The following is a 56,196-nucleotide window of genomic DNA, read 5'->3' on the forward strand; positions in this document are numbered from 1 at the left end:
GAGACGTGGCGCCCCGTCGTGGAGAAGCATTCACCCCGAGGGCTCTATGTGGGGGAGCCTTGCTCTGCATGCGAGCAGCCGTGGCCCTGCAAGACGCTGCACGACGTTCTCGTCGGCCTCGACTGAACCCCGCCGCCCCGAATCCGGCCTGCCCGGGCCGCGTTGAACCTGCCGTGCCGCGTTGAAAACGACGGCGCCGCCCCCACCGAGGGGAGCGGCGCCGACGTGCGTGTGAGCAGCGGGTTGAGTATCTTTCAGTACCAGTTGTGCGCGTAGTGGGATACGGGGATTGACTGTGGCTGGGAAGCGTTGAGTTCCGCATGATTCCGGGGTTTTCGACGTTGGCCTTTGCTGGGTCGAACGGGCCTCGGCTGGACCTCCTGCGGACTATCTGCGGACTCAGCGATTCTTCTTGGCAGGTTCGTAGTTCCACAAGGGTTGTTCGGTCCATCCGGGCGGAAACCCCATCTCAGTCTCGGGTGAGAGACCTGGTATCGCGGGGAACTTCTTGGAGACTTTGGTCTTAAGAGCTCTCGGCCAGTTCGTAGTTGGGTCGATCTGCGTCACTAGGTACGCGAGAATTGCCAGGGACGCATACAGCTTCTTTGGACGGTCGAAATTTGAAATATGCCCCAGATCGGGGCCGACGATCGTAGGGTTGAAGCGGCGTATGGCGTACGTGAGGTTCTTGTTCCACAAACGGGAGTGGTGTGCACAAAGGTTCCTCACGTTCCCAAGGGTCAGGAGCCAGCTATGAAGCTGACGCGCATTCGCAACTCCCCAACCTCGAGAAATCTCGTTCTGATCCTCTCGCCTCAGCAGACTGTACAGTCTGGTGATAGCGCCGAAGTCGAGTACTTCTACAGCTACCCACACCGGAAGCCGGCCGTCGTACTTCTGAACGTAGTGTCGAACGAAGTCCTCCGACGTCGCACGCGCTTGCCGGTCTTCGTAGCACTTGATCCAGTAATCGAACATGTCGCCTTGCCCCCCACTGGGGGCGTGGGTTCGACAGGTGTCCTCGTCAAGAGCGCCCCGTTCGAGGTACCCGAACTGGTCCCTCTTACCCAAGACATAGGCGACACGGGCGCGCAGCGCCACTTCCACGATCTTCAGCGCATCTAGGCAAAGCATCCTCAGCGAGTGATCGAACGCATAGAGGCTGACCGCATGGTCGATCGAGTAGCCCGGCATGAACTCTGCCTCGCGGAACTGGACGGGGGACTCTCGCGGTGCTCCTGGGGCGAGCAGCTTCCGGAAGGGGTAGGTGTACGCGGAGAGGCGGTAATATCCGATCTGCGCCAGCGTGCTCGCTGCATCGGCAGGAGAGAGGCACTCCAGGCCTCGGGACACCATAAGGTCGACCTGTTCCTCATAGGTCAGGTACGGACGATCATAGGCCGCCACAGCTATCCCCCTGCACAAAGAAAACCGGCCCTTGTTAGCAGCAGCTAACAGCGGGGCCGGTGTTTATGGCTGTAAAGCTATCACGGCAAGCTGGGCTTGGAAGCATCCTGTTGCGTAATCGTGACCAAAGTCCCGCGGGCTGGCCGTAGCCTGCCGCTCATGGATCCCAAGAAACGGGCGTACACGTTTGAGCAGGCGGGTGAGGCTGTCGGCGTGAGTTCGAGGACGCTGCGGCGCTTCGTTGAACGCGGAGACCTCGCAGCGAAGTACATCAACAGCAAGCCCGTCATCCTCGCGTCAGAGCTCGAAGCTTGGCTCGAATCGCTCCCCTCGGAGCCGGTGCGGTGAGCGGTGTTGACGACCGCCCGATGCTGACGGTTGCTGAGGTCGCTCGACGGCTTGCTGTCGGTGAAGAGACTGTGCGCCGTCTCGTCCGTCAGGGGAAACTCTCTCCGATCAGGATCGGCAGGACTTGCCGGATCTCGGAAGCCAGATATGAGGAATTCGCCACACCACCACCGCCTCACCCGGCCGTGAATCGCAGGGAGACGGCACAGCGGGCAGAGATCCGGGAGTGGCTTCGGAAGGCCTAGCCTTTAATTTGTCCAACGTCTGGGACTCCAGTTGGGCGATGTCGATTTCCTCCGCCGAACCATCAGCGTTGCGCGGCAGGTCCAGGGCGACGTGCTCAAGGAAACCCGCATCGTCCCGCCGAAGCATGGATCAGAGCGAGACATCTATGTCCCGGACGGGTTGCTCCAGATCTTGGCTCGGCATATCGAGACGATCGGCGTTCATGCGGATGAGCAATGGCTATTCGGCTACGGGGGCATGTGCTCAACCGGCATTCAGCCGGGAGCAACTGGCGCACCGTTCGCAAGGCGGCCGCGTTGGGTGACAAGTACACGCTGCACGATCTGAGGCACTTCTACGCCTCGGGCCTCATCGCGGACGGGTGCGACGTCGTTACCGTCCAGAAGGCCCTTGGCCACGCCAAGCCGAGCATCACGCTGAACGTCTATGCCCACCTGTGGCCCAACGCCGAAGATAAGACGAGGACCGCAGCATCAGGGCTGATGGCTGCGGTCCTCGGGGTTCCTGCGGACTCTGTGCGGACTCACGAGGCATGAGCCCCGGAATCATGCGGCAGAGGTCGGCTTAATACCAGTTGTGCGCGTAGTGGAACGCGAGCGCGTTCGAGGGGGAGCCGTAGCGGTCCTTGATGTAGCCGAGACCCCAGTCGATCTGCGTGCGGTAGTTGGTGTGCCAGTCGTCGCCAGCCGAGGACATCTTGCCGCCGGGGAGGGCCTGGGCGATGCCGTAGGCGCCGCTGCTGGCGTTCTCGGCGGTGGTGGTCCAATCGGACTCGCGGTTCCAGAGCGTGATCAATGCCTGCATCTGGTCCTGGCCCCAGCCGAACTTCGCCAGCTGGCTCGCGGCATAGGCCTGTGCGCCGGCCGGGTCGTTGACCGGCTGGGTCTTGAGGAGCTCGGCCTTCGCGGCGGCCGCTGCTGCAGCGGCTTCCTGATCGGCCTGGGCCTTGGAGATGGAGCCGACGGCGGTGCGGGCGAAGTCGATCTTCGCGTTCGCCGTTGCGCTGATCTGCGGCGACACGTTCTCCGGGGACATGGACAGCGCCGGAGTGAGCTGGCCTGCGCTGGCTGCGGCGCCGCCGCTGACGGCGGTGACGAGCCCGAGGGAGGCGGCGACGACGGCGTTGCGGTAACGACCGCTCGTCGCGTTGCCGAGGCCGGCGGTGATACGGACAAGACGGCTGGGCGGCGTCGTCGCGCGGTGACGACCGCGTTGGCGCACAGGTGTGCCCAAGGACATGGTGTTGCTCACGCAAGGAACCTCTCGTTAGCGCCTGCGAAGTTAGCTGCCGGGTTCGGATGCGAGTCATCCGGCCCCCGCCGTCCTGGCGCGGGCTTCACCCCTGGCCGCTGGTCCGCATTGAGCGGGCCTTCGCGGGCCGATGGTTCCTCCGTCTCTGCCTTCTCCTGCACTCCGGGCTGTCGGCAGAGTTCGGCGAACCACACCCGGAGCGGCACGGGAGCCCGTGCCTCGACCACCCTAAGGCACACGCTTGCCTTTGTCACATTTGGGTAACAGCAGATCACGGGCGAGCCTCGGACGAGGCGGTATTCTGCAGATGAACGCCCAACTCTGTCCACTTGAGACCCGTGATTCCGCGGGTGATCTGCCAGACGGTCCACATGGTGGATGCTGCAGAAGTCCGTGAACGGCGGGGAAACGGTTCAGGAGACGCCGAACAATATTCGGTGCACGGCAGGAAACAGCGCGAAAAACGTGAAAAGTCACGTTCATATATGGTTCTGGCCGAATCGTGAGATCTATCACAATTCCTCGTTTCGTCTCACGATCCGAGACGGGAAGCGCTTTGTTACTTGCCTGTAGCCATTGTTACGGGGGACACTCGCTGGTGTGAACAAGGACTCAATGGCACCTGCAACGGCGGCCCATCGCTCCGGCACCCCTGCCAGCCGGACCATGTGCTGTTGTCGAATGCATAGCTGACTGCACCATCCCCAGCACCTGCTTCTTCTTCCCTGTTCAGCATTCGAAGCCGCTAGCGGCTAGTCCCACGCGAAGGTCAGCACTCCATGTCGGTTGCATCCGGATACGTCCACATCTCTGTCCGCAACGCCCAGCGCGCCCAGACGGCGCCCACGCGCCAGCCGTTCGGAGGACGGGTTACGAACCCCTCCGATCCCTACTCCGCTCGTCCCCTTCGTCCCGTCACTGACGACTACGCCCCGATCACGGCGCCGACGCCTGTCGTCGCACCGGGCACCGAGCCCGTCCGCTCCGTCGCCTCCGACACGGTGGCGCATGGGTTCGTCCTCTACGTGGGCATCTCCGAGGAGCAGGCTGCTGCCGCTGGCACGTCCATCGCGCGGATTGCCCAGGAAATCCGCGCCTACGCCCAGAATCTCGTGCCCGGCGTCGAAAGCTACGCAGCAGTCGCCGTCGCCCCCGCTGCTGCACAGGGGAGTCCCCTCGACGTGGTGCGCTCGACGTTCGGCGACCCCACGATCGGCACCCGCCCCCGCCCCGAGCCGCGCGCGCCGCAGTCCAACGACAACCGCCCCAGTGGCGTGCTCATCGACCTCGCGCGGCGCGAAGTCCACCTCGACGGCGAGTCGCTGAACCTCACGTTCAAGGAGTTCGAGCTCCTCAACTACCTCGTGGAGAACGGCACGCGCACGGTCAGCCGCGACGAGCTGCTCGAGAACCTGTGGAAGAACGCCGAGGAGATTCCGAACGAGCGGACGATCGACGTCCACATCCGTCGCCTCCGGTCGAAGCTCGGACGCCTCGCGAACACCGTCCGCACAGTGCGGGGGCAGGGCTACCGCTTCTACGAGCATCCCGAGGTCATCGTCTGGGCCGCGCCCGAGTACTCGATCTGATCGGTGTCTAGGCTTGCTCCCATGAGCAAGCACCACGTCAAGCGGCTAGTGGTCCTGCGCCACGCCAAGGCCGCGTGGCCCGAAGGCGTCCCCGATGTCGACCGGCCCCTCGCGGAGCGCGGTCATGCCGATGCGCCCGAGGCCGGGAAATGGCTCCTCGCGCACCGCGTGGTGCCGGACTTCATCCTGTGCTCGGTCGCCCTGCGCACGCGGCAGACCTGCACGTGGGTCTGCGGGGAACTCGGGGATCTCGCCCCGACCCCGAAGCTAGAGTCTGGGCTCTACGCCGCAGGCGCCGCGCGGATGCTGGCCGTGATCAACCACGTCCCCGACACGGTGCGGACGCTCCTGGTCATCGCCCACATGCCGGGCGTTCAGGACCTCGTGCTGCGGCTGGCGTCACGCGATTCGGACCAGGACGCCTATCTGGACGCCGCCAACCACTTCCCCACCACAGGGCTGGCGGTTCTTGAGGTGGACAAGCCGTGGGCAGAGCTCGACGGCCAGGACGCCAACCTCACCCATTTCGCCGTGCCGCGGGCCGAGAGCCGGAAGCACGGCCAGAAGCACCGGTAGGCCTCGGCGGGGCCGGCTTCGACGCGGGTGCCCTGGCCGCCGGGGGCTTCGGCGCAGGCGCTTTCGGGCTGGGCCGCTGCGCGGTCGGGCGCGCCACCGGTTTCCGAGCGGGCTTTGCCACAGTCCTGCGTCGGCGCGGCCAGGCCGACGCCACGAAGAGGATGCCCAGCGTCGCGAGGGCCGCCACAACAGCACCCACGAAGTACGGATCTGCGTCCCGGCTCGAGACCGTGGTCACGGAGTCGGGCGCGTCGTCCCACGCGAGTCCGAGCATGCGCAGGAAGGCGAGGCTGCACCCAATCGTCGCCGCGGTCGTCGCGGACGCGACTGCCGCCACCCAATAGCGGTTCATGCCCAGGATCGTGTACAGCGCGCAGAGGATGAAACCCGCGAGGGCGGCGAGGGTCAGGGCGCCGAGCCATTCCTCGAGCTGCCATGCCGTGAGCGCCGCGAGGATGGCCGTCGCCGCTGCACAGCAGAGAGACGCGCGGGCACTGCGCCGCAGCGGAAGGAATCGCGAGGGGACCACGAGTCCTAGTTTTTCATTGGCCGAGCCCCACTCAGTGTCGCCCTGCCGATCGGCCTCAGCGTTTCTCGAGCGAACCGCGGACGAGCGCGAACACCGACTCGGCGGCCTCGTCGAGACCGCGCTGCGGATTGAACGCGGCGCGATCCAACCCGGTCACGAAGGCCGCACCGAACAGCGCGACGGCGACTCCACCGGGCGTGAGCCCGGCTCGAAGCGGCTGCACGGCGTCGATTCGCCGTACTGCGGCCTCGATCTCGGCGAGGACCTCGGCCCGCATGTCGGACAGGAGCGCGTGCCACGTGCCGTCGGCCCTCCACTGCTCGCCCAGCCAGAGGCGCACGAACGCGGGATATTCGGCGATGAACTCGAGAGCGCGGCGCACCATGCCGCGCACCTCGCCAAGAGGGTCCGACGACGGCGGGCGGGGAGCGCCGTCGTCCGTCTCCCCGAGAAGCCGGGCCATGAGCAAGCCCATGCCGTAGCGCAGGAGCTGCTGGACGAGTTCCTGCTTGCTTCCGAAGTTGTAGTAGACGGTGCCCTTGGCGACGCCGGCGGCGGCGGCGATCTCGTCCACCGTCACGGCGTCGGCTCCGCGCTGCCCGATGAGCTCGACGGCGGCCAGGAAGAGCCGCTGCTTGGTCGCCTCCGACCGGGCGGACCCGCGGGTGGGCGCGGGGCTCATATCGAAATCTCCGGCTGGAGGGTCTTGAGGCGCCACGTCATGTTCTTGCGCGTGCCGAGGATGTTCAGCGCTGACCCCACGAGCGCGTACCCGACGAGCCCGGCGACGAGCGGGAGGATCCCGGAGAGGTCGCCGCCGTAGATGAGGTGCCGCATGCCGGTCACCACGTAGCTCATCGGCAGGACCGCATGCGCCACCTGGAACGGGGCCGGCGTCATCTCCCAGGGGAACGTGCCTCCGGAGGAGACGAGCTGCAGGATCAGCAGGATCAGCACCACGAACTTCCCCACCGAGCCGAGCAGCGAGACGATCCCCTGGATGATCGCGCTGAACGCGACGCCGCCGAGCATGAGGAACAGCCACATGAGCCACGGGTGGGCCGGGTGGAGCCCGAGGCCGAGGTCGACGACGGCGGTCAGCACCGTGGCCTGCGCCGCCGAGACGACAGCGAACGGGAGCCAGCCGCCGACGGCGATCTTCCATGCGGGGGCATTCGAGGCGAGGGCCCGCTTGGTCACGGGACGCATGGCCTGGGTCAGCATGAAGATGCCGACCCACATTGCGAGCGCGAGGAAGTACGGTGCGAGGCCTGCCCCGTACGTCGCGGCCTTCGCCTGCGAGACGCTGTTCACGGCGACCGGATCTGCGATGACCCGCGAGACGTTGCCCTTCTGGGCGTCGGTCGGGTTCGGGACCTTGCCCGCGCCCGTGGCGAGGCCGTCCGCGAGCTGGGCCGCGCCGTCATGCGCCTGTGCCGCGCCGGAGGCGAGGGCCTGCGCGCCGTCGTCTGCCTTAGCCGCGCCGTCTGAGAGCTGAGCCGCGCCGGCGGCGGCGCTCTGCTCCCCGGCGGCGAGCTGGGAGGCTCCGGACGCTACCTGGTGGGCTCCGCCGTCGGCCTGGCTGATGCCCGAAGCGAGGGCTGGCATGCCGTTCGCGAGCTGCCGCGCGCCGTCGGCCACCTGCTGGGAACCGGCGGCGAGCTGGGCGACCTGCCCCGCCGCGGAGGTGAGCTGGGCCGTTGCGCTCTGGCCGGAAGGTGACTGTCCGGCGGCGGTGAGCGCTGCGCCGACCTGCTGCGCCTGCGCGGGGGTCAGGGTTCCGTTGGCCACGAGCTGGGCGAGTGCCCCTCTGGTCTGCTGCTGGAGCTGCGCCTGGGCGGCGTCCCCTGCGGCGACCGCCCCTTGGACCTTCTGATTCAGGAGCTGGTTGCCGGCGGCGACCTGCGCCGCGCCGTCCGCGAGCTTCTGGGTGTCAGCCGGGAGCGACGCCGTCTTCTGCTCGAGTGTGTCGAGCCCCGTGGCGAGCTGGGACGCGCCGTCGCGCACCTGAGCTGAGCCGGCGACGAGCTGCTGCTGGCCGTCCGCAAGCTGGGCGGCGCCGGTGCGCAGCTGGGCCGTGCCCGTGGCGAGCTGGCTTGCGCCCTCGGACACCTGGCCTACGCCGTCGCGCAGCTGCCCCGCGGCGTCGGCGGCCTGGACCATCTGCGTATGGATCGTTCCGTAGCCCGTGAGGAGCTGGTTCGCGGTCTCGACGCCAACCTCCTTGGCGACCGAATCGTGGACGGCCTTCGTGGCCTTGTCCACGATCGTGGACAGGAGGTAGTTGTTCGCGTCGTTCGTGGTGACGTCGAGCATCGCCTGCCGTGCGGCGTCGAAGGTCGAGGGGGAGGCGAGGTTGGCCGAGAAATCCGCGGGGATGCGCAGCGCGAACGAGTAAGTGCCGTTCCGCACGCCAGCCTCGGCGGTCTGCTGGTCGGGGACGCGCTGCCAGTCGAAGACGTGGCCGTCCACGAGACTGCTCGCGACCTTGCCGCCCACCTCGCCCCGGTCCTCGACGACGAGCGCGGCCTTGAGATGGTTGGTGTTCGAATAAGGATCCCAGTTCGCGTAGAGGTACACCGCGCCGTAGAGCAGCGGCACCATCGTGAGCGCGAGGATTGCGAGCTTCGGCAGGAGGCCGGAGGTCATGCGCTGGAGTTCCGAGCGGGCGAGGCGCAGCACGGTCATGCGCGCACCTCCTCGAGGGGTTGGGTCTGGGAATTGCCGACGACGGCGGTCCCGGCTTCCCAGCCGAGCGGCACCTCTCCGACGATGGCGACGACGGCGAGCGGCCTCCCCGGCTCCGTCGCGAGCCGCTCGAGGCGCGGGAGCCAATCCTCGGCGCGATCGGAATGTCGGTCGGGGGAGTCGACCACGAGGAGGCGCACGGCCGGATCGGAGAGCGCGAGGTCGGCGAGGAGCTCCACCCGGCGCCGGGCGGGAAGCTCGTCGACCCATTGGGAAGCAACGTCCTCGAACGCATGCACGGTCAGCCAGGCCTCGGGGGTTCCGAACGCGCGGTGACGCCGGGGCAGGAGCGAGAGGTCTTCGCCGACGAGGCCGAGCACGCTCAGGTGCCGCTCGGCCTCGTTGATCCCGGGCGAGTCGACGAGGGCACTCGCGCGGCGGAGGGTCTTGAGGTTCTTCTTGGGGCCTGCCTCTGCGCCCCAGAGCGCCGTTCCCCCGTCCGGGAAGTAGCGGCCGCTCGCCGCGAGGGCGAGTGCGGTGCGCGTGTCCTGGCCGTCGGCCTGGACAAGGGTGAGCGCCCCGATCGGGGCTTCGAAGGAAGTGGGGGCCACGAGGTCGCCGTGGCGCCCCTGCACGCGGAGCTCACGAACTGAAAGCATGGTCCCAGTTTAGTGAAACTGACCGGTCAGTTCAAATTGTCTCGTCGAGCGCCCGCGCTGTGGCCGGCTTCGGCTCCTGCGCCCCGAAGCTGCCGAGCATCGCGAGGGAATCCGCCGAGGGCGAGCCGGGCTTGGCGGTGAACACGCGCAGCGTCAGGTCCGGATCGTGCCGGGGCGCGAGATCCTCGAAGTTCAGTTCGAGGTCTCCGACCACCGGATGCCGCATCCGCAGGACCCCTGCGTGTTCGGTCACCACTCGATGGCCAGCCCACCATTTGCGGAAGTGCTCGCTGTGCACCGCGAGCTCGCCCACGAGCTGGTTCGCCTCGGGATCGTTGGGGTGACGGCCGACGTCGACCCTCAGCGCTCCCGTGGCCTCCGCGGCCACCGTCTTCCAATCGGTGAACAGCTCCTTGGCCCTGGGATCCAGGATGATCCACCGTGTGAGGTTCCGCTCCTGCAGCGGCATGCTCGGGAAGTCGGCGAGCAGGAGGAAGGCGAGCGGGTTCCCGGCGAGGACTTCGGTGCGGCGGCCGAGCACGAGGGCTGGGACATTCCCGACGGCGTCGACCAGCTGGCGCAGCGCCGGTCGCGCGGTCTGCGGGGGCAGCGGGCGTTTCGAGTTCGCGCAGTGCTCGAGCAGGTTGATCATGTGGGCCCGCTCGCCGTCGTCCAGCTGGAGGGCCCGCGCGACGGAATCGAGCACCGAGCGCGACGGGTGGATGTTCCGACCCTGCTCGAGGCGCGTGTAGTAGTCCGTGCTCACGCCGGCCAGATACGCGATCTCCTCGCGACGGAGGCCGGGCACGCGCCGACCACTCGACGTCGCAGCGATGCCCGCCTGCTCTGGTGCGAGGCGAGACCGCATGGCCTTGAGGAATCGGCCGAATTCAGCGCTTTGACCCATTGATCCATTCTTTCCGACGCATTCGAGGCTTTTCTACAGAGGTGCTAGGACACGGACTTTGCCTAGGACGCGGATTTTGCCGACGTCTCCTGGGCGGAGGCTTGGGCTGGCCGCTTGGCGGCCGGCATAGCGAGCACTGCGACGACGGTCAGCACGGTGACGACCAGAACCGCAAGGAAGACGGCCGCCGAGGCTTCGATGGTCGCGTGGGGATTCGAGGCGCCGTTGGGCGTGCCTGCGTACAGCGCGTTCGCGACCGCGCCGAAGACGGCGACGCCGAGCGCGCTGCCGATTGAACGCGCGAAGAGGTTGGTCCCGGTGACCACGCCCCGCTCGTTCCACTCGACGCTCGATTGCGCGGAGATCAGGGTCGGGGTCGCCACGAGGCCCATGCCGAGGCCGACGACGAAGCAGCTCACCGCGACGAGGAGCAGGGTGGGCGTGTGAGCGGTGAGCGCGAGAACGCTGGCCCCTGTGACGGAGATCAGGATGCCGATCACCGCGGTGTTCCGGAAGCCGATGCGCAGGTACAGGCGGCCGGACTGCGAGGCGCTGATGGGCCAGCCGATGGTCAGCGCGGCGAGGGCCAGACCCGCTAGCACGGGGGAGACCGAGAGCGATCCCTCGAGGTACGTCGGCACGTACGAGGTGAGCCCCAAGATGATGGCGCCCACGCCGAAGGAGACGAGCGTCGTGGTCAGCAGCAGCCTGCGGGAGACGACCCACAGGGGAAGGACCGGCTCAGAGGCTCGCCGCTCGGCGAGGACGAAGAGGACGAGCAGGACGGCCCCGATACCGAAAACGGCGATGCTCACGGGGGAGTTCCAAGCCCAGGCCTGCCCGCCCTCTAGCGCTCCGAGTATGAGGAGGGTCATGGCACCCGTGAGGAGAGCCGAACCGAGGTAGTCGATCCGATGCCGGGCGCGCTCGATGTTCTCGTGGAACGTCCGGATGAGCATCCATCCGGCGAGGATGCACAGCGGGATGTTGATGAAGAAGATGCCGCGCCAGATCCCGAGAGACGCGAACACCCCGCCCAGCGTCGGGCCGACGACGGACGAGATGGCCCACACGCTGGCGAGGTAGCCCTGGACCTTCGCGCGTTCGGTCAACGAGTAGATGTCGCCGGCGATCGTGATTGCCATCGGCTGGACGGCACCGGCTCCCAGCCCTTGCAGCACGCGGAAGGCGATGAGCGCGGGCATGGTCAGCGCGAAGCCGCAGAGAATCGAGCCGAGCAGGAAGAGCCCAATGCCGGCCAGGACGATGGGCTTGCGGCCCACCATGTCGGAGAGCTTCGCGTACACCGGCACCGAGACGGCCTGCGCGAGCATGTAGGCAGAGAAGAGCCACGGGAACGACGAGAAGCCGCCGATGTCGTGCACGATGGAGGGGACCGCGGTGGCGACGATCGTCGAATCGATCGCTACGAGCCCGGTCGTCAGCATCAGCGCGATGAGAATTGGTCCTCTTTCGGACCGGAAGCCTACAGCGTCGGTGTTCGTCGTCATATTTAAGGTAAACCCCGGGCTGCCGGAATTTAGTCCCCGCGAGCACCGCCGAAGGTAGGACTCTCACTCCTAGGAAGAGAAGAGCGCGGCTGCCGACCTGACAGGGATACCGGTTTCTGAGTAGCGTTGAAACGTATTCCCGCACAGAAGAAGGACCATGGACAACACCGCGCTGATCTCCCTCGCGCTCATCATCCCGTCACAGCTTGCAGAGAGCCAGAGCGCGCTTCCGAGCGCGCCCGTGGTGGACGACGGCGGAGCTGGGCACCCCGCGCGGGCCGCCTTGGTCCGAGCGCGGCTTGCGACAACGCTCCACCGGCTCGCGTGGGCAATCGAACCGAAAGAGGGGTTCTAAACCATGCCTGACATCACGATTCCGTCCCTGACCCTCAACAATGGCGTCGAGATCCCGCAACTCGGCTTCGGGGTGTTCCAGGTTCCGCCGGAGGACACCCAGCGAGTGGTCGAGGCCGCCCTTGAGGCTGGCTACCGGCACCTCGACACCGCCGCCGCGTACCGCAACGAGGCCGGGGTCGGTGCCGCGATCGCGGCGGCAGGCGTCGCCCGCGAGGAGCTCAGGGCCTCTTCGTCTCGGCCTGGCAGGCGATGGAGAAGCTCCTCGCGAATGAACTGGTCCGCTCGATCGGCGTTTCCAACTTCCTGCCCGAGCACCTCGAGACGCTGCTCGCCTCGGCCGAGGTCACGCCGGCCGTCAACCAGATCGAGCTCCACCCGACTTTCCAGCAGCGCGAACTGGCGAGCCTGTGCCGAGAGAAGGGGATCGCCGTCGAGGCGTACAGCCCGCTCGGCCAGGGCGCTGACCTGACTGCCGACGCCGTGCAAGCCGTCGCCGCCGCGCACGGAGCGACTCCCGCACAGGTCGTGCTCGCGTGGCATCTCAGCCAAGGGACGATCGTCATCCCGAAGACGGCGAACGCCGACCGCATGGCCGAGAACTTCGCGGCCGCCGCGCTCGACCTCACCGCGAGCGAGGTCGAGCAGATCAGCGGTCTCGACTCCGGCCAGCGGATCGGCACCGATCCCGCCATCGCCGCTCACACCCAACTCTGACACCAGGAGAATTCATGCCTACCGCACGCGCCTACGCCGCTCCATCCGCCACTGAACCCCTCGTCCCGACGACGATCGAGCGCCGCGAGCCCGGCCCCCACGAGGTCCTCATCGCCATCAAGTACGCGGGCATCTGCCATTCCGACATCCACACTGCCCGCGGCGACTGGGGCGCGATCTCCTACCCGATCGTCACCGGCCACGAGATCGCCGGCGTCGTGGAGGCGATCGGCAGCGAGGTGACGAAGTACGCCGTCGGCGACCGGGTCGGCGTCGGCTGCTTCGTGGACTCGTGCCGGGAATGCGTCAATTGCCGCGCTGGCGAGGAGCAGTACTGCCTGAAGGGCGAGATTGGCACCTACAACGCGATCGGCCGCGACGGGAAGCCGACCGCCGGCGGGTACAGGACGCACATCACCGTCGAGGAGGATTACGTCCTCCGCATCCCCGACGCGCTCGATCTCGACGTCGCCGCCCCGCTCCTGTGCGCCGGGATCACCCTGTACTCGCCGCTGAAGACCTGGGAGGCCGGCCCCGGCAAGCAGGTCGCGATCGTCGGGATGGGCGGACTCGGGCACATGGGCGTGAAGATCGCCCACGCGCTCGGCGCCGAGGTCACGGTCATCAGCCAGTCGCTGAAGAAGCAGGACGACGCCTTCCGTCTCGGCGCCGACCACTACTACGCGAGCTCGGACGAGAGCACCTTCGAGGATCTCAAGGGGCGCTTCGACCTCGTCGTGAGCACCGTCTCCGCGGATCTCGACCTCAACGCGTACCTGGGCCTGCTCGCCCTCGACGGGACCTTCGTCGCCGCGGGCCTGCCGGAGAACGCGATGAGCTTCAGCCCCGGCTCGCTCGTCGGGTTCCGGCGGCGACTGGCGGGGACGAAGAACGGCGGCATCCGGCAGACCCAGGAGATGCTCGACTTCTGCGCCGAACACGGGCTCGGAGCGGAGATCGAGGTCATCCCGGCCGAGAAGATCAACGAGGCGTGGGAGCGGGTCGTGGCCAGCGACGTCCGCTACCGCTTCGTCATCGACACATCGACCCTCTGACCGCAGCGCTCAGAGGCCGTAGGCCTCGAGGAAGCGCAGCCAGACTTCGCTCACCGTGGGGAAGGCTGGGATCGCGTGCCAGAGGCGCTCGAGCGTGACTTCGCCGGTGATCGCGATCGTCGCGGACTGCAGCAGCTCCGCGACGTCCGGCCCGGCGAAGCACGCGCCCACCAGCGTCTGCCGGTCCTCGTCCACGAGGAAGCGCGCCCACCCCTCGTAGTCGACGGCGTGCTGCCATGCGCCGGCCACGGAGATCGGAAGGTCGACGGCCCGGACGCGGATCCCATGCTCCCAGGCTTCTTCTTCCGTTAGCCCGACCATCGCGGCCTCGGGATCGGTGAACATGACCCGTGGGACGGCGAGCTCGTCTGCGGTGCGCGCGTGTCGGCTCCAACGTGACGGCCGCCCGTCGAGCTCGCCACGCACGCGGGCAACGACCACGTCGCCCGTAATCCGCGCCTGGTACTTGCCCTGGTGCGTGAGCATGGCCCGACCGCAGCAGTCGCCGACCGCGTAGAGCCACGAGTTCCCGACGACGAGCCCCGTCTCGTCGACTCGCAGCGAGGCAGGTTCGATGCCGAAGGCAGGCAGCCCCAGCCCATCGAGGGCCGGCCGCCGGCCGGCGGCGACCATCACCTTGGCGACCCCGAGCGTTCGCCCGTCGGGAAGCGCGAGGTGGGCTCCGCCGTCGTCCGTTGGCTCGACGAGCTCCGGCGAGGTTCCTTCGAGGATCTCCACCCCGTCGCCGGTCAGGCCTGCGCGCACGAGTTCCCGCGCGTCCTCGGGGAACGCGCTCAGGAATGTGCCCCGCGCGAGCAGCGTGACCTGCGAACCCAGCCGTGCGAACGCCTGCGCGAGCTCCGAGCCGGCGACGCCCGCGCCGAGGATCGCGAGGCTTTCGGGGACCTCGCGGGTGCTCGTGGCGTCCGCCGTCGTCCAGTAGGGCACCCGGTCGAGCCCGGGAACCTTGGGGACCGAGGGGGTGGAGCCGGTGGCGAGGACGACGGCGTGGCGCGCCGCGAGCGCGAAGTGGTTGCCGGAGGGGTCGGCGACACTCACGCGCTTCGCCCCCGTGAGACGAGCGCGCCCCCGGACGAGGGCGATGCCGGTGCCGTCGACCCACTCGACCTGGGATTCGTCGTTCCAGCTGTTGACGGCGTCGGTGCGGTGGTCGAGGACGGCCTGGACGTCGAGGTCGCCGGTGACCGCCTGGCGCGAGCCGGGAACCCGCCGGGCCGCGTGCAGCGCAGTCCCTGGGCGCAGGAGCGCCTTCGAGGGTTCGCAGGCCCAATAGGAACAGGCGCCGCCGACGAGATCGCTTTCGATGAGGGCCGCTGTGAGGCCGCCCTTCACGATGCGGTCTGCTGCGTTCTCGCCGGCCGCACCTGCGCCGATCACAATGACGTCGTACTCGCTCTCCACCCCACCGATGCTACGGGAGCGTAGTTAGCCTTGCCGGGCCTTGAGACGCGGGTTCTTCTTGTTGATGACGAAGATCCTGCCCCGCCGCCTGACCAGCTGGGACCCCGGCTGGTTCTTGAGGGATCGGATCGATGCGCGCACCTTCATGCGGTGCTCCTTTCATTATTGGGAACCATTCTCTTTAAGATACAGTGGCCACCGGATATTCCCGATCTCGGAAGGTGCAGGTGTGGTCAAGGTCGTCGGAATCGTAGGGGTCTGCGCCCAGGAGCGCCGTAGGTACACGCGCCGGCTGGCGGGCGGGCACCGCTGGCCTATCGTCGAGGCACTGCGTTCCGTCCCGCCCTCCCGCCTCGGGGAAAGCCTGAGTGCTGCGGTTGCCGGGGGAGCGCTTGCTCCGACGCTCCTCTTCGACGCAGGTGACCGGTGGGATGCGCCCGAACTCATCGGCGCGCTGGGCGAAGGAGCGACGGCCGACGACGGCGCTGCTCGCCTTGCCCAGCTTGTCGCCGTCGTGGACGTGGCGCACCTCTTCGACGATCTCGAGGCGGCGGCGTGCGGCGAGCGGCTGGTCCAGGACGTCGAGTTCGCCTCGACCGTTGTGCTCGTGAATTGGCAGCCCCTGGCGACTTCCGACCTCTCGATGGTCATGGCACTCGTCAATCATCTGGCCCCCCGTGCCCGGCTGCGGCTGGACCAGCCGGCAGCGAATCTCGACCTCGACCTGGGTGTCGTCAGACGCGAGCAGGACGGAGCCGGGTGGACGAGGCTCATCAACGGCGAGTTCACGCCGTACATGACCGACGCGCGGGTGAGCGGCTTCGTGTACGAGAACGTTCGACCCTTCCACGCGGGACGGCTCGCGGACGCGCTCGAAGGCGACATCGGCCACGGGCGGTACGGCCGCCTCGTCCGCTCAGCGGGCTTCTGTGCGCTGGCTTCACGCCCTGGACGGGTGGCCCAGTGGTCTCAGGTGGGCTCCGTCGTGGGCATCGAGCCGCTGCCCCTGCCCGATGTCTCGCCCCTCCGCGCATCGCCGCCGCTCGCCGTCGGGCAGGAGCTTGCGGTGATCGGCCTGGACCTCGACCGGCCGGGCCTGACGCGGGCCCTCGATGCGTGCGTGCTCACGGACGGCGAGCTCGCCGAGGGGCCGCTGGCGTGGATGGCCTACCGGGACCCGCTTCCCGAATGGGACCGCGCCGAGGTGCGGCGCGAGTAGCGCCCGGCCCGTTGCCTCGTCAGACGGCGGCGCCACTCGTGTGGGGGGCGGGGTCGTGGCGCAGGTACTCGCGTCGGAAGCGGCCCGTGCCGGCGGTCAGAGCGCGCAGCTCGACGGCGTAGCGAATGAGCTCGACGTCCGGCACCTCCGCGTTGATCTCCGACGTCCCCTCGCCGGCGGAGGTGGTCCCCGTGACCCGCCCGCGCCTCGAGGAGAGATCGCTCAGCACGGTGCCCACGTAGTCGTCCGGAACCTCGATCGTCACCGACGAGACAGGTTCGAGGAGCTGGATCTTCGTTGCAGCGGCAGCCTCCCGCAGCGCCAGGGCGCCCGCGGACTGGAACGCCGCGTCGGAGGAATCCACGCTGTGGGCCTTGCCGCCCACGAGGGTCACACGGATGTCCACCACGGGGAAGCCCGCGGAGACCCCCTTCTGCATCTGAGCCCGCACGCCCTTCTCGATCGAGGGGATGAAAGTGTTGGGAATGACGCCGCCCACGGTCTTGTCGACGAATTCGAAGCCTGCGCCGCGCTCGAGCGGCTCGACCTCGATGTCGCAGATCGCGTACTGCCCGTGGCCGCCGGACTGCTTGACGTATCGGCCGTGCCCGGACGCCGGCGCGGCGAAGGTCTCCCGGAGAGGGGTGATCACTTCGACGGTCTGGAGCTTGGTCCCCTGCTCCCGGAGGCGCTCGAGCACCACGTCCGCGTGGGCTTCGCCCATGCACCACAGCACGAGCTGGTGCGTCTCGGGATTCCGCTCGACCCGCAGAGTTGGATCGCCCGCCGCGACGCGGGCGAGGTTCTTCGCGAGCGCGTCCTCGTCGCCGTGCGACGCCGCTTCGACGGCCACAGGCATGAGCGGCTCGGGCATGTCCCAGGGGCCAACGAGGAGGGGTTGATCCTTCGAGGAAATGGTGTCGCCGGTCTCGGCCGCCGCGAGCTTGGCGACGGCGCAGATGTCGCCGGCGACGGCGGCGGGCACCGCGCGAAGGGTCGAGCCGAACGGGGAGTACAGGCGGGCCACCCGCTCGTCGCTGTCGTGGTCAGGGTGGCCGCGGTCGGCGAGCCCGTGACCGCCCACATGGACCGCGGTGTCGTCCCTGAGCGTCCCGGAGAAGATCCGCACCAGGCACACGCGGCCGAGGAACGGGTCGACGGTAGTGCGGACCACCTCGCCGACGAGGGGGCCGTCCGGGTCGCACTTCAGCTTCTTGACGGGCTCACCGTTGAGGTCCGTGACGGGTGGCACCGCGTGCTCTGCCGGCGACGGGAAGCCCCGCGTGAGCACCTCGAGCAGCTCGGCTGTGCCCACCCCGGTCGTGGCCGCCGTCGGCACCACCGGGAAGAAGGAGCCGCGCGCAACAGCCTTCTCGAGGTCGTTGATCACCACGTCGAGGCTGATGTCTTCCCCGCCGAGATAGCGATCCATGAGGGTCTCGTCCTCGCTCTCGGCGATGATCCCCTCGAGGAGTTCGCCGCGGGCAGTCTCCCAGTCGGCCAGCTCTTCTGGGGCGCCGGGCCGCACCGTCGGCTGCAGCTCGCCCTCGGAGTACTCCGAGACATTGCCGGAGAGGAGCCCGAGGAGGCCCTTGAGGCCGCCCTCGCCGACCGAGGGAACGTAGAGCGGAAGCACCGACTCGCCGAAGGCGCTCTGGCACTGGGCGAGCACTCCGCTGTAGTCGGCTCGCGGGTGGTCAAGTCGGCTGATGACGACGGCGCGGGGCATCCCCACGCGCTCGCACTCCTCCCAGAGCGCCGTGGTGGCGGCATCAACGCCGTCGACCGCGGAGACCACGAACAGCGCGCCGTCCGCGGCCCGCAGCCCCGCCCGCAGCTCGCCCACGAAGTCCGCGTAGCCTGGGGTGTCGAGGAGGTTCACCTTGATCTCGCCGACGACGACGGGCGCCACCGAGAGCGCGACGGAGCGCTGCTGATGCACCGCGGCGGGATCGGAGTCGCCGACCGTGGTGCCGTCCGCGATGGACCCCATGCGGTTGATCGCCCCGGTCGAAGCGAGGACGGCCTCGAGCAGCATCGTCTTGCCGGCTCCCGAGTGGCCCACGAGCACCACGTTGCGGATGAGCTCGGAGCGGTCCACGGTGGGCGCGGGGCTCGCGGCGTCGGCTCGTTTGACCTCAGATCCTGAGCGCGCCGCGCTCTTCGCCGAGCCGTTCGTACTTTTGACCGACATAACCACCTCCAGGTCGCGAACGTCCACAGCTGAATCTGGCCCTGAGGTGAATTCGGCGCCGAGATGAATTCGGCGCTGCTGTGAATTCGGCCACAGGCGATTCAGGCCTTAATACTGTCCCCTCCACCCCCGCTGCGGCGAGCAGTGACGCCTTCGAGCTTGGTACTGATCCTGTGGGCCTCCTCCATGAGCAGGCGCCCGAGGAAGGGCTGCCGCTCGGGCCGGAACCTCGGTTCGATCCCCGTCAGCGACACGGCGCCGACCGCATTGCCTCGCCCGTCGAAGACGGCGGCGCCCATGCCCCAGCTCCCCTCGAGGACCAGCCCCGGGTTGACCGAATAGCCCCGCAGCTTGGTTTCCTCAAGTTGGCGCCGAACCCTGGCCTCGGTGTGTCCCGCCGCGAATTCCCCGGCGTGCTCGTCCCACCGGTCCAAGAGATTGTCCTTCTGACCTTCCGGCAGGAAGGCGAGGATCGCGGTGCCGGCAGACGCCACGCCGAGCGGAAAGCGGACGCCTTCTCGGAGCACGAAGGAGCGGACGGGGAAGCTGCCCTCCTCGCGGAGCACGCAGACGGTTTCGTTGCCTCGCAGCACGCTGTAGAAGGCGCTCTCCCCGGATTCCTGCGCGAGCCGTCGGAGGCTCGGGCGGGCGAGCTCCTCGAATGGGAAGCGGGCGGCGGCGGCCGAGCCGAGAAGGAACAGCTCGGTTCCCAAGACCCAGTTGCCGAAGGAGTCGACGTCCAGGAGGCCCTCCGCGGCGAGGGAGGAGAGGATCCGGTGCGCGGTGGGCCGCGTGAGGCCGGACTCGCGGACGACCCGCGCCGTCGACGCGCCAGCCGGTCTGCTCCCGACGATCCGCAGGACGCGCGCCACGCGTCCCACCAGCTGGGCACCTTGGACGGCTTTGGGTTCGGCCACGCTGTGTCCTTTCTGCGAAATAGCTTCCCTTCCTGCGAAATCTCTCCACATTGTGGACAGCCTGCACCGGCTTGTCCACAGTGTGCCTCTGGGCGGACGCTGGGTATTGCCACCAATGCCCGCAATTCCTAGCCTCGTTCAAGAACGAGCCGTGTCCACAAAGTGGTGACAGGGAAAGGTGAAACATGGGCAAGCTGAAGGACGGCGCTGGAGCAACTCTGGCCGAGGTGCTGGCGGGAGTGCTGCACGACGGTGCCACGCTGGCGGTCGGCGGTTTCGGGCTCAGTGGGATACCGGCGGATCTGATCGAGGCCGTGCGGGAAACAGGCGCGCGGAATCTGACCGTGGTCTCGAACAACATGGGCGTCGACGGGAAGGGCCTGGGGATCCTGCTCGAGTCGGGGCAGGTCCGCAAGGTGATCGCCTCCTATGTTGGGGAGAACAAGCTGTTCGCCCAGCAGTACCTCGCCGGGGAGCTCGAGGTCGAGTTCGTCCCGCAGGGCACTTTGGCCGAGCGACTCCGTGCGGGCGGCGCGGGGATTCCGGCCTTCTACACCCGCACCGGGGTCGGGACGGTCGTGGCCGAGGGGAAGCCCCATGAGGAGTTTGACGGCGAGCTGTACGTGCAGGAGCGCGGGATCGTGGCGGACGTGTCCCTCGTCCACGCCCATACCGCCGATACCGAGGGCAATCTCGTCTACCGGCACACCGCCCGGAACTTCAACCCGGTGGTCGCAACGGCGGGCCGGGTGACGATCGCCGAGGCCGAAGTGATAGTGGGCCCCGGCGAGATCGACCCCAACCACGTCATCACGCCGGGGGTGTTCGTCCAGCATCTCGTGCAGGCGCGGCCCCGCGTGAAGGACATCGAGCAGCGGACCGTCCGGCCCCGCCCGGAAGCGGCAGTGGTCTAGCCCCTTCCGGTGGTCTGGCCCCTTCCGTTGCGCCGTCACGTCTGCAGGGTGTGGACCCTGCGGACGTGACGGCGCAAGCAGAAACGAGAAAACGACTTGGAGGAGGATCCCGATGGCGTGGACCAGGGATGAGATGGCCGCGATCGCGGCCGAGGAACTGAACGACGGCGACTACGTGAACCTGGGGATCGGCATCCCCACGTTGGTCGCGAACAACCTGCCCGAGGGCGTGCGCGTGACCCTGCAGAGCGAGAACGGACTGCTCGGCATGGGCCCGTTCCCGTACGAGGGCGAGGAGGACGCCGACCTCATCAACGCGGGCAAGCAGACCGTGACTATCCTGCCGGGCGGGAGCATCTTCGACTCGAGCGAGTCGTTCGCGATGATCCGCGGTGGGCACGTGAAGGTCGCCGTTCTTGGCGCGATGCAGGTCTCCGCCGAGGGCGACCTCGCGAACTGGCAGATCCCCGGGAAGATGGTCAAGGGCATGGGCGGGGCGATGGACCTCGTCGCGGGGACGCCTCGCATCGTCGTCCTCACCGAGCACGTCGCGAAGGACGGCTCACCCAAGATCGTCGAGAAGTGCACGCTTCCGCTCACTGGGCGGCGGGTGGTGGACCGCATCGTGACGGACCTGGCGGTCTTCGACGTGGTCCCCCCGGAACCAAGGCACGACGACGGCGGCAGCCGCCTCGTGCTGCACCGCCTCGCACCCGGGGTGGGCCTTGACGAGGTGAGGGAGAAGACAGGGGCGCCCTTCGCCGTCGTTCTCGAAGAGGAAGAAGCACAGGAAGGGGCGCTCGCGTGAGCCTCAAGGAACAGTTCGGCAAGGATGTCCTGATCACCGGGTGGGGGCACAGCCGGTTCGGGAAGCTCGGCGAGGAGACGCTCGAGTCCCTGATCGTGCAGGTCGCGGGGGAGGCCCTGGCGCACGCCGGGCTCGAGCCGGGCGAGGTCGACGAGGTCTACGTCGGCCAGTTCAATGCCGGCATGATGCCGCTCGCGTTCCCGTCCTCGCTGGCACTCCAGCTCTCCCCGGACCTGCTCGGCGTGCCGGCGACACGGGTCGAGAACGCGTGCGCCTCGGGGTCGGCGGCGGTGCAGCAGGGGGTGAAGGCGCTCCTGGCCGGGACGGCACGGAACGTCCTGGTGGTCGGGGCCGAGATGATGACCCCGGCCGGGGCGGAGAAGGTCGGTGCGGCCCTGCTCGGTGCGGATTACGACATGGCCGGCCAACCGTCGTCGGCCGGGTTCACCGCGCTGTTCGCCGAAGTCGCCAAGCACTACGAGAAGCGCTACGGCCCTGTCGCTGACGTGCTCGGGAGCATTGCGGCGAAGAACCACCGCAACGGCGTCGACAACCCCTACGCCCAGCTGCGCAAGGACCTCGGCGAGGAGTTCTGCCGCACTGTGTCGGAGAAGAACCCGATCGTCGCCGACCCGCTGCGCCGCACCGACTGCTCGCCCGTCTCTGACGGTGCGGCCGCCGTCGTCCTCTCCCTCGCCCCGCGCTCCGGCGCGAAGACGGGCCCGGTGCGGCTCGCCGGCTTCGGACACGCGAACGACTTCCTGCCCCCCGAGAAGCGCGACCCGACCGCTTTTGCGGGGACCCGTCTCTCCTGGGAGCGGGCGTTCGCGATGGCCGGGCTCGGGCTTGAGGACCTGGACTTCGCGGAAGTGCACGACTGCTTCACGATCGCCGAGCTCGTCATCTACGAGACGATGGGCCTCACGCCCGTCGGCCAGGGGCGGCGCGCGATCGAGGAGGGCTGGGTCTTCAAGGACGGCAGGCTCCCGGTCAACGTCTCCGGCGGGCTCAAAGCCAAGGGCCATCCAGTCGGCGCGACTGGCGTCTCCCAGCACGTGCTGGCCGCGATGCAGCTCACGGGCACGGCTGGTGCCATGCAGCTTCCCAACCCCCGCCGCGCGGCGGTGCAGAACATGGGCGGAGTCGGTATCGCCAACTACGTGAGCGTCCTCGAGGCGGTGTAGGGGCCCTCTTACCCTCGCCGGCGCAAGCTACCCGAGGGCTTCTCCCGTCGCGGGGTGGTCGATCTCCTCGAATTCGAACTCATCCTCGGCGACGGCTGCCTCGATGTCCTCGGGCTTCATCGCCAGACCCACCGCGTAGTAGAAGATGATCAGGCTGTACCCCACCACGAAGAGGATGTCGATCCATTCCGGGAGCACGTTGAGTGAGCCCGTCCCGTAGCGGCCGAGCAGTCCCAAGACGAGAAGTCCGATGAGCCACGGCCAGATCCACGACGCTGCCCGCCAGTCGAGGTCACGGCGCTCGCGGAGGGACTTCGACCGGCGCAGGGCGATCTCGAAGATGATCCGCCCAATGAGAATCGCTGTCAGGAGCTTCCAGATTGCCTCGAAACCGGACCAGTAGATGACCAGGTTGGCGGCAACGAAGCCAAACGGCGTGAGGACCTGGGGCCATGGGACCCGGTAGGGATGCTCGCGCCGCTCGTGCTGGCGGATGAGGGCCTCAAGCGAGACCGGCGCGAACGCGTACATGATGGCTGTCGCATCAGTCACGAGCCCGACGAGCGACTGCCAGCTCGGGAACGGGAGCAGCGCGATGAGCCCGATGACGAAGGCGAGCACGAGGGAGGCCCAGGGCACGCCGCGCCGGCTGACGCGGGTGAGGGCTGAGGGGAGGGCGTCGTCCTCGCCGAGGGCGTACGAGATGCGGGCTGACGTGCCGACGTACACGAGTCCGGTTCCCGCGGGAGAGACCACGGCGTCGATCAGGAGGATGGTCGCGAGCCAGCCAGCGCCGGCGGCGATCGCGAGGTCGTAGTACGGCCCGTACGCGCCCGCTCCGAGCGGGTTGTCCCAGCCTTTCGCGATGTTCGCCGGGTCGAGAGCCCCGATGAATGCGACCTCGAGCAGGATGTAGATGGCGGCGCCGAGGAACATGGCGATGATGATCGCTCGCGCAACGTCCTTCTTCGGATTGCGCGCCTCGCCTGCCATCTGCGCGGCTTGCTCGAAGCCCTGCAGGGCGAACACGACGCCGAGCGGGAGCGCGGCGAAGATGCCGTGGATGCCGTTCGGGGCGAAGCCGCCACCGCCCTGGCCGAAGTTGCCCGGGTGGAACCTGAGCGCGATGATCACGACGATTGCCAGGATGGGGACGGCGGTCTTCCAGATGACGAGGACGACGTTGCTGTCCGAGAGCCATTTGGCGCCCATGAGGTTGATGACCAAGAAGAGAGCAAGGGCGAGGGCCGCGATGAGCAGGCCGATCGGCGTGAGGGTGGAGTCTGGGTTGACCATCTGGAGTCCCGAGGCCCACGGGGCGCTCTCGAGATACGTGATGCTGCCCTCGACTTCGATCGGCGCGATGGTGACGGCTTGGAGGTAGCCGGCCCACCCCGCGGTGAAGCCGGCAAGAGCCCCGAACGCATAGTGCGGATAACGGGCCGTGCCCCCAGCAACCGGATACGCGGCGCCGAGATCGGCGTGGATGAGGGCAAGGACCACGAGCAGGATCGCGGCGAGGATCCACGAGATCAGCGACGCCGGGCCAGCCGACTTCGCAGCCCCGAGGGCCCCGAGGAGCCAGCCCGAGCCGATGATCGACCCCAGCGAGACGAACAGCAGGCCCCAGAATCCGACCACGCGCTTGAGTGCGTGACCGCGATGGGCATGGACTAGGTCTTGGGTCATGTCACCACTCCTCACGCCCGGCCACTGACCGACGTCACAACCTGCCCCCCAAGGAGACCGCAGTCGGGTCTTGCAGGCAAGGTCTGCCGCGCAGCAAAGACGAAAACACAAAAGACGCCCCCGATCCTCTAGGATCGGGGGCGTCTTCTTATGCGTGCGCCCAAAGGGATTCGAACCCCTGACCTTCTGTTCCGTAGACAGACGCTCTATCCAGCTGAGCTATGGGCGCATCACTGTGGCCTACGCTGTTCTCAGCGCCGCGGCCTCGAATTACTTTACGCGAAGACGAACGGACTTCCAAATCAGGCTGCGCCCACCCCTGCGACTATACCGGTCTATGTGACCTTCATCACACAAAACGGGGGTGAAAAGACCAAAATCCCCCAGAATCTCGGTTTTTGAGTGTTAACCTCTCGTTTCGTCGGTCTCACTGGCGCCGGTGGTACAGACCACCTTCCCTACCATTGAGGGACACGCCGACCAGCCGAAGGAGGAAGACATGGGCGCAACTCGTCTCAGGCTTCTCGAAGGAGCCCCCACCACCTACGAGCCCCTGCTGTCCTGGGTTGAGGAAGTCGCGGAACTGACTCAGCCGGACCGGATCCACTGGGTGGACGGTTCCGAGGCGGAATACCGCAAGCTGACGGACGAGCTGGTTGCCGCTGGCACCCTCACGCGGCTCAACCCCGAACTCTTCCCGAATTCGTTCGCTGCCTTCTCAGATCCCGCGGACGTGGCCCGCGTCGAGGAGCAGACGTTCATCTGCTCGCAGAACGAGCGCGACGCCGGCTTCACCAACAACTGGATGGAACCGGACCAGATGAAGGCCAAGCTTCAGGGCCTCTTCGCCGGCTCCATGCGCGGCCGCACCATGTACGTCATCCCGTTCGTCATGGGCCACCTTGACGCGGAGGACCCGAAGTTCGGCGTGGAGATCAGCGACTCGGCCTACGTCGTCGCCTCGATGCGCATCATGGCCCGCATCGGCACCGACGTCCTCAAGAAGATCGAGCAGACCGGCGCGTTCTTCGTCCCGGCACTCCACTCCGTCGGTGCCCCGCTCGAGCCGGGCCAGGCCGACGTGCCGTGGCCGTGCAACCCCGAGAAGTGGATCGTGCACTTCCCGGAGGAGCGCTCCATCTGGTCGTACGGTTCGGGCTACGGCGGCAACGCCCTGCTCGGCAAGAAGTGCTACGCCCTGCGCATCGCCTCGGTCATGGCCCGCGACGAGGGCTGGCTCGCCGAGCACATGCTCATCCTCAAGCTCACCAGCCCCGAGAACAAGGTCTACAACGTTGCGGCCGCGTTCCCGTCGGCGTGCGGCAAGACCAACCTTGCGCTGCTCGACCCCACGATCGAGGGCTGGAAGGTTGAGACCCTCGGCGACGACATCACGTGGATGCGCTTCGGCAAGGAGGGCGAGCTTCGCGCCGTCAACCCCGAGGCGGGCCTCTTCGGTGTGGCCCCCGGCACCGGCTGGGGCACCAACCCCAACGCGATGCGCGCCATCGCGAAGGGCAACAGCATCTTCACGAACGTCGCGCTCACGGACGACGGCGGCGTGTGGTGGGAGGGCATGACCGAAGAGGTCCCCGCCCACCTCACCGACTGGCAGGGCAACGACTGGACGCCCGAGGCCGGCCGTCCCGCGGCCCACCCGAACTCGCGCTTCTGCACGCCGATCGACCAGATCGACATGCTCGCACCCGAGTACTTCGCGCCGAACGGCGTCGAGGTCCACGCGATCCTGTTCGGCGGCCGCCGCAAGACGACGATCCCGCTCGTGACGCAGTCCCGCGACTGGGCACAGGGCATCTTCTACGGCGCCACCCTCTCCTCGGAGACGACGGCGGCCGCAGCTGGCGCCGTCGGCGTGGTGCGCCGCGATCCGATGGCCATGCTGCCGTTCATCGGCTACGACGCAGGCGACTACCTCAACCACTGGGTCACCCTGTCCGCGAAGGGCAACCCCGCGCGGCTGCCGAAGATCTTCCTCGTGAACTGGTTCCGCCGCACGCGGGACGGCGGCTTCGCGTGGCCCGGCTTCGGCGACAACTCGCGCGTCCTGAAGTGGGCGATCGAGCGGATCGAAGGTGCGGCGGACGCCGTCGAGACCCCGATCGGGTTCATCCCGACCCCGCAGAGCCTCGACCTCGCTGGCCTCGACATGACGGCCGACGACGTCCAGGAGGCCGTGCGCTTCGACGCCGACGAGTGGCGTGCCGAGGTTCCGAGCCTCGAGGAGTGGTTCGACCGCTTCGGCGGCTCGCTTCCGCGCAGCATCACCCGCGAGCTCGAGGGCCTCAAGAAGCGCCTGGGCTGAGGAGCTCGAATAAGACTCCGGCGAACTGAACGGCGCCGGATCCCCTAGGAGGGCCGCCCCGATTGCACACGGGGCGGCCCTTCTGCATTGTCTGGGGGCACCAGTAACGTGTGCCTCATGGACGACGACGGAGGGTCCCCACCGCTCGTACCGCTCGCCTTGCTGCGCGCGGCCGACCTGCCCATCGCGGGAGGCAAGGGCGCGAACCTCGGCGAGCTCGTCGCCGCTGGCCTGCCCGTGCCAGATGGTTTCGTGGTGACGACGGCGGCCTACCGCGCTCATGCGGAGGCGGCCGGGCTCGATCCGGAGCGGGCCGCCGCGGACCCTTCTGGCGCGCGCATTGCCCTCGAAGCCGCGCCCCTCGACCCCCAGCTCCGGCACGAGGTGGCCGGCGCCGTCGAGCATCTCGGAGCCGCGAGGGTGGCCGTCAGGTCCAGCGCAACGGCGGAGGACCTCCCCGGCGCAGCTTTCGCCGGTCAGCAGGACACCTTCCTGAACGTCGAAGGGCCCGAGGCAGTGACCGAGGCGATCCGGAAGTGCTGGGCCTCACTCTGGACCGACCGCGCCGTCGAGTACCGGAAGCGGCAGGGCATCGAGCCCTCGGACGTCGCGATTGCCGTCGTCGTCCAGCGGATGGTCGACGCCGAAGCCGCCGGCGTGCTCTTCACGGCCAACCCGCTGACCGGGCGCCAGTCCGAGCTCGTGGTGGACGCGGCGCCGGGCCTCGGCGAGGCGGTCGTCTCGGGAGAGGTCACTCCCGAGCACCTCGTCCTCGACCGCGACGGCCGAGTCCTGGAACGGACGGCGGGCCAAGGCGGCGGCCAGGTCCTCTCTGACACGGCGGCCCGCGAACTCGCGGCCCTCGCGGTCCGCGTCGAGAGGCACTTCGGGGTTCCCCAGGACATCGAGTGGGCGCTCGACGGCGGCCGGGTGGTCCTGCTGCAGGCTCGCCCCATGACGGCGCTGCCGCTGGAGCCGCCCGAGCTGAGCCGGATCCAGCGGCTCGTCGCGCCGTTCTTCCTTGAGATGTTCACCGTGCGCCCGTACCCGCTGGACGTCACGGGCTGGCTTGAGCCCGGCGTCCTGCGCATGCTGCACCTCATGGCCGGCAGCGTCGGCGTGCGATTTCCGCCGCTCGCCGAGGTCCTTCGGGAGCGGGACGGGGTGGCCCTCCAGCTCGTTCCACCCCGTCCGCGGCCGACTCTCCTCACCATCGGCGCGCCCTTAGCCCTGGCCCGACGGATCCGCCGGTACCGGTCGCAACGCTGGCAGGAGGACCCGCGCGTGAGGGAGTTCGAGGCTTCGGTCGCTTCGCTCGCCGCAGAGGACCCCGGCGCGCTGTCCTGGAATGAACTTCTCGCACGGGTCGACCGATGCAATTCCGCGATGGTGACGATTGGGCTCCTGCGCGCCGCGTACCTGCCGGGAGCGCTTCTGCCGGTTCTCCCGCTGCGGGCCGTCCTCGCCGTCCTGGGCCGGGGCCGCCTGGCTGCGTCCCTCGTTGCGGGCGCGCCGACCACGACCCGCGCTGGCAACGACGCACTCGAAAGCCTCGCCGAGACCGTCCGGGCTGACCCCGCCCTCCGCGAGGCCGCACGCGAGCTGGATGCTGCGGCGTTCCTCGAGGCTGTTCGTACGCGGCCGGAGTTCGCGCGATTCCATGCCGACCTGAACGCGTTCCTCGCCGAGTACGGGCACCGCGAATCGGTGAGCGTCGTCGTGGCCACGGCCCCTTCGTGGCGCGATGACCCCGCTCCGGTCGTCGCGATCGTCCAATCGCTCGCCGCGGCGCCCCAGCGGCTGCGCTCCGACAACCCCGGAGAAACCGCCCTGCGCGAGCTTCTCGCGCATCCCCTCCTTCGCGTCCCGTGGGCCAAGGAGAGGGCGGAGGGGCTGGTCGAGCTCGCCCGCCGCGGTCTCGCGTTCCGGGAGGATTCGCACGCCCTCGCCGTCAAGCTCATGCCGCCGCTGCGCGCGGCATTCGTCGAGCTGGGGCGGCGGCTCGTTGCCGCGGGGACGCTCGCCCAGCCCGAGGACGTGTTCCACCTCCGACTCGAGGAGCTCCGGGCGCTGCCGGCCCCCGAGGCGATGAACGACGCGGAGCGCTCCCGGGTGCGCGAGCTGGCCGCTCGTCGTGCGGCAATCCGTCGCGAGTACGCCGGCGTGCCCCTGCTGGACCTCGCCGCCGTGCTGCCGCCACCGCCGGACGACGGCGACGCGCTCCTGACCGGGACGGCGGCGAGCGGTGGGGTGGCCGAGGGGCCGGTGCGCGTCATTCACGGGCCGGAAGAGTTCGGCCAGCTGCGCGCGGGAGACGTCCTGGTGTGCCCGAACACCAACCCGTCGTGGACGCCGCTCTTCGCGCGGGCGTCCGCCATCGTCGTCGATACGGGCGGGCTCGGCTCGCACGCGGCGATCGTGGCGCGGGAGTACGGCGTGCCCGCGGTCATGGGGACGCAGCGCGGAACGTCGGTGCTCAGGGAGGGCCAGCGGGTGCGAGTCGACGGCAGCAGGGGAAGGGTGGAGGCGGCATGACTGTGCCACCGGGGACAGAGCGGGTCGGTGTTGTCGGCGGAGGAATCGTGGGCCTCGCCATCGCCAGGGCACTTGCGCTGGCCGGTGATTTCGACGTCGTGGTCCTCGAGAAGGAGCGACGCGTCGCCGCACATCAGACCGGACACAACTCTGGAGTGGTGCACGCCGGGCTGTACTACCAGCCGGGATCGCTCAAGGCACTGCTGTGCGCACGGGGGCGGGAGCTGACGAGGGACTATTGCCAGGAACGGGGACTTCCGTACCGCGAACTTGGCAAGCTTGTCGTCGCGGTGGCCCCGGACGAGGTGCCCAGGCTCGACGACATCGAGCACCGCGCGCGGGCCAACGGTGTGCCGGACCTCGCACGGATCGGGCCCGAGCGGATGCGGGAGCTCGAGCCGCACGTCGCAGGTGTCGCGGCCGTGCACTCGCCGCACACCGCCGTCGTCGACTATGCGGCCATCGCCGAGGCCATGGCCGACGACGTCCGCCGCGCGGGCGGCCGCGTCCTCCTGAGCACCGAAGTCACCGGAGTGCGGACGGGGGAGCGGACGACGACGGTCGCGACCTCGGCGGGAAGCCACACTTTCGATCGGCTCATCGTCTGCGCCGGCCTGCAGTCGGATCTGCTGGCCCGGATGGTCGGGGCGTCGCCGTCGCCCAGGATCCTGCCATTCCGTGGGGAGTACTGGACGCTCGCGCCCTCGCGGTCCCAACTGGTGCGCGGCATGATCTACCCGGTGCCGGACCCGCGCTTTCCGTTCCTCGGGGTGCACTTCACGCGCGGCGTGTACGACGACGTGCACGTGGGCCCCAACGCTGTGCCTGCCCTCGCCCGCGAGGGATACGGCTGGAGTGATGTGTCGCTGCGGGACACGCTGGGGTCTTTGGCGTGGCCCGGGGCCGCGCCGCTGTTCCGGCAGCACTGGCGCATGGGCGTCCGGGAGATTTCGGCCTCGCTCCTGAAGCCGCTGTATTTTCGGCAGGCGCGGGCGTTCGTGCCGGAGCTTCGGCCCTCGGATCTGGCGCACAAGGCGGCCGCCGGGGTCCGTGCCCAGGCATGGGGCGCCGACGGGTCGCTGCTCGACGACTTCGCTGTTGATCAGGTGGGGTCGGTGACTCTTCTGCGGAACGCGCCATCGCCCGCGGCGACGTCCTCGATGGCGATCGCGGAGCACGTGCTGCGGGAGCACCTCGGGGTCCCGGTCTGACCCGCCGAAACCCCGGTAACCACCGTAACCACCGAAACCCCTGTAAACCGCCGAAACCCCCGGCTTGACCCGGGGGTTTCGAGGGGTTTCAGGGGTTTCGCGATCAGGCCGCCGCGGCCGGGTCCGGCTGGTCGGCACGGACGGCGAGCTCGTCGTCGTCGTGCGTCGTCTCGACAGTCACGGTGACCCGACCGCCCTCGCCCACAGCTCCCGCGACCAGAAGGTCCGCCACGCGGTCCTCCAGTTCGCGTTGGATCACCCGCCGCAGCGGGCGCGCCCCGAACTCGGGTTCGTACCCACGGTGAGCAATCCAGTCGACCGCGGCGTCGTCGACATCGAGCGCAATGCCCTGTGCGGCGAGCCGAGCCTCCGTCCCACGGAGCTGGAGCCGCACAATCTGGTGCAGCTGCTCCCGCGTGAGCTTCCGGAACAGCACGATCTCGTCGATGCGGTTCAGGAACTCGGGCCGCATCGTCTCGCGGAGCCGCCCCATGATCCGTGCCCGCAGCTCGGCGTCGGAGGGCCCGCCCTCGGCCCCGCCTGCCGCGAAGCCGAGCGAGGCGCCGCGAGTTGCGAGGAACTCCGAACCGAGGTTCGAAGTCATGATGACAACCGTGTTCCGGAAGTCGACCGTGTGTCCCTGACCGTCGGTGAGGCGCCCGTCGTCGAGCACCTGCAGGAGCAGGTTGAACACGTCGGGGTGCGCCTTCTCGACCTCGTCGAGCAGCACGACGGAGTAGGGGTGCCGCCGCACGCGCTCGGTGAGCTGCCCGGCCTCGGAGTAGCCGACGTATCCGGGAGGCGCACCGACGAGCCGGCTCACCGTATGGCGCTCGCCGAACTCGCTCATATCGAAGCGCACCATCGCCGATTCGTCGCCGAAGAGCGACGCCGCGAGGGCCTTCGCGAGCTCGGTCTTGCCCACGCCGGTCGGGCCCAGGAACAGGAAGCTGCCGACGGGCCGGCCCTGATCGCCTAGGCCGGTCCTGTTGCGCCGCACCGCCTTCGCGATCGCGGTCACCGCGTCTTCCTGCCCCACCACCCGGCCGTGGAGCTCGTCCTCGAGTCGCGCGAGCCGCTCGCGCTCGCCTTCCGTGACGCGCGCGGCGGGGATGCCGGTGGCGCGGGCGACGACGGCGGCGATGTCTTCATCGCTTACGACGGCGTCCTCTGCTTCCGTGGCGGCCGGGGCTTCGATCGCGTCCGCGATCTTGAGCGCGACGGCCTCGATCGCGTCGCGGAGGCGCGAGGCTTCCTCATAGTCCTCGCGGGCGACGGCGGCAGCCTTCTGCTCCTCGAGCCGCGTCGCCTCGGCGTTGAGCGCTTCGAGGTCGTTCCGCGGTCCGCGGGCCAGGCTCTTCCGGGCGCCCGCCTGGTCGATGAGGTCGATGGCCTTGTCCGGCAGGTACCGGTCGGTGATGTAGCGGTTGGAGAGTTCGACGGCGGAGCGGATCGCGGCGTCGGTGTAGGTGATGCCGTGGTGCTCCTCGTACCGGGACTTGAGCCCGTCGAGGATCGCGATGGCATCCTCGACGCTCGGCTCGCCGACCGTGACCGGCTGGAAGCGACGCTCCAGCGCGGGATCCTTCTCGATCTTGCGGTACTCGTCGAGCGTGGTCGCCCCGACGAGGTGCAGCTCGCCGCGCGCAAGCCGCGGCTTGAGGATGTTGCCCGCGTCCATGCCGCCCTCGCCGCCGCCGCCCGCGCCAACGACCGTATGGAGCTCGTCGACGAACGCGATGACGTTGCCGTCGGCCGCGATCTCGTCCATGGTCTTGGTGAGGCGCTCCTCGAAGTCGCCCCGGTAGCGCGTGCCCGCGAGCATGGCGGGGAGGTCGAGCGAGATGACGGTCTTGCCGTGAAGCTGCGCGGGAACATCTCCAGACGCGACGGCCTGGGCGAGGCCCTCGACGATCGCGGTCTTGCCCACACCGGCCTCGCCGATGAGCACAGGGTTGTTCTTCGTACGGCGGGCCAGGATCTCGATGGCCTGCTCGATCTCCGAGGCGCGGCCGATCACCGGGTCCAGCTTGCCTTCGCGGGCTAGGGCCGTCAGGTCGGTGCCGAACTTCTCGAGCATCGGGGTCTTGCCTTGACCGCCCTGCGCCCGGGCACCCCGCCGCTTGGCGCGCTGGCCCGCTGCCGGTGCGGCGTCGCCGTCGTCCGCTGTTTCCTCCGGCACGGCGCTGTCAGTGACCTGAAGCGACTGGGGCGTGATGCCGCGCGCGGCCAGGATCTGGCCCGCAGGGGCATCCGAGGCGAGGACGAGCGCGAGGAAGAGGTGCTCGGGGTCGATGTAGGTGGACCCGAGCGAGCGCGCGACCTTGTACGCGTCGAGGAACGCGTGCTGCGCGGACTGTGTGAGCGACGGCGGTGCCTCCTCGCCGTCGTCGTCCCGCGAGGGGGCGCCTTCGGGGAGGCGCTGCTCGGCCGCTTCGACGATGTCGCGCGCAGACGCACCGGCGTAGTCGATCATGCCAGCCACGGACTCAGTCTCGGCGAGCGCGCGCAGAAGGTGCAGTGCGTCGACCTCGCGGTGGCCGTGCTCGAGAGCGTAACGGCCAGCGGAATTCAGGATCCGCTGGGTTCCGCGGCTGACGAGCCGCGTGATGTCAAGGGGTCGACTCATGCGGCGAGCGCCCTGGCCCTGCAGATAGCGGGCGAGGAAGTCGTCGAACGAGCCGCTGCCGGCCGCTGGGCCGAAAAAGATAGGCAAACCATCCTCCAGAAAGTTGAGTGACTTTCGCTCAAGTTCAACGCTCGGTTCCCCAAGATATTCCCGAAGGGTTCCGGCCTTACACTCACCCGGGCTAGCGTGGCGGAATGACGACCATCGCGAAGAACATCGTCGACACCCTCGCCGCCAACGGAATCCGCCGCGTCTATGGAGTCCCAGGAGACTCCCTCAACGGCTTCACCGATGCCCTCCGGGAGACCCCCAGCATCGAATGGGTCCATGTCCGCCATGAGGAAGCGGGTGCCTTTGCTGCAGCCGCCGAGGCAGCGCTCACCGGGGAGGTCGCCGTCTGCGCAGGCTCCGCCGGCCCCGGAAACCTGCACCTCATCAACGGCCTCTACGACGCGAACCGGTCCCGCGTCCCAGTTCTCGCGATCGCCGCCCACATTCCCAGCGGCGAGATCGGGTCGAATTATTTCCAGGAGACACATCCGCAGGAGGTCTTCCGCGAGTGCAGCGTCTACGCGGAGCAGGTCACGGATGCCGCCCAGATGCCGCGCATCATCGAGATCGCGCTGCGGACGGCGATCGAGAAGCGGGGGGTCGCCGTCGTCGTCCTCTCGGGCGACGTCGCGCTGTCCTCCGTGGAGTCTGAGCGGATCGCGCTTGTGCGCCGCACGGAGCCGCATGTCGTCCCGAGTGAGGCCGAGCTCCTAGAGGCGGCGGGGATCCTCAATGGCGCGGACAAGGTCACGATCCTCGCCGGCGCCGGGGTGGAGGGCGCGCACGACGAGGTCATCGCGCTCGCGGATGCGCTCGGGGCGCCGATCGTCCATGCGTTCCGGGGCAAGGAATTCATCGAGTACGACAACCCCTTCGACGTCGGCATGACCGGCCTCCTCGGATTCGCCTCGGGCTACCGGGCCATGGAGGACTGCGACGCGCTCCTCATGCTCGGCACCGACTTCCCCTATCAGCAGTTCTATCCCGACCACGCAAAGATCATTCAGGTGGACATTCGCGGCGAACAGCTGGGACGGCGTGTGAAGCTGGACCTCGGGCTCGTCGGCGACGTCAAGGACACCGCGACCGCGCTCCTGCCGCTCATTGTCCGGAAACGGCGCCGCACGCATCTCGAATCCTCGCTCAAGCACTACGCCAAAACACGCACCAAGCTCGACGACCTTGCCACCCCCACCAAGAAGGGCCAGGCGCTCCACCCGCAGTACATCACCCGGGTCTTGGACCAGCTCGCCGACGACGACGTCGTCTTCACCGCCGACGTCGGCACCCCCGTCATCTGGGCCGCGCGCTATCTCACCATGAACGGACGACGGCGGTTGGTCGGCTCGTTCACCCACGGCTCCATGGCGAACGCCCTGCCTCATGCGATCGGGGCACAAGCTGCCTTCCCGGGGCGGCAGGTTGTCGCGCTGGCGGGCGACGGCGGCCTTGCCATGCTCATGGGCGAGCTGCTCACGATCGTGCAGAACCAGCTGCCCGTCAAGCTCGTGGTCTTCAACAACGCGTCCCTGAACTTCATTGAGCTCGAGATGAAGTCCGCTGGGTTCGTGAACTACGGCACCGGGCTCGACAACCCGAACTTCGCCGCTGTGGCCGAGGCGCTCGGCATCAAGGGCGTGCGCGTCAACGAGTCATCCGAGCTCGAGCAGGGCCTCAAGGAGGCGCTCGCGCACGACGGGCCCGCCCTCGTCGACGTAGCCACCATCCGGCAGGAGCTTGCGATGCCGCCGACGATCACGGCCCAGCAGGCCGGGGGCTTCACGCTCTACGCGCTCCGGACCGTGCTGTCGGGTCGCGGGGACGAGGTGCTCGACCTCGCGAAGACCAACTGGCGGCGGGTGTTCTAGCCGGGTCTTCCTGCCCGGGTTCCGCTTGCCGGGTTCGACGGCGCAAGGTTAGACGGTCGCGTCGAAGGCGTCCCGGGCCTGGAGGATGTTCCCTGCGTGGCTCTCGGCCCAGGCGCGAACGGCGTCGAGCGGGCCGAGGAGGCTCTCGCCGAGAGCGGTGAGGCGGTACTCGACGCGGACGGGGACCTCGGCGAACACGGTTCTCTCGACGAGCCCGTCGCGCTCGAGGGTGCGCAGCGTCTGGGTCAGCACCTTCGGCGTGATGCCGCCGACGGCGACGCGCAGTTCGCTGAACCGGAGGGTGCCGTCCTTGAGGGCGTGGACGATGAGGGGCGTCCACTTGTCCCCGATCCGCTGGAGCACCACGCGCGAGGGGCAGTCGGGGTCCATGACGTCGAAGGGGATGCTTTCCACCGAGTAACCATAGCACTTTGAAGTACTTAGTATCTATTGGATACTCTCGGTGCTGTTGCCCCGAACAGGATCGAACAAGGAGTAGGCATGAAGATCGCCGTCTATGGAGCCACCGGCATGGTGGGAAGCCAGATCGTCGCAGAGGCTGCCCGCCGTGGTCACGAGGTGACTGCCCTGAGCCGAAAGGGAAGTGCCGTGGAGGGAGCCGCCGTCGTCCGCGCGGCTGACCTGGCCGACCTCAAGACGTATCGTTCCGTTGCCGAGGCGAATGACGCCGTCGTGCTCGCCACGTCGCCCGACCGCACGGGCGGCTCCCGGGAGCCCTACCTCGAAGCCCATCGTGCGATCGCCGAGGTCCCCACTGAGGCGCGCCTCTACCTCGTGGCCGGCTTCGGGAACCTGCAGGGCCCGGATGGGACGCGCATCAAGGACCTCCCCGATTTCCCGGCCGAGTACAAGGCCGAATCGGACGTTGTGCTTGCCGCCTACGAGGCCCTCCGTGATTCCGACGCCAGCCTCGACGTGACCGCGCACGCCCCGGCCGCCGTGATCCAGCCGGGAGAGCGCACGGGCAAGTACACGACCGCCGTCGGCGTCCCGGCCGGTGACTTCATCTCAGCCCAGGACTACGCCGTCGCCGCGATCGACGAGCTCGAGAAGCCGCAGTTCCAAGGGAAGATCTTCTCAGCCGCCAACTAGCGCCCATCCCCGAGGGGGGCAACTGCCGGATGACGGCACGTTACCCCCTTCGGGATGGGAAAGGCTGCGACTTTTCGGGCCAGTTGGCGAAATCGATCAGTTGGCGGACGCGAGCCAGAGGTCCGGGCCGAAAACCTCGTAATGGATCTTCTGGGCCGGGATGCCGAGGGCGATCGCCTCGGAGCGGATCTTCTGCATGAACGGCAGCGGGCCACAGAGGTAGAGGTTCGCGTCCCGCGGCAGGTCGACGTCGGAGAGGCTCATGTAGCCCTCGCGGGCTTCTGTGGCCCGCTCCACCGGCTCGGCGGCCGGGGTTTGAAGCCAGAGATGCAGTGCGGCATCGTCGATCCGCTCGACGTCGTCCAGCATCTGGCCGCTCAGCGCCCACGCCTCGAGACTGCGCTCGGCGTGGAGCACGAGGACCTCGCGGTCGGACCCTGCGTCCGCGAGCGACCGCAGGATCGATGCGCTCGGGGTGCAGCCGATGCCGGCCGACGCGAGGACAAGGGGGCCGTCGCCGTCGTCGAGCGTCACGTCGCCGTACGGGTTGGAGAGTTCGACGACGTCACCCGCCTGGACCTTTTCGTGCAGCATGGGCGAGACTTCGCCGCCGTCGTTGTACTTTGCGGTGAAGACGCGCCGTTCCGTGGATTCGGCGTCCGCAGACAGCGAGTACTGACGGGCTTGGAGGAGGCCGTCCTCGACCGGGATCCGAACGCTCACGAACTGCCCGGGCCGTCCGGGGGTCACGGGCGTTTCGTCGGCGGGCTCGAGGACGAACGTGACAGTGCTCGCGCTCGCGCCCTTCTTCTCGACAACCCGCCACGGGGCCCACATCACGTTGTTGGCCTGCCTCCCGTAGAGCCCCTTCTCGATCTTGATGAGCGCGTCCGCCATGAGCCAGTACACCTCGGTCCACGCGGCGGCCACCTCGGCGGTGACTGCTTCGCCGAGGTCCTCCGCGATGGCCTCGAAGAGGTACTTGTAGACGATCTGGTACTGGTCCTCGGAGATGCCGAGCGAGGCGTGCTTGTGGGCGATCCGGCTCAGGACGGCCTCGGGGAGCGTCCCGGGATTCTGGACGAGGTGCGTCGCGAAGGCCGCGATCGCGCCCGCGAGCGCCTTGCGCTGCTCGCCGTTCGCCTGATTGGCGCGGCTGAAGACGCCGTTCAGCAGCTCCGGGTGGGCTGCGAACATCTTCTGGTAGAAGAGCGGCGTGATCTCGCCGATGCGGCTCCCGACCAGGGGAAGGGTGGCTTCGATGACGGGGCGGGCGCTTTCCGAGAGCATGGGGACTCCTGACGTGGAAGGTAATTCAGCATCATCCGTACTGAATTAACCCCAACTTTTCTACGCCTCGTAGAAATCCACAAGTTGGGTCGGCCCGTTTGGTGTGTGGCGTTCGCTACACGGCGTCGGGCTCGCGAAGGAGGGCCGCGGCGGCCTCGAAGAATGCGCTTCCCTCGCTGCTTTCGCCAGAGGCCGTATTTGCCGTTTCGCCTTCGCTTCCGAATCCCGGCCGCAGCCCGATCTGGACCAGGACCGGCTCCATCTGGCGGGCGTGGGGGAGCGAGCTCACCCTGACCGTGTCGAGCTCGCGGTAGAAGGCCTCGCGCGCTCGGCGCAGGGCTCCGCGGAGGCCGCAGTCGTGGTTGAGGGGGCAGTCGCCGTTGGGCGACTCGCAGTCTGGAAGGTCGTTCCGCGTGTCGAGAGCCCTCAGCACTCCGCCAACCGTCGCGCGCCGCCCTGCGGCGCTGAGCTGGACGCCTCCGGCCCGCCCTCGGGTCGACTCCACGAGGCCGAGCTCGCGCAGCTTGAGGACCGCCTTGCTCACGTGGTTGTACGGCGTGCCCACTCCCTCGGCGATGGCACGCGTGGCGAGCGGCTCGGAGCCGTCCACGGCGCTGAGGAGCATGAGTGCTCGCAGGCTGACGTCCTCGAAGGCGGTCATGCGCATGCCGAGCATTCTACGCTGACAAACCCAAACATCCGTGCAGAGAATTTGCGGCATCGTGAAGGAGCCGTACCACGAGCCGAATGCCCGGACTCGCTGCCATCGTGCGGCGGTACGCTGCGGACACGAGGCGCGTGGGAACCTCACCCGCGAGCGGCCGCGCGACCACCCCTTCCGGGAGCGGAGGTCTGCCGAGCCTGGGCACGAGGGCGAGCGCGGCGCCGTCGTCCGCCAAGGCGACATGGGTCGCGAAATCCGGGTCCGTGAAGGCAATCCGCGGCACGGTCCCCTCCGCGGAGAAGAGGCGCATGAGGGCCTCGTGGCAGATGGCGCCCTTGGGCGTCGCGCACCAGACCTCGTCGAGGAGATCGCGGCGCTCGAGCTGGGCGCGTGCGGCGAGCGGGTGCTCCCGCGGCAGGATGACGTCGGCGACATCCTCGCATAGGGGCTCGCGGACGACGTGGCCGGGCACCTCGAGCGGCACGGAATTCCAGTTGTGCACGACCGCGAGCTCGGCGTCTCCGTGCGCCACGAGGGCCACTGCCTCGACGGGATCGACGCTCGAGACTTCGAGGCGCAGCTCCGGCGCCTCCTTCGCCAAGGCGCCGGCGACGTGCCCGAACAGTGCTCGGGTCGCGGTCGAGAACGAGGCGACCGTGAACGTCCCCTGAGGCGTGTCGTCGGCCGAGAGCATCGACTCAACGCGTTCGATGTCTGCGAGGAGTCGCACGCCATGCTCCACGAGCGCCCGTCCGCGCTCGGTCAGGAGGACGCCCCTCCCTTGCCGTTCCAAGAGGGCACTCCGTGACTGGCGCTCGAGCTTCTTGATCTGCTGGGACACCGCCGACGGGCTGAATCCGAGCACCTCGGCCGCCGCCACGACGGACCCATGACGCTCGACCGCCGCGAGGGAGCGGAGGGCCTGAAGATCGATCATGAAGAAATCGTAGATGGTCAGCCGCAGAAATCAACGCTGGTGCTTCACGATACGCGCAGGGGAGGATGGGAGGCGTGAAACCGCAGCACAGCGCTCTCGCCGTCCTCGTCGCCGTCATCTGGGGCGCCAACTTCGTGGCCATCGAGCTCGGCCTGCGCGAGGTCCCGCCGCTCGTGTTCGTCGCAATGCGGTTCGCACTCGTGGCCGTGCCGGCCATGTTCTTCGTCCCCAAGCCCGCCGTCCCGTGGCGCGTGCTCGCAGGCATCGGCATCTTCATGAGCGCCGGCCAGTTCGGCCTCGTCTACCTTGCAATGCACTGGGGGATGCCCGCGGGCCTGGCGCCACTCGTGCTGCAGAGCCAGATGTTCTTCACGATCCTCCTCGCCGCCGCCGTGCTGAGGGAGCGGCCGACGACGGCGCAGCTCGCCGGAGTCGGTGCGGGAGGGGTGGGCCTCGTGCTGGTCGCGCTGGGCCGCGGGGCCGTCGCGCCCCTCGGCCCGCTGCTGCTCGTGGTGCTTGCAGGCCTCTCGTGGGGGATCGGCAACACGATCTCGCGGGCCGCGAAGGGCGCGTCCGGTCTCGGCATCGTCGTGTGGTCCGCCGCGGTGGTACCGGTGCCGATGCTCGCTCTGGCGGCCCTCGTGGAAGGTCCAGCCGCCGTCGTCGGTTCGCTCGCGCACCTCACTCTGCCCGCTTGGCTGAGCACCCTCTTCACGGTCGTGCTCGCCTCGCTCGTGGGCTACTCCGTCTGGAACTCGCTGCTCGGGCGTTACCCCGCCGCCGCCGTCGTGCCCTACACGCTCCTCGTGCCGCCCGTGGGGATGCTCGCCGCGTGGATCGCGTTCGGGGAAGTGCCGCAGCCGCTCGAAATCGCTGGCGGCGCGCTGCTGCTCGCCGGAGTCACGACGACGCTCCTCGGCCGACGGCAGCACAGGTCAGTCGATGAAGACGAGCGCCTCATGCCCGTCGGCCTCGACGTCTCCGTAGACGTACCCCGTGGCGGTCATCTCGTAGGGGAGGATGGCCGCCATGAGGCCTCCGGTCCGGTGCTCGGCGGCCGCGTGGATGCCGTCGGAACCGTGCTCGGGAAGGGTCACATCGCTCGCGATCGCTAGAGCGCGGATGTCCTCGCGCCCCTGCCGCAGCAGTTCAACGAGGTCGTCGAGCATCGCTTCGGCGTCGTAATCGCCGTCGAGCCCGTCGCCGTCGAACTCGTCGCCCTCGCCGGCGCCGGCTGCCGGCTCCGGCGGGGTGACGAGCACGAGCCGCAGCTCGCCGTCGTCCGCAAGCGTGACGCCGAACGGGAGGAAGCCGCCGTTCTGCTCAAGATGCTCCTGGGCCATGCCGAGTGCGGTGCCGAGGACGTCGTGCAGCTCGCGCAGGACGCTGTCTGCGGCGGGAGACTCGCCGCTCACGCGCGCACGATCTCGAGGACGCTGTCCCGGACCGACTCGAGGGTCTCCCGGTCCTTGGCCTCGCCGTTGAAGCGGAGGTATGGCTCGGTGTTCGAGGGGCGAAGGTTGAACCACCAAGAGCCGTCGGCTGCGGAGAAGGTGGTGCCGTCGAGCTCGTCGATCGCCACGTCCGGGCCCTCGTACGCCTCCCGCACCCGAGCGACGGCCGCAGCCTTGTCCTCGATCTCCGAGTTGATTTCGCCCGAGGAGACGTAGGGCTCATACTCGGCCCCGAGCTCGGACAGCGGACGGTCCTGCTCGCCGAGCGCCGCGAGGACGTGCATCGCCGCGAGCATGCCCGTGTCGGCGTTCCAGAAGTCGCGGAAGTAGTAGTGGGCGGAGTGCTCGCCGCCGAACACCGCGCCCTGCTCGGCCATCACGGCCTTGATGAACGAGTGGCCCACGCGCGTGCGGACGGGGCGGCCGCCGTCGTGCTCCACGAGCTCAGGGACCGCACGCGAGGTGATGAGGTTGTGGATGATGATCGGATGCGGCTCTCCGGCGGCCTTGGCCCGCGCAATCTCGCGGCGGGCCACGAGCCCGGTGATTGCCGAGGGAGAGACGGGATCGCCGTTCTCGTCGATCACGAAGCAGCGGTCGGCGTCGCCGTCGAATGCCAGGCCGATGTCCGCGCCGTGCTCGACGACGGCCTTCTGCAGGTCGCGGAGGTTCTCGGGCTCGAGCGGGTTGGCCGGGTGGTTCGGGAAGGTGCCGTCGAGTTCGAAGTACAGCGGGACGATTTCGAGGGGGAGCCCGGGCAGCAGCGTGTTCCCGAGGACCGCCGGCGTGGTCAGTCCGGCCATGCCGTTGCCCGCGTCCACCACGACCTTGAGGCGCCGGATGCCTGAGAGGTCCACGAGCTTGCGGAGGTGTGCGGCGTAATCGGCGAGGACATCGCGCTCCGTGACGGTGCCCGTCTCAGCGACGGGCGCGATCTCCCCAGCCGCAAGGTACGCCTCGGCCGCAGCCTGGACCTCCTTGAGCCCGGACTCCGAGGAGACCGGCTGGGCGCCGGGCTTCGCGAGCTTGATGCCGTTGTACTGCGCCGGGTTGTGGCTCGCGGTGAACGTGGCGCCCGCTGCGTGGAAGGCGCCGCACGCGTAGTAGAGCTCGTCCGTGGAGATGAGCCCGATCTTCTCGACATTGCCCCCGCGGGCCGCAGCGCCGCGGCTGAAGGCGTCGATGAACTCGGGGGAGGACGGGCGCATGTCGCCGCCCACGAGCACGGTCTTCCCGGCCAGACCGAGGACGTCGACGAAGGCTGCCCCCACGGCCTCGACGATCCGGGCGTCGATCGACTCACCCACGATGCCGCGCACGTCGTACGCCTTGAACGCTGCGGAGAGGTCGATCTGGGGAGCCTGGCCTGCAGGACTGCTCACGTTGCTCGTCACCCGACGATTCTACTGAAGGCGACCGACACGGTTGGCTCGGGGTTCCGCAACCCGCGCCGTGCCCGTAGCTTTACGGGCATGGACTGGACTCTCGAAGTTGTCATCCTGCCCGTCTCCGACATCGACCGTTCCATCGAGTTCTATCGGGACAAGGTCGGATTCCACCTCGACCACAACACCCAGAACGAGCACATGCACGTCGTCCAGTTCACCCCGGAGGGGTCGGGTTGTTCGATCGTGTTCGGCGACCTCCCGCCGCAGCGCGAGATGGAGCCGGGGTCGATGAAGGGCCTCCAGCTCGTCGTGGCGGATGCCGAGGCCGCTCGCGCCGAGCTCGTGGGGCGCAGCGTCGAGTGCTCGGAGCTGATGGTCTTTTCGCCCGATGACGGCGGCACGTTCTTCGGCTTCGCCGATCCGGACGGCAATACGTGGGCCGTCCAACAGATCAAGGCCCGGGCCCAGAAGCCGCTCATCCCTGTCGAGCATCGGGGCCGCTTCGGCGCGTAGCTCGCCGAGCTTCAAGGACGACGACGGCGGGCCCCTGGGTGGGAGACCCGCCGTCGTCCGTCGTCGTGCGGGTCAGTAGGCTTTGACCCGCTGTTCGACGATGAGGTGGATGAGGGCGAAAGTCCCGTCCTCGTCGATGGCGCGCAGGGCTGCCTCAAGGGCGGCGGGAACGTCGGCGTCCCGTTCGACGCGGACCCCAAAGCCGCCGAAGGCCTGGGCCATGAGCGCGAAGTCCGGGTTCTTCAGCTGGGTGCCGGAGATGCGGTGGGGGTACTGGCGCTCCTGATGGGAGCGGATGGTGCCGTACTCCTGGTTGTCCATGACGATCACGAGCGGGGTCGCCCCGTACTGGGCGGCGGTGGCGAGCTCCTGGCCGTTCATGAGGAACTCGCCGTCGCCGGCGATGGTGACGACGCGGCGGCCGGGGTTGGCGAGGGAGGCCGCGATCGCCGACGGCACGGAGTAGCCCATGGAGCCGTTGCGGGCGCTGATCATTGAGGCGTAGCGCTGGGTAGGGAAGTAGCGGTGGGCCCAGTTGGTGTGCTCGCCGGCGCCGAGGGTGACCATGGCGTCCTCGGGCAGGGTCGGGACGAGGTTGGCCATGAGGGTGTCCATCCGGGCCGGCCCGTCGGTGGGAGTGGCCGGAGGCAGCTCGGCGAACTTCTCCTGCTGCTCGCGCATCCGCTCCGTCCAGGCGGTCCATTCGGGCCGGACGGGCATGTTGATCATGACCAGGTCGCGGACGAACACGTCAGGCTTGGCCACGATCTGATAGGAGACCGGGCCGGAGCGCCCGCGCAGGGACGGGTCGATGGTGACCAGGAAGTTCTTCTTCGCCCAGTCCTGGCGGACGAGGAAGCCGTCGGTGATCACGTCCCCGGGGACGGTGCCGACGAAGATCAGCAGGTCCGTCTCCTCGAGCAGGTTGTAGGTGGGCTTGGGGCGGCCGTAGCCGATGGGGCCCACGTAGGAGGGGGAGTCGAAGGGGATGGTGCCCTCGCAGCGCCATTCGGCGGCGGCGGGGATGTTGTGCTCCTCGAGCCAGTTGGTCAGCGCGGTCGCGCCCTCCTGGGTCCAGTCGTTGCCGCCGACGACGAAGAGCGGCTTCTCCGCGGCCAGCAGCGCGGACTTGAGGGCCTTCCAGTCGGTGACGGTCATCCCGCCGGTCGCGACGGGGATCTTCGGGTGGATCGTGGCGTCGATCTCCTGCTGGATGACGTCCTCCGGGAGCCCGACGACCACGGGCCCGGGCCGGCCGTTCATGGCGGCGAACATCGCCTCGGCGACGATCTCGGAGGCCCGCTCGGCGTGGTCCAGGACCATCACGCGCTTGGCGCCGGTGTCGAACCAGGACTTGATGTCGAACTCCTGGAACGCCTCGCGGTCGCGGTGGGCGAAGGGGATCAGGCCCACGAACAAGACCATCGGCGTGGAGTCCTGCCACGCCGTGTGCAAGCCGACGTGGGCGTTGGCGGCGCCGGGGCCGCGGGTGACCATTGCGATGCCGGGGAGCTGGTTCATCTTCCCGTCGGCCTCGGCCATGTACGCTGCGCCGCCCTCGTGCCGGCACACGATGGTCTCGATCGGCGAATCGTGCAGCCCGTCCAGCACATCCAGGAACGACTCGCCCGGCACCACGTATGAGCGCGTTACGCCGTGGGCCACGAGCGAATCCACGATCACATGCCCGGCCGACTTGCGGGCGGCGGCCGGACTCGTGGACTGGGGCAGGTTCGATTCGGAAGGGCTTGATTCGGACAGGGGCGGCGCCGTTGCCGTCATGGAGATTCCTTCTGTTGGCACTGAGGATTTTGGCAGGTGTGGTTTTACGGTATCGGCCCCAGAGGCCAAGCGGCAGAGATAAGTGTCGGACGTCACGGGGATACTGGGAGGCATGGTCCGGAACCCCAGATTGAGCAGCCCCGAGCTGGACTCTGTGACAAATTCTGACGTCGCTCAGTATGGTCGCGATGATGAGCGAGATCTCCGCGGAGCAGCCCTCGAGGTCCTGCGCCGTCTTGTCGGCCGCGCCGACGCCGACTTCCATGCCGGGCAGTTCGAGGCGATCGAAGCGCTCGTGGAGCACCGCCGTCGTACGCTCGTCGTGCAGCGCACGGGGTGGGGGAAATCCGCGGTGTACTTCGTCGCGTCGCTCCTCCTGAGGGCACGGGGGGCCGGTCCCACGCTCATCGTCTCGCCGCTGCTCGCCCTCATGCGGGACCAGGTTGAGGCAGCAGCGCGCGCCGGGGTTCGCGCCGTCGCCATCAACTCCGCCAACCGGCTCGAATGGGACGAGGTCCACGCCGCGCTCGCGGCGGATGCGGCCGACGTCGTCCTCATCTCGCCCGAACGCCTCACCAACCCCGGGTTCCGCGAGGAGCATCTGCCCGAGCTGCTGGCGCGGACGGGCCTGCTCGTGATCGACGAGGCGCACTGCATCTCCGACTGGGGCCACGACTTCCGTCCTGACTACCGCCGCATCGCCGCCCTCATCGACGAGCTGCCGCCGACCGTCCCGGTGCTGGCGACGACGGCGACGGCCAACGCGCGCGTCGTCGCCGACGTCGAGGAGCAGCTCGGGACGGACGTGCTCACCCTGCGCGGGCCCCTCGGCCGGGACTCCCTCCGCTTGGGCGTGCTGCAGTTGCCCGACTCGCGCTCCCGCCTCGCCTGGCTCCTCGAGCATCTGGGCGACCTGCCGGGGAGCGGCATCATCTACACCCTCACGGTTTCCGCGGCGGAGGACACAGCGCGGCTGCTGTCCGAGGCGGGGTACCGCGTTCTCGCCTATACCGGAAAGACCGACACGGGCGAGCGGGAGGAGGCCGAGCGCCTCCTGAAGGACAACGAGGTCAAGGCTCTCGTGGCCACCTCGGCGCTGGGGATGGGGTTCGACAAGCCGGACCTCGGCTTCGTGGTGCATCTGGGGGCGCCGTCGTCGCCGGTGGCGTACTACCAGCAGGTCGGGCGCGCAGGCCGCGGGGCAGCCCATGCCGACGTCCTGCTTCTTCCCGGCGCCGAGGACCGCGAGATCTGGCGGTACTTCGCGACCGCGTCGATGCCCGACCGTGGCAAGGCCCACGCCGTCCTCGACGCCCTCGCCGCTGCTGGCGGACCACTCTCCACCGTTGCCCTCGAGGCGCAAGTCGAGCTCCGACGCACGCAGCTGGACCTGCTGCTCAAGGTGCTCGCCGTCGACGGTGCGGTCGAGCGAGTGGGCGGCGGCTGGCGTCCGACGGGCGCACCCTGGAAATACGACGACGAGCGGTACCGCCGCATTGCCACGGCCCGCGACGCGGAGCAGCGCGCGATGGTCGCGTACGAGGAGACGTCGGGTTGCCGAATGGAATTCGTCACGGCACAGCTGGACGATCCGACGGCGGCTCCCTGCGGCCGGTGCGACAACTGCGCCGGGCGATGGTTCCCCGCCGCCGTCGACCCTGCGCTGCTCGAGCGCGCCGGCGAGCAGCTCCAGCACGCGGGCGTTCCGATCGAGCCACGCGCGCAGTGGCCAAGCGGTATGGACAAGCTCGGGGTTCCCGCCAAGGGGCGGATCCCGGCCGGCGAGCAGCTTTCGGAGGGGCGCGCCCTGGCTCGTCTGACGGATCTCGGGTACGGGGGCGCGCTTCGCGAGCTGTTCGCCCCGGCCGCCTCCGATGGTGAGGTGCCCGCTGGGTTGCGGCCCGCCGTCGTCGATCTGCTCGCGGGGTGGGCTCGCGGGGATGCTGCGGCCGGTGCCTGGAGCGGCGTAGGGAGGCCAGCCGGCGTTGTCGCGATGCCCTCGGCCACGCGGCCGCGGCTCGTGGATTCGCTGGCGCGCGGGATCGCCGAGGTCGGGCGGCTCCCGTATCTTGGCGCGCTCTCGCGGACTCCGGCCGCGCGCGCCGGTCAGGCGGGCGGCAACTCAGCCTTCCGGCTCGCGTCAGTGTGGTCCGCGTTCGACGTCGGCCCGGAGCTGCGGGCGGCCCTCGCCCCGCTCGATGGGGCGCCCGTGCTCCTCGTGGACGACCTCGTCGACAGCCGATGGTCGCTGACCGTGGCCGGGAGACTCCTGCGTCTCGCGGGCTCCGGGCCGGTGCTGCCCCTGGCGCTGGGGCAAGCCGGCTAGCGCGCCCCACGGTTGCGCCCCCCACCGTTGCGCCGTCACGTCCGCAGGGTGTTCGGCCCGCTTTGCGTCCGTCCGGTCGTTCTAGGTACGCTTGGGGAGCTAGCGATAGCAAGGAGACGTGCCAGAGCGGCCGAATGGACTTCACTGCTAATGAAGGGTCCGGGGAAACTTGGACCGGGGGTTCAAATCCCCCCGTCTCCGCGGCGTGAACGCCCCCAGTCTTCGGACCGGGGGCGTTCTGTTTTTCTCTGGCCTTTCTCAGATCGCGCAGGCGTCAGCCTTCGCGGATGAGTTCACCTGTCGCCGAGAAGTACCCTTCTTTCCGGGATGCAGTTCGCCTATCGCAGGGAAGTTCACGGCACGTGAACTTGGGTGCGAGACGTGAACCACCTAGGTGAACTGGACGAGGCCCAGCAGGTTGCCCTCGCTGTCTTTCAGCCACGCGGCTCGTCGACCGGGGAGGTCCACGATGCCGCCCACGGACTTCAGCCCGGGAATGTCGTATTCCTCGAATTCCACTCCCCGCGCCCGCAGCTCGGCCGCGGTGGCGTCGAGGTCTTCGATGCGGAACCCGATCTGCGTGAATTCTCCGGTCGGTTTGCCTGCGGTCTCGAACACGAAGAATTGGCTTCCACCGGCCATCTCGTACAGGAGACCGCCGTTCGTTTCTTCGATCGGTTCGAGTCCGAGTTTGTCGCAGTAGAAGGCCCGGGCTCGGTCGAGATCCTGGGCGGGCAAGGTGGTGTGAACCGAGGCTGCACCGAGCCTCGTGCTGTGTCCCATGGGGATCGCTTCCTTCGGCTAACCTCGAGCGGAACCTCCCCACAGCAGGCTAGGCCGCTGCACGCAGGGCGGCAACGGCCTAGATCGCTGAAGCCGCCTCGCTCAGTCCGAAAGCCACACGATCCAGCCGACCGTGTTGGTGAAGCGCTCCCCCTCGAGAGAAGGGTCGGCATAGTACTGGGCGAAGATACCCAAAGTCGCTTCTCCCGATATTCCCAGCGCCGAGCAATCGAACGAATATCGACGAAACCTCCAGCGCAGCGGGAGCCGCCACCGACGAAAGCTCGAGTGACAGTCGTTTGCCGCAAGCGATGGACCCGAACTTTGACGGGTCCTGAGAATTGTCGATCGCGAATGCGGGGAGTCCCGGAGCCTTCCAGTCCACGGCGGTGTGCGGAATCAGTGACGGTCCGATTCTCAAGGCAGGTGGGGCTGCGTCTGCGCCCGGATGCTCATTCAGTTCCACTTGTGATTCCACCTCGGTCGGTTCGATTCGGACCTGACCCCTACGTGGTCAGCGCCCGCCACAGGAAGGTCTGACTCCTGGCCTGGAGCGACGCCGCCTGCCGGTTGTCGGACGCCCCGGCGTGACCGCCCTCAAGGGCCTCGTGGTACCAGACGTTCGGGATGCCCATGGCGAGCATGCGCGCTGCCATTTTCCGCGCCTGCACGGGGCCGACTCGGTCGTCAGACGTCGCGGTCCAGATGAACGTGTCGGGGTAGTCGACGCCGTCTCGCAGCAGGTGATACGGCGAGAACGACTTGATGTACCGCCATTGCTCGGGCACGTCGGGGTCGCCGTACTCGGCGATCCAGGAGGTCCCGGCGGAGAGCTTCGTGTACCGGCGCATATCGAGCAGCGGGACGCCGCACGAGATCGCGCCGAACAGTTCCGGATACGTCACCAGCATGTTCCCGACGAGGAGGCCGCCGTTCGAGCCGCCGGTGCATCCGAGGTGCTCGGGCGAGGTCACGTCCCGGCGGATGAGGTCGCGGGCGACCGCGGCGAAGTCCTCGTACGCGCGGTGCCGGTTCTCCTTGAGCGCCGCCTGGTGCCATGTGGGACCGTACTCGCCGCCGCCGCGGATGTTCGCGACCACGTAGACGCCCCCGCGCTCGAGCCATGACCGCCCGGTGACGCCGCTGTACGCCGGCGTGCGCGAGACCTCGAAGCCGCCGTACCCGCTCAGCTGTGTGGGATTCCCGCCGTCCAGCTCGAGGTCCTTGGGACCGATCTGGAAGTACGGAACCCGAGTACCGTCGTCGGACGTCGCAAAGTGCTGCTCGACGCTGAAGCGGCTTTCATCGAAGAACGACGGCGCCCGCTTGACGGGGGCGGATCCTTCGCCGATCCTGCCGCGCAGCACGGTGGTCGGAGTGAGGAACCCGGACGCGATGAGCCAGTAGTCATCGCCCGCGTCGGGGTCCTCGTCGTCGACCGCGTAGCTCTCCACAGTGTGGAGGGGCGGGCAGGCATCGAGCTCGGCGGCGACCCATTCGTCCGGACCATCTGGAGCGGGTGGCGTGAGCACGCGGATGTCCGAGGACACGTCGCGGAGCAGATTCACGAGGAGATAGTTCTTGGTCCAGCTCCAGGACTGAAGCGAGCTGTGCTCATCGGGCGCGAACAGCAGAGTGAGGTCGCGCGAACCGCCCATGAAGGCCTCGAAGTCGGCGGCGAGGAGGGAACCGGCCCGGTGCAGAGTGCCGTCGAGGTCCCAGTCCCGCTGGGGTCGGAAGAGGAGCCATTCGCGGTGCAGGTCGATATCCACGTCGGTCGGCACGGGAATCTGCTGCCACTGCCCGCCCCGCCAGACCGAGTGCTGAACGTCGAAGAAGCTGATGCGGTCGCTCGCGAGAAGCCGCTCGAAACCGGGGGTGTCGTCGAAGCCCGCGCTGGCCATGAGGTGGTCCACCGGGACCTCGAAGATCACCTCGGCGTCCTCGAGCGCGGTCCCGCGCGGCAGCTTCCGCACGATCCGTGGATAGGACGATGACGTGACGGCGTCCTCTCCGAGGGTCGAGGAAATGATCAGGGTGTCCGCGTCGAGCCAGTCCGCGCCACCCTTGGCGGTCGGGAGCATGAAGCCGCCGTCCTCCGGCGCGATGAAGGCGCGGTCTTCGACGTCGTACTCGCGCAGCGTCGCCGCATCCCCGCCATCGGGGGAGAGCCGCACCATGCAGCGACGCCAAGACTTGCCGTCGGCGGGGCGAAGGAAACCTGCGCCGCCCCAGACCCACTCGACGCCTTCCTCGGCGGCGAGGGCATCGACGTCGAGCACGATCTCCCACTCTGGCGAGTCGGTCACATAGCTCTCCCAGCGGGTGCGCCGCCAGAGGCCCTTGGGGTTCGCGGCATCGCGCCAGAAGTTGTAATACCAATCACCGCGCTTGGTGACCATCGGAATGCGGTCCTGCGAATCCATGACCTCGAGGATCCGCGATTCGAGCTCGGGGTAGTCGCCGGTTTCCAGCAGCTCTTCGGTTCGGGCATTCTGCTCGCGTACCCATTCGAGCTGTGCTTCGCCGCGAATGTCCTCGAGCCAGAGATTCTCGTCCACCGGCTCGTCGGGGACATGAGTGAGGGTCTGCGCGGCGTCCGTCATGGGCTCATCCTCGCATCCAGCACTGACAACCGCATCCGGCGCACGCAGCCCGTCAAGCACGGGCGTCCCGTTAAGCTCGAAAGATGACTTCACGAGGAAGACGCGGCGTGCTGCGCGTCGCGGTGGTGGGCGGCGGGCCCCGCGGTGCCTCCGCCGTCGAGCGCCTCCTCGCGAATTGGGCTGCCCTCGGAGACCGTGGCGATCCGCGGGAACTCGAGATCACGGTGTTCGATCCGTTCGAGCCGGGGCCGGGCAAGGTCTGGCGCACCGCGCAGCCGCGCGAATTCCTCATGAACACGCCGAGCTGCTACCCCACCCTCATCCCCTCCGAGCCGGGGCTCGCAACGCCCCGTGCCGGCGGAAGCTTCGACGAATGGCGGGCGAAGCGCCAGCGCGAGCTCGACCAGGGACGCCCCGCAGGGCTCTCCCACGAGGAGTGTTCCGAGCTCGCCGTGCTCGGCTCCTCCGATTTCCCGCCCCGCGCCCTGTACGGGCGGTATCTCGCCGAGACGTTCGCCGACGTGCTCGGAGCGACGCCCGCGGGATGCCGCGTGACCCACGTCGGCGCCGAAGTCACCCGCCTCGGCCGAACCCCGCATGGCTGGGCCGTCACCACCGGCGACGGCCGCGCGCGGGAGGCCGACGCCGTCGTCCTCGCGGTGGGCCACGTGCCCGCCCGGCTCAGCCAGACCCAGCGCGAGCTCGCAGACGCCGCCGCGAGGCTCGGGCTGACCTACCTCCCGCCGGCCGCGCCAGCCGACGTCGACTGGGACGTCCTGCCGAGCGGGCAGACGGTCCTGGTCCGAGGGATGGGGTTGAACTTCTTCGACGTCATGGTCCGGCTGACCGAGGGCCGCGGAGGACGGTTCAAGGAGGGGCCAAACGGCGTGGTCGAGTACCTTCCCTCGGGACGCGAACCGCGGCTGGTCGCCGCCTCGCGCCGCGGCGTGCCGTATCGCGGCAAGGCGGAGCTGCCCGGCTACTACGCCGCCGGCGTGCGTCTGCGGTGGCTCACGCGCGCTGCCGCCCTCGCTCTTCGCACGGCCGGGGTCACGCCGTCGTTCGACACCGACCTCTGGCCGCTCCTCCACCGAGACACCCTCTGGGCGTACTACTCCACACTTGCCCGGACCGCTCCCGAGGCGCTGCCCCCAGGGTTCGTCGAGGAACTCGACGCGGCGCTGTCGGTGACGGATCCGACGTGGGAGGAGATGGCCGACAAGGTCGTCTCCGCCTCGGTTCCCGCCCGGCATCGGCTCGACCTGCGCGGGCTCGGGGCGCCCCTCGGCGGGCGGCACTTCAAGCATCGCGCTGCCCTCGACGCGGACATCCTCGCTTATCTAGACGCTGACGCCGCCAGCTCGGCGCGCGGCGAGGATGACCCCCTCAAGATGGCCATCGCCGCGCTTCACCGCGGCCGGGCGGTGCTCAAGGAGGCAGTGGCCGACGGCGGCATCACCGAGGAGTCGTGGGTCGCCGGGCTGCGGGGCTGGTTCGAGGGGCTCGTCGAAGGCCTCGCGAGCGGGCCGCCGCCTCTTCGCATCCGGCAGCTCGCGGCCCTCATCCGGGCTGGGATCGTCGGCACGGTGGGACCGGAGCCGCGCTTTCGGGTGGACCGCGGCGCGGGCTGCTTCGTCGCCGAGTCGCCGTGGGTCCAGGGGCCGCCCGTGTACGCGGCGGCCCTCGTCGAGGCGCTCGCGCCGGCGAACGTCGTGGCTGCGGCGGATTCTCCGCTGCTTGAGGGCCTCCTCGCCGATGGCCTAGCGCGCCCCAAATACCTCGCCGGCGCCGACGGCGTGCCGCGCCCCGCGAGCGGGCTCGACGTCACCGCGCCGCCATACCGGCCGCTCGACGTCAACGGTCACCCCGTCACCGGTCTCTACGTCCTCGGGCTGCAGCTCTCCGCCGTCCAGTGGGGGACCGCGATCGCCGCCGAGGCGCACCCCTTCGCCGAGCCCGGGGAAGCGGCCGACGGCGCCCCCTACCCGAGCGCCCAGCGCACCCTTCGGGACGCGGACGCCGTGGCCCGTTCGATCCTCGGGCTCTGAGCGGGGCTGCCCCGACGCGCCTTACGGGATCGGCTGGACGCCGCCCGCAGTTTCGGTGCCGTTCCCGTCGGACGGTTGGCCCTGAGCAAGGTCCTGGTGGATGAGGAACACGGCGCCCATGGGGTCCGTGACTGTCGCGATGCGCCCGAACGGAGTGTCCTCGGCCGCCCGGACAACCTGGCCGCCGAGCCGCTGAACGGCCTCGACGGCGCGATCCGCGTTCTCCACTCCCCAGTAGATCTGCCAGTTCGACGGGATGCCCTCGGGCAGGAAGGAGTTCGCGTCCATGATCCCGGCCTTCGCCTCGGCACCTGAGCCGAGTGTCGTGTAGCGGAACTCGGGGGTGTCGCTCATGGTCTCGGTCTCCCAGCCGAGCGCCTCCTCGTAGAACTTCACAGTCTGCGGATAGGCGCGGGACATGACCTCGAACCATACCGGCGACCCGGGCTCCGCGAGCTTCCCGAAACCCGTATGACGCGTGGGCTGCCAGCTGCCGAATGCGGCACCGCCAGCGTCGCCGAACACGGCCATGTGGCCCTGCTCGGGGACCCCCATGGGAGGCATGAACACCTGGCCTCCGGACTCCTGGACCTTCATCGCGGTCCGCTGGATGTCATCCGTCTTCAGGTACACCGTCCAGGCGTCCGGCATGGCATCCTGCTCGGGGTCCTTCGGCATCAGGCCGGCCACCTGCTCGCCGTCCTTGAAGGCCGTGGTGTACCCGCCGTACTTCTCCTCGTCGCCGCCCTCGAAGGTCCAGCCGAAGAGCTCGCCGTAGAAGGCCTTCGCCTTCTCGAGATCGCTCGTCATGAGGTCGGCCCAGCAGGGTGCGCCAACGGTCAGCTCGGGCTTGGGCATAGCTGCTCCTCAGGTCGGTTGGTCTTCCTCGTGGTGTTCCCTCCCGACGCTATTAGCGCCCACCGACACTTTCAAGGCTGAGCCGCCGACCGCCGTCGTCCGCTCCGTGCAACGAAAAAACGCCCCGGTCCGAAGACCGGGGCGCTCACAGCGGAAGGTAAGGGATTTGAACCCTTGGTACGGGGTTACCGCACACTGGTTTTCAAGACCAGCTCCATCGGCCGCTCGGACAACCTTCCTTGTGACTAGTAGTGTTTCATAGGCAGCAGACCTGACGAAACTTCGGGAGGAGCCCCCCAGCATGAAGGCCGTCTACATCGTGGATCCCGGCGGCCCCGAAGCCCTGCAGGTCCGCGAGGTCGAGGACCCCGTGCCGGGGCCGGGAGAGGTGCTCATCGACGTTGTCGCGGCCGGGATCAATCGGGCGGACGTGCAGCAGCGGCGCGGCTTCTACCCACCGCCTCCCGGCGCCTCGGAAGTGCCGGGGCTCGAGGTCTCCGGCCGCATCTCGGGGTTCGGGCCCGACGTCGTCAAGCCCTTCGCGGCTGGCGACAAGGTGGTCGCGCTCCTGGCAGGCGGAGGCTACGCGCAGAAGGTCGCGGTGCCGGCGGAGCAGGTGCTCCGCGTCCCCGAGGGCGTTGACCTCGTGACCGCGGCGAGCCTCCCCGAGACAGCGGCAACGGTGTACTCGAACCTGTTCATGACTGCGCAGCTGCAGCCCGGCGAACTCGTGCTCGTCCACGGCGCCACCGGCGGGATCGGCACCATGGCCGTTCAGATGGCGAAGGCCTTCGGCGCGCGCGTGGCCGCGACGGCGGGCACCGAGGAGAAGGTGAGCACGGCGCGGGCCTTCCTCGGCGTGGACATCGCCATCAACTATCGGGAGCAGGACTTCGTCGAGGCCGTGCGGGATGCCTCCGGTGGGCGGGGAGCGGACGTGATCCTCGACGTCGTCGGGGCGAAGTACCTCGACAAGAACGTCGAGGCGCTCGCCCCCTATGGGCGCCTCGTGATCATCGGCCTGCAAGGCGGTGCGAAGGGGGAGCTCAACATCGGGCTTCTGCTGAACAAGCGCGCTGCCATCATCGGAACAGCGCTCCGCCCCCGGCCTGTGGAGGAGAAAGGTGTGATCATGTCCGCGGTGCGCGAGCATGTGTGGCCGCTCGTGACGGATGGCAGCATCAAGGCGCTCGTGGACCGCACGTTCCCGCTCGCGGAGGTGCAGAAGGCCCACGAATACTTCGACTCGGGCGAGCATGTGGGCAAGGTCCTGCTGACCATGTGAGACCCCGTGAGAGGATGAACAGCATGAGCGAAGCGCACTCAAGCACTGCGCCCGATGGGGATGGCGCCGGACACGACGAGCCCTTCGTGGGAACGGCCATCGACGGCGCGGACGCCGCGGGCTCCGAGGCGGACGGGCCGGCTCACCGGGAAGAGCACCAGGAGCACCCCCGCCGGGCGTCCCTTCAGGAACTCGTCGACGAGCCGGCGAAGGTCATGCGGATCGGCACGATGATCCGTCAGCTCCTTGAGGAGGTGAAGGGCGCCCCGCTGGATGAGGCGGCCCGGAACCGGCTCGCCGAGATCCACGAGCGCTCCATCGCCGAGCTCGAGGAGGGCCTCGCCCCCGAACTCGTGGATGAGCTGCACCGAATTTCGCTTCCCTTCTCGGACGAAGGGGTGCCCTCGGAGTCGGAGCTCCGCGTCGCACAGGCCCAGCTCGTGGGATGGCTCGAGGGGCTATTCCACGGGATCCAGACCGCCATCGCGGCCCAGCAGGCCGCTCACCAGCTTGCGGCCGCGCAGGTCCAGCTTCGGCAGCTTCCTCCGGGGACAATGATCGCTCCCGGCGTGGTGATCGGCGAGAACGGCGAACCCCAGAGGGCTGCCGGCCCCGGTCTCCAGCCGCGCGCCCACGCGCCCGGGGAACCCGACCACGGCCCCGGGCAGTACCTCTGACTATGCCGGTGGGACTCCTCGACAACGTCCTGCGGGGGCGCCGCGACGACGCTGAGCTCGGCAAGGGGCTGTGGCGCCGCGCCCATGACCGTTTCCAGCGCGGCCTCGACCGGTATCACCAGGTCCTCGAAGGAGTCGAGGACGACGCTCTGTACTCCGAGCTCGTGGTGATCGCCGACGCGCTGGCAGAGCTTCTCCCTCGGGTCCGAGCCGTATGCGTGGAGTGTCAGCGGCTCGCCCCGAGCGAGGGCTTCGACGTTCCCGGCGACTTCGCAGGGGTCCACCGCGCGCTGTCCAAGGCTGGGAATGCGTTGGCGACGACGGCGGAGGCGGCCGCGATGCTGAGCCTCGCCGTGGGACCCGTTCCCGTGGGCGCGCTGTCCGTGCAGCGCCGGGCGGCCACGGTCCTTGAGCAGGTGGAGGCCGCCGAGGAGTCCGTTCCCCGCTAGTTATTCCCGATTTCGCGTTGGGCGAAGACGGACGGAAACATCTGACAACTCGCTGAATGCGGGCATGCCGGGGTGGAAGGATGGGCGCATGACTTCTACCAATTCCCTGACTTCCCCTGTGCTCACTTTCCACGACGGCCTGAAGATCCCGCAGCTCGGCTACGGTGTCTGGCAGGTCGAGGATGAGGTCGCCGAGCGCGTGGTCGGCGAGGCGTTCGAGGTCGGCTACCGCCACATCGACACCGCTGCGATCTACGGCAACGAGGCTGGCGTGGGACGCGCCATCGCCTCCTCCGGCCTCGCCCGCGAGGACCTCTTCATCACCACCAAGCTCTGGAACGCGGACCAGGGCGTTGGCAAGGTAGCGCCCGCCTTCGAGGCCTCGCTCGACAAGCTCGGCCTCGACTACGTGGACCTTTACCTCATTCACTGGCTCCAGCCGAAGCGCGGCCTGTACGTCGAGACGTGGGAGGAGCTCGTGAAGCTCCAGACCTCGGGGCGCGTCCGTTCCATCGGCGTCTCGAACTTCACCGTTGAGGCGATCCAGGAGATCGAGCGCGAGACCGGCGTGCTGCCCGTGATCAACCAGGTCGAGACGCACCCGTACTTCCCGCAGGCCGAGCTGCGCGCGTTCGAGTCCTCGAGCGGGATCCTCCACGAGTCGTGGTCGCCGCTGGGACAGGGCAAGGACCTCCTCGAGGATCCGGCGCTCAAGGCGATCGCCGACAAGCATGGCGTCTCCGTCCCGCAGGTCGTCATCGCGTGGCATCTCGCGCTCGGCAATGTGGTCATCCCGAAGTCGGTGACGAAGGAGCGCATCGCGCAGAACTGGGCCTCGCTCGGCGTGAGCCTCGATTCCGAGGACCTCGCCGCGATCGCGCAGCTCGACAAGGGCGCCGCCGGTCGCATCGGGGCGGACCCCGCTGTGAGCGATTTCGCCTGAGCCAAAGGCTCGCACCGTCGTCGGCCTCTCCCGGGGTCGTCGTCTCCCGCTTGCGCCGTCACGTCCGCTGGGTGAACCCTGCGGACGTGACGGCGCAATGGGCTGGGGGCCGGCGTAGGCTGGCAGCGTGAGCGAGGAGCCCGACGTCGTTGCCTCCTGGGCGTCGACGCCCGCCATCCGCAAGACGATGCAGGGCAACCGCTCCCGCGACACCGCCCCGGAGCTGTTGGTCCGCCGCGCGGTCCACGCGATGGGCCTGCGCTACCGGGTCGCCGCGCG

Annotated in this window: 48 protein-coding genes, 3 tRNA genes, 1 pseudogene and 1 riboswitch (1 of these 53 running past the window's edge); of the genes and pseudogenes, 27 read left to right on the plus strand and 25 right to left on the minus strand. The window is 68.7% G+C overall.

The annotated features are described in order from the left end of the window. Positions 1-399: 399 nt before the first annotated feature. Positions 400-1,407, minus strand: coding sequence for an Abi family protein (locus tag E5679_RS09970; RefSeq protein WP_138415344.1), 1,008 nt, complete (start codon positions 1,405-1,407; stop codon positions 400-402). 159 nt (positions 1,408-1,566) lie between these two features. Between E5679_RS09970 and E5679_RS09975 the strand changes: the two genes are divergently transcribed. The 3 genes from E5679_RS09975 (at position 1,567) to E5679_RS21045 (ending at position 2,537) form a co-directional block, all read left to right on the plus strand. Beyond that, a complete protein-coding gene (locus E5679_RS09975; protein WP_138415346.1) occupies positions 1,567-1,755 on the plus strand; it encodes a helix-turn-helix domain-containing protein in 189 nt (62 codons plus the stop codon). A gap of 20 nt (positions 1,756-1,775) precedes the next feature. Then, positions 1,776-2,000, plus strand: coding sequence for a helix-turn-helix domain-containing protein (locus E5679_RS21435; RefSeq protein ID WP_138415619.1), 225 nt, complete (start codon positions 1,776-1,778; stop codon positions 1,998-2,000). A gap of 216 nt (positions 2,001-2,216) precedes the next feature. After that, on the plus strand, positions 2,217-2,537 hold the full coding sequence (locus E5679_RS21045) for a tyrosine-type recombinase/integrase (RefSeq protein WP_212746923.1): 321 nt from the start codon (positions 2,217-2,219) through the stop codon (positions 2,535-2,537). 28 nt (positions 2,538-2,565) lie between these two features. Here the strand turns inward: E5679_RS21045 and E5679_RS09990 are convergent, their stop codons facing one another. After that, on the minus strand, positions 2,566-3,252 hold the full coding sequence (locus E5679_RS09990) for an aggregation-promoting factor C-terminal-like domain-containing protein (RefSeq protein ID WP_249336055.1): 687 nt from the start codon (positions 3,250-3,252) through the stop codon (positions 2,566-2,568). A 4-nt stretch (positions 3,253-3,256) separates the two neighbouring features. Continuing rightward, positions 3,257-3,448: riboswitch (cyclic di-AMP (ydaO/yuaA leader) on the minus strand. A gap of 583 nt (positions 3,449-4,031) precedes the next feature. Here E5679_RS09990 and E5679_RS09995 point away from each other — a divergent pair. Continuing rightward, positions 4,032-4,841: a winged helix-turn-helix domain-containing protein gene (locus E5679_RS09995; protein ID WP_138415348.1), complete on the plus strand. Its 810-nt coding sequence runs from the start codon at positions 4,032-4,034 to the stop codon at positions 4,839-4,841. Positions 4,842-4,862: 21 nt separating this feature from the next. Further along, positions 4,863-5,417, plus strand: coding sequence for a SixA phosphatase family protein (locus E5679_RS10000; RefSeq protein ID WP_138415350.1), 555 nt, complete (start codon positions 4,863-4,865; stop codon positions 5,415-5,417). On the opposite strand, the gene E5679_RS10005 is transcribed toward E5679_RS10000, so the two are convergent. From E5679_RS10005 to E5679_RS10030, 6 genes are all read right to left on the minus strand, one after another. Beyond that, positions 5,359-5,946, minus strand: coding sequence for a hypothetical protein (locus tag E5679_RS10005; RefSeq protein ID WP_138415352.1), 588 nt, complete (start codon positions 5,944-5,946; stop codon positions 5,359-5,361). The genes E5679_RS10000 and E5679_RS10005 overlap by 59 nt on opposite strands. Before the next feature lie 55 nt (positions 5,947-6,001). Further along, positions 6,002-6,628 (minus strand): TetR/AcrR family transcriptional regulator, encoded by a 627-nt coding sequence (locus E5679_RS10010; RefSeq protein WP_138415354.1) that lies wholly within the window; start codon positions 6,626-6,628, stop codon positions 6,002-6,004. Continuing rightward, positions 6,625-8,634: a YhgE/Pip domain-containing protein gene (locus tag E5679_RS10015; RefSeq protein ID WP_138415356.1), complete on the minus strand. Its 2,010-nt coding sequence runs from the start codon at positions 8,632-8,634 to the stop codon at positions 6,625-6,627. The genes E5679_RS10010 and E5679_RS10015 overlap by 4 nt, the downstream gene beginning before the upstream one ends. Beyond that, positions 8,631-9,293 carry an ABC transporter ATP-binding protein gene (locus E5679_RS10020; protein ID WP_138415358.1) on the minus strand — a complete coding sequence of 221 codons (663 nt, stop codon included), beginning with the start codon at positions 9,291-9,293 and terminating at the stop codon, positions 8,631-8,633. The genes E5679_RS10015 and E5679_RS10020 overlap by 4 nt, the downstream gene beginning before the upstream one ends. Before the next feature lie 31 nt (positions 9,294-9,324). Then, complete coding sequence (locus E5679_RS10025; RefSeq protein ID WP_138415360.1) at positions 9,325-10,200, minus strand: helix-turn-helix transcriptional regulator; 876 nt, start codon at positions 10,198-10,200, stop codon at positions 9,325-9,327. A 62-nt stretch (positions 10,201-10,262) separates the two neighbouring features. After that, positions 10,263-11,711 (minus strand): MFS transporter, encoded by a 1,449-nt coding sequence (locus E5679_RS10030; protein WP_138415362.1) that lies wholly within the window; start codon positions 11,709-11,711, stop codon positions 10,263-10,265. A 157-nt stretch (positions 11,712-11,868) separates the two neighbouring features. Between E5679_RS10030 and E5679_RS10035 the strand changes: the two genes are divergently transcribed. The 3 genes and pseudogenes from E5679_RS10035 to E5679_RS10045 all read left to right on the plus strand — a co-directional run bounded on the left by E5679_RS10035 (position 11,869) and on the right by E5679_RS10045 (position 13,837). Further along, a complete protein-coding gene (locus E5679_RS10035; protein ID WP_138415364.1) occupies positions 11,869-12,066 on the plus strand; it encodes a hypothetical protein in 198 nt (65 codons plus the stop codon). A 3-nt stretch (positions 12,067-12,069) separates the two neighbouring features. Next, a pseudogene (locus E5679_RS10040) lies at positions 12,070-12,782 on the plus strand (aldo/keto reductase). Positions 12,783-12,796: 14 nt separating this feature from the next. Further along, positions 12,797-13,837 carry an NAD(P)-dependent alcohol dehydrogenase gene (locus E5679_RS10045; protein ID WP_138415366.1) on the plus strand — a complete coding sequence of 347 codons (1,041 nt, stop codon included), beginning with the start codon at positions 12,797-12,799 and terminating at the stop codon, positions 13,835-13,837. A 9-nt stretch (positions 13,838-13,846) separates the two neighbouring features. Here the strand turns inward: E5679_RS10045 and E5679_RS10050 are convergent, their stop codons facing one another. After that, complete coding sequence (locus E5679_RS10050; protein WP_249336056.1) at positions 13,847-15,259, minus strand: dihydrolipoyl dehydrogenase family protein; 1,413 nt, start codon at positions 15,257-15,259, stop codon at positions 13,847-13,849. Between the two features lie 24 nt (positions 15,260-15,283). After that, positions 15,284-15,406: a type B 50S ribosomal protein L36 gene (gene ykgO, locus E5679_RS10055; protein ID WP_138415368.1), complete on the minus strand. Its 123-nt coding sequence runs from the start codon at positions 15,404-15,406 to the stop codon at positions 15,284-15,286. An 82-nt stretch (positions 15,407-15,488) separates the two neighbouring features. Between ykgO and E5679_RS10060 the strand changes: the two genes are divergently transcribed. Then, the gene (locus E5679_RS10060) at positions 15,489-16,478 is read left to right on the plus strand and encodes a GTP-binding protein (RefSeq protein WP_138415370.1); all 990 of its coding nucleotides are present in this window, start codon (positions 15,489-15,491) and stop codon (positions 16,476-16,478) included. Positions 16,479-16,497: 19 nt separating this feature from the next. On the opposite strand, the gene E5679_RS10065 is transcribed toward E5679_RS10060, so the two are convergent. Both E5679_RS10065 and E5679_RS10070 read right to left on the minus strand, forming a co-directional pair. Further along, a complete protein-coding gene (locus E5679_RS10065) occupies positions 16,498-18,672 on the minus strand; it encodes an elongation factor G-like protein EF-G2 (RefSeq protein WP_138415372.1) in 2,175 nt (724 codons plus the stop codon). Positions 18,673-18,773: 101 nt separating this feature from the next. Then, the gene (locus tag E5679_RS10070) at positions 18,774-19,589 is read right to left on the minus strand and encodes an IclR family transcriptional regulator (protein WP_249336057.1); all 816 of its coding nucleotides are present in this window, start codon (positions 19,587-19,589) and stop codon (positions 18,774-18,776) included. Positions 19,590-19,774: 185 nt separating this feature from the next. On the opposite strand from E5679_RS10070, the gene E5679_RS10075 reads away from it, so the two are divergent. The 3 genes from E5679_RS10075 (at position 19,775) to E5679_RS10085 (ending at position 22,495) form a co-directional block, all read left to right on the plus strand. Then, complete coding sequence (locus E5679_RS10075) at positions 19,775-20,503, plus strand: CoA transferase subunit A (protein WP_138415376.1); 729 nt, start codon at positions 19,775-19,777, stop codon at positions 20,501-20,503. Between the two features lie 112 nt (positions 20,504-20,615). Further along, on the plus strand, positions 20,616-21,311 hold the full coding sequence (locus tag E5679_RS10080; protein WP_138415378.1) for a CoA transferase subunit B: 696 nt from the start codon (positions 20,616-20,618) through the stop codon (positions 21,309-21,311). Then, positions 21,308-22,495, plus strand: coding sequence for an acetyl-CoA acetyltransferase (locus E5679_RS10085; protein ID WP_138415380.1), 1,188 nt, complete (start codon positions 21,308-21,310; stop codon positions 22,493-22,495). The genes E5679_RS10080 and E5679_RS10085 overlap by 4 nt, the downstream gene beginning before the upstream one ends. Positions 22,496-22,522: 27 nt before the next feature. Here E5679_RS10085 and E5679_RS10090 read toward each other — a convergent pair whose 3' ends face one another. Continuing rightward, positions 22,523-24,184 (minus strand): APC family permease, encoded by a 1,662-nt coding sequence (locus E5679_RS10090; RefSeq protein ID WP_138415382.1) that lies wholly within the window; start codon positions 24,182-24,184, stop codon positions 22,523-22,525. Between the two features lie 155 nt (positions 24,185-24,339). After that, positions 24,340-24,413, minus strand: a tRNA-Arg gene (locus tag E5679_RS10095). A 270-nt stretch (positions 24,414-24,683) separates the two neighbouring features. Between E5679_RS10095 and E5679_RS10100 the strand changes: the two genes are divergently transcribed. The 3 genes from E5679_RS10100 to lhgO all read left to right on the plus strand — a co-directional run bounded on the left by E5679_RS10100 (position 24,684) and on the right by lhgO (position 30,253). Then, on the plus strand, positions 24,684-26,507 hold the full coding sequence (locus E5679_RS10100; RefSeq protein ID WP_138415384.1) for a phosphoenolpyruvate carboxykinase (GTP): 1,824 nt from the start codon (positions 24,684-24,686) through the stop codon (positions 26,505-26,507). 117 nt (positions 26,508-26,624) lie between these two features. After that, complete coding sequence (locus E5679_RS10105; RefSeq protein ID WP_138415386.1) at positions 26,625-29,042, plus strand: PEP/pyruvate-binding domain-containing protein; 2,418 nt, start codon at positions 26,625-26,627, stop codon at positions 29,040-29,042. Further along, positions 29,039-30,253 carry an L-2-hydroxyglutarate oxidase gene (lhgO, locus tag E5679_RS10110; protein WP_138415388.1) on the plus strand — a complete coding sequence of 405 codons (1,215 nt, stop codon included), beginning with the start codon at positions 29,039-29,041 and terminating at the stop codon, positions 30,251-30,253. The genes E5679_RS10105 and lhgO overlap by 4 nt, the downstream gene beginning before the upstream one ends. A gap of 103 nt (positions 30,254-30,356) precedes the next feature. On the opposite strand, the gene E5679_RS10115 is transcribed toward lhgO, so the two are convergent. Then, positions 30,357-32,969: an ATP-dependent Clp protease ATP-binding subunit gene (locus tag E5679_RS10115; protein ID WP_171042324.1), complete on the minus strand. Its 2,613-nt coding sequence runs from the start codon at positions 32,967-32,969 to the stop codon at positions 30,357-30,359. A gap of 107 nt (positions 32,970-33,076) precedes the next feature. Between E5679_RS10115 and poxB the strand changes: the two genes are divergently transcribed. Continuing rightward, positions 33,077-34,801, plus strand: coding sequence for a ubiquinone-dependent pyruvate dehydrogenase (gene poxB, locus E5679_RS10120; protein WP_138415389.1), 1,725 nt, complete (start codon positions 33,077-33,079; stop codon positions 34,799-34,801). 48 nt (positions 34,802-34,849) lie between these two features. Here poxB and E5679_RS10125 read toward each other — a convergent pair whose 3' ends face one another. Continuing rightward, positions 34,850-35,191: a winged helix-turn-helix transcriptional regulator gene (locus tag E5679_RS10125; protein WP_138415628.1), complete on the minus strand. Its 342-nt coding sequence runs from the start codon at positions 35,189-35,191 to the stop codon at positions 34,850-34,852. A 111-nt stretch (positions 35,192-35,302) separates the two neighbouring features. On the opposite strand from E5679_RS10125, the gene E5679_RS10130 reads away from it, so the two are divergent. Beyond that, positions 35,303-35,914 carry an NAD(P)-dependent oxidoreductase gene (locus E5679_RS10130; protein ID WP_138415392.1) on the plus strand — a complete coding sequence of 204 codons (612 nt, stop codon included), beginning with the start codon at positions 35,303-35,305 and terminating at the stop codon, positions 35,912-35,914. Between the two features lie 96 nt (positions 35,915-36,010). Here E5679_RS10130 and E5679_RS10135 read toward each other — a convergent pair whose 3' ends face one another. The 3 genes from E5679_RS10135 to E5679_RS10145 form a co-directional block, all read right to left on the minus strand. Beyond that, complete coding sequence (locus tag E5679_RS10135) at positions 36,011-37,204, minus strand: globin domain-containing protein (RefSeq protein ID WP_138415393.1); 1,194 nt, start codon at positions 37,202-37,204, stop codon at positions 36,011-36,013. Between the two features lie 115 nt (positions 37,205-37,319). Next, complete coding sequence (locus tag E5679_RS10140) at positions 37,320-37,871, minus strand: RrF2 family transcriptional regulator (protein ID WP_138415395.1); 552 nt, start codon at positions 37,869-37,871, stop codon at positions 37,320-37,322. Positions 37,872-37,881: 10 nt separating this feature from the next. Next, complete coding sequence (locus E5679_RS10145; RefSeq protein WP_138415397.1) at positions 37,882-38,805, minus strand: LysR family transcriptional regulator; 924 nt, start codon at positions 38,803-38,805, stop codon at positions 37,882-37,884. Between the two features lie 74 nt (positions 38,806-38,879). Between E5679_RS10145 and E5679_RS10150 the strand changes: the two genes are divergently transcribed. After that, the gene (locus E5679_RS10150) at positions 38,880-39,920 is read left to right on the plus strand and encodes an EamA family transporter (RefSeq protein WP_249336058.1); all 1,041 of its coding nucleotides are present in this window, start codon (positions 38,880-38,882) and stop codon (positions 39,918-39,920) included. 296 nt (positions 39,921-40,216) lie between these two features. Here E5679_RS10150 and E5679_RS10160 read toward each other — a convergent pair whose 3' ends face one another. Continuing rightward, positions 40,217-41,653 (minus strand): phosphomannomutase/phosphoglucomutase, encoded by a 1,437-nt coding sequence (locus E5679_RS10160; protein WP_249336059.1) that lies wholly within the window; start codon positions 41,651-41,653, stop codon positions 40,217-40,219. Positions 41,654-41,731: 78 nt separating this feature from the next. On the opposite strand from E5679_RS10160, the gene E5679_RS10165 reads away from it, so the two are divergent. Continuing rightward, positions 41,732-42,160, plus strand: a complete 429-nt coding sequence (locus E5679_RS10165; protein WP_138415401.1) for a VOC family protein — start codon at positions 41,732-41,734, stop codon at positions 42,158-42,160. Between the two features lie 72 nt (positions 42,161-42,232). On the opposite strand, the gene E5679_RS10170 is transcribed toward E5679_RS10165, so the two are convergent. After that, on the minus strand, positions 42,233-43,942 hold the full coding sequence (locus E5679_RS10170) for a thiamine pyrophosphate-dependent enzyme (protein ID WP_138415403.1): 1,710 nt from the start codon (positions 43,940-43,942) through the stop codon (positions 42,233-42,235). A 154-nt stretch (positions 43,943-44,096) separates the two neighbouring features. Between E5679_RS10170 and E5679_RS10175 the strand changes: the two genes are divergently transcribed. Next, on the plus strand, positions 44,097-46,268 hold the full coding sequence (locus E5679_RS10175; RefSeq protein WP_249336060.1) for a RecQ family ATP-dependent DNA helicase: 2,172 nt from the start codon (positions 44,097-44,099) through the stop codon (positions 46,266-46,268). A gap of 112 nt (positions 46,269-46,380) precedes the next feature. After that, a tRNA-Ser gene (locus tag E5679_RS10180) sits at positions 46,381-46,469 on the plus strand. A gap of 189 nt (positions 46,470-46,658) precedes the next feature. Here the strand turns inward: E5679_RS10180 and E5679_RS10185 are convergent. After that, positions 46,659-47,051 (minus strand): VOC family protein, encoded by a 393-nt coding sequence (locus tag E5679_RS10185; protein ID WP_138415407.1) that lies wholly within the window; start codon positions 47,049-47,051, stop codon positions 46,659-46,661. Positions 47,052-47,557: 506 nt separating this feature from the next. After that, positions 47,558-49,657 carry a prolyl oligopeptidase family serine peptidase gene (locus tag E5679_RS10190; protein ID WP_138415409.1) on the minus strand — a complete coding sequence of 700 codons (2,100 nt, stop codon included), beginning with the start codon at positions 49,655-49,657 and terminating at the stop codon, positions 47,558-47,560. Between the two features lie 83 nt (positions 49,658-49,740). On the opposite strand from E5679_RS10190, the gene E5679_RS10195 reads away from it, so the two are divergent. Further along, positions 49,741-51,705, plus strand: a complete 1,965-nt coding sequence (locus E5679_RS10195; RefSeq protein WP_138415411.1) for an FAD/NAD(P)-binding protein — start codon at positions 49,741-49,743, stop codon at positions 51,703-51,705. A 21-nt stretch (positions 51,706-51,726) separates the two neighbouring features. Here E5679_RS10195 and E5679_RS10200 read toward each other — a convergent pair whose 3' ends face one another. Then, complete coding sequence (locus E5679_RS10200; protein ID WP_138415413.1) at positions 51,727-52,563, minus strand: VOC family protein; 837 nt, start codon at positions 52,561-52,563, stop codon at positions 51,727-51,729. A gap of 151 nt (positions 52,564-52,714) precedes the next feature. Then, a tRNA-Ser gene (locus E5679_RS10205) sits at positions 52,715-52,802 on the minus strand. 62 nt (positions 52,803-52,864) lie between these two features. Here E5679_RS10205 and E5679_RS10210 point away from each other — a divergent pair. From E5679_RS10210 to E5679_RS10230, 5 genes are all read left to right on the plus strand, one after another. Then, on the plus strand, positions 52,865-53,848 hold the full coding sequence (locus E5679_RS10210; protein WP_138415415.1) for an NAD(P)H-quinone oxidoreductase: 984 nt from the start codon (positions 52,865-52,867) through the stop codon (positions 53,846-53,848). A 23-nt stretch (positions 53,849-53,871) separates the two neighbouring features. Further along, positions 53,872-54,525: a bacterial proteasome activator family protein gene (locus tag E5679_RS10215; protein WP_138415417.1), complete on the plus strand. Its 654-nt coding sequence runs from the start codon at positions 53,872-53,874 to the stop codon at positions 54,523-54,525. Between the two features lie 8 nt (positions 54,526-54,533). After that, a complete protein-coding gene (locus tag E5679_RS10220) occupies positions 54,534-54,974 on the plus strand; it encodes a hypothetical protein (protein ID WP_249336061.1) in 441 nt (146 codons plus the stop codon). A gap of 88 nt (positions 54,975-55,062) precedes the next feature. Beyond that, positions 55,063-55,917, plus strand: coding sequence for an aldo/keto reductase (locus E5679_RS10225; protein ID WP_138415421.1), 855 nt, complete (start codon positions 55,063-55,065; stop codon positions 55,915-55,917). Between the two features lie 127 nt (positions 55,918-56,044). After that, a protein-coding gene (locus E5679_RS10230; protein WP_249336062.1) for a very short patch repair endonuclease crosses the window boundary here: on the plus strand, positions 56,045-56,196 show its start. It continues 298 nt past the right edge of the window; the window shows 152 of its 450 coding nt (coding positions 1-152); the start codon lies at positions 56,045-56,047; the stop codon falls past the right edge of the window.

The sequence above is a fragment of the Sinomonas gamaensis genome, from assembly GCF_005876955.1.
Classification (GTDB): Bacteria; Actinomycetota; Actinomycetes; order Actinomycetales; family Micrococcaceae; genus Sinomonas; species Sinomonas gamaensis.

What these genes read in the sequence shown, in the direction of transcription:
- E5679_RS10035 (WP_138415364.1), top strand. Translation starts at nt 11,869, where the DNA reads ATGGACAACACCGCGCTGATCTCCCTCGCGCTCATCATCCCGTCACAG.
- E5679_RS10125 (WP_138415628.1), bottom strand. Translation starts at nt 35,191, where the DNA reads ATGGACCCCGACTGCCCCTCGCGCGTGGTGCTCCAGCGGATCGGGGAC.
- E5679_RS10075 (WP_138415376.1), top strand. Translation starts at nt 19,775, where the DNA reads ATGGGCAAGCTGAAGGACGGCGCTGGAGCAACTCTGGCCGAGGTGCTG.
- E5679_RS10025 (WP_138415360.1), bottom strand. Translation starts at nt 10,200, where the DNA reads ATGGGTCAAAGCGCTGAATTCGGCCGATTCCTCAAGGCCATGCGGTCT.
- E5679_RS10015 (WP_138415356.1), bottom strand. Translation starts at nt 8,634, where the DNA reads ATGACCGTGCTGCGCCTCGCCCGCTCGGAACTCCAGCGCATGACCTCC.
- lhgO (WP_138415388.1), top strand. Translation starts at nt 29,039, where the DNA reads ATGACTGTGCCACCGGGGACAGAGCGGGTCGGTGTTGTCGGCGGAGGA.
- E5679_RS10000 (WP_138415350.1), top strand. Translation starts at nt 4,863, where the DNA reads ATGAGCAAGCACCACGTCAAGCGGCTAGTGGTCCTGCGCCACGCCAAG.
- E5679_RS10185 (WP_138415407.1), bottom strand. Translation starts at nt 47,051, where the DNA reads ATGGGACACAGCACGAGGCTCGGTGCAGCCTCGGTTCACACCACCTTG.
- E5679_RS10105 (WP_138415386.1), top strand. Translation starts at nt 26,625, where the DNA reads ATGGACGACGACGGAGGGTCCCCACCGCTCGTACCGCTCGCCTTGCTG.
- E5679_RS10030 (WP_138415362.1), bottom strand. Translation starts at nt 11,711, where the DNA reads ATGACGACGAACACCGACGCTGTAGGCTTCCGGTCCGAAAGAGGACCA.
- E5679_RS10130 (WP_138415392.1), top strand. Translation starts at nt 35,303, where the DNA reads ATGAAGATCGCCGTCTATGGAGCCACCGGCATGGTGGGAAGCCAGATC.
- E5679_RS10020 (WP_138415358.1), bottom strand. Translation starts at nt 9,293, where the DNA reads ATGCTTTCAGTTCGTGAGCTCCGCGTGCAGGGGCGCCACGGCGACCTC.
- E5679_RS10200 (WP_138415413.1), bottom strand. Translation starts at nt 52,563, where the DNA reads ATGCCCAAGCCCGAGCTGACCGTTGGCGCACCCTGCTGGGCCGACCTC.
- E5679_RS10215 (WP_138415417.1), top strand. Translation starts at nt 53,872, where the DNA reads ATGAGCGAAGCGCACTCAAGCACTGCGCCCGATGGGGATGGCGCCGGA.
- E5679_RS10045 (WP_138415366.1), top strand. Translation starts at nt 12,797, where the DNA reads ATGCCTACCGCACGCGCCTACGCCGCTCCATCCGCCACTGAACCCCTC.
- ykgO (WP_138415368.1), bottom strand. Translation starts at nt 15,406, where the DNA reads ATGAAGGTGCGCGCATCGATCCGATCCCTCAAGAACCAGCCGGGGTCC.
- E5679_RS10225 (WP_138415421.1), top strand. Translation starts at nt 55,063, where the DNA reads ATGACTTCTACCAATTCCCTGACTTCCCCTGTGCTCACTTTCCACGAC.
- poxB (WP_138415389.1), top strand. Translation starts at nt 33,077, where the DNA reads ATGACGACCATCGCGAAGAACATCGTCGACACCCTCGCCGCCAACGGA.
- E5679_RS10195 (WP_138415411.1), top strand. Translation starts at nt 49,741, where the DNA reads ATGACTTCACGAGGAAGACGCGGCGTGCTGCGCGTCGCGGTGGTGGGC.
- E5679_RS10140 (WP_138415395.1), bottom strand. Translation starts at nt 37,871, where the DNA reads ATGCGCATGACCGCCTTCGAGGACGTCAGCCTGCGAGCACTCATGCTC.
- E5679_RS10190 (WP_138415409.1), bottom strand. Translation starts at nt 49,657, where the DNA reads ATGACGGACGCCGCGCAGACCCTCACTCATGTCCCCGACGAGCCGGTG.
- E5679_RS10065 (WP_138415372.1), bottom strand. Translation starts at nt 18,672, where the DNA reads ATGTCGGTCAAAAGTACGAACGGCTCGGCGAAGAGCGCGGCGCGCTCA.
- E5679_RS10100 (WP_138415384.1), top strand. Translation starts at nt 24,684, where the DNA reads ATGGGCGCAACTCGTCTCAGGCTTCTCGAAGGAGCCCCCACCACCTAC.
- E5679_RS09995 (WP_138415348.1), top strand. Translation starts at nt 4,032, where the DNA reads ATGTCGGTTGCATCCGGATACGTCCACATCTCTGTCCGCAACGCCCAG.
- E5679_RS10145 (WP_138415397.1), bottom strand. Translation starts at nt 38,805, where the DNA reads ATGATCGATCTTCAGGCCCTCCGCTCCCTCGCGGCGGTCGAGCGTCAT.
- E5679_RS10090 (WP_138415382.1), bottom strand. Translation starts at nt 24,184, where the DNA reads ATGACCCAAGACCTAGTCCATGCCCATCGCGGTCACGCACTCAAGCGC.
- E5679_RS10080 (WP_138415378.1), top strand. Translation starts at nt 20,616, where the DNA reads ATGGCGTGGACCAGGGATGAGATGGCCGCGATCGCGGCCGAGGAACTG.
- E5679_RS09975 (WP_138415346.1), top strand. Translation starts at nt 1,567, where the DNA reads ATGGATCCCAAGAAACGGGCGTACACGTTTGAGCAGGCGGGTGAGGCT.
- E5679_RS21045 (WP_212746923.1), top strand. Translation starts at nt 2,217, where the DNA reads ATGGCTATTCGGCTACGGGGGCATGTGCTCAACCGGCATTCAGCCGGG.
- E5679_RS10210 (WP_138415415.1), top strand. Translation starts at nt 52,865, where the DNA reads ATGAAGGCCGTCTACATCGTGGATCCCGGCGGCCCCGAAGCCCTGCAG.
- E5679_RS21435 (WP_138415619.1), top strand. Translation starts at nt 1,776, where the DNA reads ATGCTGACGGTTGCTGAGGTCGCTCGACGGCTTGCTGTCGGTGAAGAG.
- E5679_RS10170 (WP_138415403.1), bottom strand. Translation starts at nt 43,942, where the DNA reads ATGACGGCAACGGCGCCGCCCCTGTCCGAATCAAGCCCTTCCGAATCG.
- E5679_RS10165 (WP_138415401.1), top strand. Translation starts at nt 41,732, where the DNA reads ATGGACTGGACTCTCGAAGTTGTCATCCTGCCCGTCTCCGACATCGAC.
- E5679_RS10010 (WP_138415354.1), bottom strand. Translation starts at nt 6,628, where the DNA reads ATGAGCCCCGCGCCCACCCGCGGGTCCGCCCGGTCGGAGGCGACCAAG.
- E5679_RS10135 (WP_138415393.1), bottom strand. Translation starts at nt 37,204, where the DNA reads ATGCTCTCGGAAAGCGCCCGCCCCGTCATCGAAGCCACCCTTCCCCTG.